The organism is Streptomyces sp. cmx-18-6, from assembly GCF_046548915.1.
Classification (GTDB): domain Bacteria; phylum Actinomycetota; class Actinomycetes; order Streptomycetales; family Streptomycetaceae; genus Streptomyces.
In genome coordinates, this window is sequence record NZ_JAEBEP010000004.1 from 1 (window position 1) to 57,671 (window position 57,671).

Below are 57,671 nucleotides of genomic sequence, written 5' to 3' on the forward strand. Positions count from 1 at the left end.
GTTCTTCGCTTTCGCGTTTTCCCTTTCCGGCGGTTCCGACTTTACCAGACTCTTTTTCGTTCCGTTTCCGGTCCGAATTCGATTTCCGGTGGCCTGTGGAGTGGCCTTGCCTTTCGGCGGATCCGACTTTATCAGAGATTCTGAGTCGGAATTCCCGCTCTGTACGGGGTGTCCCGGCGCACGAGTGCGCGCGGTGCTTCCCGGTCGAGCGGAGACGTAAACGTACTGGAGCGGGGCTCCCCGATGCAAATCGAGGGGCCCCGCTCCGGTACGGGCTGGTCAGGAGGGTCAGACCTCGACGACGACCGGGAGGATCATCGGGCGCCGGCGGTAGGTGTCGGAGACCCACTTGCCGACGACCCGGCGGACCATCTGCTGGAGCTGGTGGGGCTCCATCACGCCGTCCTGGGCCGACTTGTCCAGGGCTTCCTGGATCTTCGGGGTGACGCCGACGAAGGCGTTGTCGTCGATGCCGGAGCCCCGGGCCTGGATGTGGGGGCCGCCCACGATCTTGCCGGAGGAGCTGTCGACCACGATGAAGACCGAGATGATGCCCTCGTCGCCGAGAATGCGGCGGTCCTTGAGGGAGGTCTCGGTGACATCGCCTACGGAGAGGCCGTCGACGTACACGTAACCGGCCTGGACCTTGCCGACGATCTTGGCCTTGCCGTCGATCAGGTCGACGACCACGCCGTCCTCGGCGATGACGATGTGGTCCTTGGGCACGCCCGTGAGCGCTCCCAGTTCGGCGTTGGCCCGCAGGTGGCGCCATTCGCCGTGGACCGGCATCAGGTTCTTCGGCTTGCAGATGTTGTAGAAGTACAGCAGCTCGCCGGCCGAGGCGTGGCCCGAGACGTGGACCTTGGCGTTGCCCTTGTGGACGACGTTGGCGCCCCAGCGGGTCAGGCCATTGATCACGCGGTAGACCGCGTTCTCGTTGCCCGGGATCAGGGACGACGCGAGGATCACCGTGTCGCCCGGGACGATCCGGATCTGGTGGTCGCGGTTGGCCATCCGTGACAGGGCCGCCATCGGCTCGCCCTGCGAACCCGTGCAGACGAGCACGACCTCGTCGTCCGGGAGGTCGTCGAGAGTCTTGACGTCGACGACCAGGCCCGCGGGGACCTTGAGGTAGCCGAGGTCACGGGCGATGCCCATGTTGCGGACCATCGAGCGGCCGACGAAGGCGACCCGGCGGCCGTACTCGTGGGCCGCGTCCAGGATCTGCTGGATGCGGTGCACATGGCTCGCGAAGCTCGCCACGATGATGCGCTTCTGCGCGTTGGCGAAGACCGTGCGCAGGACGTTGGAGATGTCCCGCTCGGGCGGTACGAAGCCCGGGACCTCGGCGTTCGTGGAGTCCGACAGGAGGAGGTCGATGCCCTCCTCGCTGAGGCGCGCGAACGCGTGCAGGTCGGTGAGGCGGCCGTCCAGCGGGAGCTGGTCCATCTTGAAGTCGCCGGTGGCCACGGCCATGCCCGCGGGGGTGCGGATGGCGACCGCGAGGGCGTCCGGGATGGAGTGGTTGACCGCGATGAACTCGCAGTCGAAGACGCCGATGCGCTCGCGCTGCCCCTCGGTGACTTCGAGGGTGTACGGGCGGATGCGGTGCTCCTGGAGCTTCGCCTCGATGAGCGCGAGGGTCAGCTTGGAACCGATGAGGGGGATGTCCGGCTTCAGGCGCAGCAGGTAGGGGACGCCGCCGATGTGGTCCTCGTGGCCGTGCGTGAGGACGATGCCCTCGATGTCGTCCAGGCGGTCCCGGATCGTGGTGAAGTCCGGCAGGATCAGGTCGATGCCCGGCTGCTCCTCCTCGGGGAAGAGGACGCCGCAGTCGACGATGAGCAGGCGGCCGCCGTACTCGAAGACCGTCATGTTGCGGCCGATCTCGCCCAGGCCGCCGAGCGGAGTGACCCGCAGGGCGCCCTTCGGGAGCTTCGGCGGGGTACCGAGTTCAGGGTGCGGATGGCTCAAAAGACTCTCCTTAACCACACGCGCCACGTACCGCTGAGGCACGTGGCGCGCATGTCATTCGTGCACTTGCTGTTGTCTTGGGGTCGTGCTCTCGCGAGGTGCCTCGCTCGTTCGGATATTCAGTTGTGAAGTCTGTGGTTACAGCTGTACCCCGCCGGCGGCCAGGTCGATCTTGAGCTGGGCCGTCTCCTGTGCGGTGAGTTCCACCAGGGGCAGCCGCAGCGGGCCCGCCGGGAGGCCCTGGAGCGTCAGCGCCGCCTTGGTGGTGATCACGCCCTGGGTGCGGAACATGCCGGTGAAGACCGGGAGCAGCTTCTGGTGGATCTCGGTGGCCTTCTGGACGTCGCCGCTGAGGTGGGCCTCGATCAGCGCCCGCAGGTCCGGGGTGACCACGTGGCCGACGACGGAGACGAAGCCGACCGCGCCGACCGAGAGGAGCGGGAGGTTGAGCATGTCGTCCCCGGAGTACCAGGCGAGGCCCGACTGGGCGATGGCCCAGCTGGAGCGGCCCAGGTCCCCCTTGGCGTCCTTGTTGGCGACGATCCTCGGGTGCTCGGCCAGCCGTACGAGGGTCTCCGTGTCGATCGGGACCCCGCTGCGGCCGGGGATGTCGTACAGCATCACGGGCAGGCCGGTGGAGTCGGCGATGGCCGTGAAGTGCCGCAGGAGCCCTTCCTGCGGCGGCTTGTTGTAGTACGGCGTGACGGCGAGGAGGCCGTGGGCGCCGGTGCGCTCGGCGGTGCGGGCGAGTTCGACGCTGTGCCGGGTGTCGTTGGTGCCGACGCCGGCGACGACGTGCGCCCGGTCTCCTACCGCTTCGAGCACCGCCCGTACGAGCTGGTCCTTCTCCGCGTCACTGGTGGTCGGGGACTCACCGGTGGTGCCGTTGACGATCAGTCCGTCGTTGCCTGCGTCCACCAGATGGGAGGCGAGCCGCTGGGCGCCGTCGAGGTCGAGAGCGCCGTCCGCCGTGAAGGGCGTGACCATAGCGGTGAGGACCCGCCCGAAGGGGGTCTGCGGAGTGGAGATCGGAGCCATGGGTAACACGCTACTCGCTGCTCAGCGCGTGGTCCCCCCTCGGGGGGACGGGGAAGAGGAGCCCGGCACTGCCTGCTCGGGGGTTCAAGCAGTGCCGGGTCCGTTTGATCAGCCTAGATGAACTTCTCGAAACGCCGCAATACGGACACCGCCTACGGGGCTACCCGTCCATTTTTGTTGAAGGCCGCATGAGTGAGCGGCATGAGCCGCGCCCAGTGGGCTTCCATCTGCTCGCCGACCATCTCGATCTCGCGCTGCGGGAAGGACGGGACCTTCGCCAGCTCGTGCTGGGTGCGCAGGCCGAGGAAGTGCATCAGGGAGCGTGCGTTGCACGTGGCGTACATCGAGGAGAACAGGCCGACCGGGAGGACCGCGCGGGCGACCTCGCGGGCCACGCCGGCCGCCAGCATGTCCTGGTACGCCTCGTAGGAGGCCCGGTAGGACTCCTCCATGGCGCGGGTCGTGAGGTCGTACTGCTCCTCGGTGCCCTCGACGAAGACGTACTTGCCGGGGCGGCCCTGCTGGACGAGCTTGCGGGAGGTTCCCGGGACGTAGAAGACCGGCTCCAGCTCCCGGTAGCGGCCCGATTCCTCGTTGTACGACCAGCCCACGCGGTGCCGCATGAACTCGCGGAACACGAAGATCGGGGCGCTGATGAAGAAGGTCATCGAGTTGTGCTCGAACGGGCTGCCGTGCCGGTCCCGCATGAGGTAGTTGATCAGCCCCTTGGACCGCTCCGGGTCCTTGGTGACCTCTTCCAGCGACTGTTCGCCGGCCGTGGACACCCGGGCGGCGAAGAGGACGTCCGCGTCGCCCGCGTCGCTTTTCACCAGGTCGACGGTGACATCACTGCGGAAGTGGGGCTTTGCGGGTTCGGGGGTGTCGGTCACCGACAGGGTCCTTCCAGGGGCGGTGCTGGGCGGCGACCACTTTACGGGCCGGGTGGGCGACGCATGCACGAGGCGGTGTCGGGCAGCCGTTCGTGGAGTCCTTGAAACGCGACGGCGATTCGTGGCACCGATCCGGCCCTTCGTACGTCTGACTCATTAGCAGCACCCGTCACTGAGATCAAGGAGAGTTTCCTCATGTTCCGCCGGCGTGAATCCGTCCCGTTCTCGTTCGTCGCCGAGGCCGACCGATTCCGCAGTAACGTCACTCCCCCTCCCGCCTACCGCGCCAGCGTTCCCGAGCTGCTGGGGCGCTCCCTCGTCGGGCTGACCGTGGTCGCCGGACTCGTGGGCTCGCTGCTCCTGGGCCTCCCGGCGCTCGACTCCGGGCAGTCCGCCTCGCAGGGCAAGCAGTCCGAGGCGTCCCAGGGGCGCTGACCGGTCCCGGGGGCCGCCGACTACTCGTACGGACCCCCTGGGGTGGTCGGGTGGGGGGCACCCTCGGTAGCCTCACCGGGCACAGCAATCGAGCGTGCTTGTGAGTGAGGATGAGTCGTGCCCCTGCCCTTTCTGACGGCCGACCGCGCATTCGATGCGAGCGCGGAGGACGTCGCGCTGCCGTTCGACGACCACGACAGCTGGCGGCGGCCCTACCGCCCCGGCCCGTGGCGGGTCGCGGCGGCGGCCGGCCTGTTGTTGCTGGCCTCGTTCGTTCTGCTCGCGGCCATGATCATCGGCGTGACCGGGGCGCCTTCGGGCGCCACCGTCTGCCTGCTGGTGGCCGGCACGCTGATCGTCGGCGCGCTGCGGCTGCTGCGGGTCGGTGCGTGGGTCAGCCGGCACGGTGTGCGGCGCGTGGGGTTCTTCTGGACCACCACGGTGCCGTGGAGCGCCACCGCCTCGGTCCGGACGGTCCAGCAGCCCGTGAAGTGGCTCGGGCTGCCGCGTACCGTCCAGGGGCAGGCGCTCGTCGTGGCCCGGCAGAGCGGTGAGACGCTGCCTCCGCTGGTCTCCGACCACAACGCGGACTTCCTCGGGCGCGAAGAGGCGTTCGAGCGGGCCACGGATGCGGTGGAGGCTTGGGCGGACGAGTATCGGCACGGGTGAGCCGTCGCCTGTCGGCTGTACGTGAGTGAGCCCGGGACCCTATGGGGTCCCGGGCTCATCTGCGTACAGCGTGAAAGGTGTCCTCAAGCGCCGGACGGGCTGGAGGGTGCGGCCGGGCTTGATGGTGCGGGCTCGCTGCTTGATGGTGCGGGCTCGCTGGGCGGAGCCGGGGGTGCGGACGAGCCGGACCGGTGCAGCGCGATCGCCCTCTGCATCGCCTTGCGGGCCCTCGGGGTGTCCCTCGCGTCCTGGTAGGCGACCGCCAGCCGGAACCAGGCGCGCCAGTCGTCCGGGGCGTCCTCCGTCTCCTGGCGGCGCTGGGTGAAGACCGCGTCGGCGGCGTCCCGGTCGATGCGGCCGGAGGGAGTGCGGGCCAGGTCGTCGACCGGCAGCCCGCCCTCCGCGTCCAGCTCGGCGGCGAGCGCGTTGGCGCGGCGGACGAACTGGGTGTTCTTCCAGAGGAACCAGACGCCGATCACCGGCAGGATCAGCACGGCCACGCCGAACGTGACCGTGAGCAGCGTGCCGTGCCGGATGAGCATCAGACCGCGGCTGCCGACCAGGACGAAGTAGAAGACCAGGACGGCGGCCGTGACGATGTAGGTGATCTTTGCGCGCATGGGGGGCCAGTCAGTTCAGGTCGAGGAAGTGTTCCAGGCCGAAGGTGAGGCCGGGAGTGGTCACCACGCGGCGGGCGCCGAGCAGGATGCCCGGCATGAAGCTGCTGTGGTGGAGGGAGTCGTGGCGGATGGTGAGGGTCTCGCCCTCGCCGCCGAGCAGCACTTCCTGGTGGGCCAGCAGTCCGCGCAGGCGGATCGCGTGGACCGGGACGCCGTCGACGTCCGCGCCGCGCGCGCCGTCCAGGGCGGTGGCGGTGGCGTCCGGCTGGGGGGCGCTGCCCGCCTTCGCGCGGGCCACCGCGATGAGCTGGGCGGTGCGGGTGGCGGTGCCGGAGGGGGCGTCGACCTTGTTGGGGTGGTGGAGCTCGACGACCTCGACGGACTCGAAGTAGCGGGCGGCCTGCTCCGCGAACTTCATGGTGAGGACCGCGCCGATGGAGAAGTTCGGGGCGATCAGGACGCCGGTCTCCGGGGAGTCGTCCAGCCAGGTGTTCAGCTGCGCGAGCCGTTCGTCGGTCCAGCCCGTGGTGCCGACGACGGCGTGGATGCCGTGCCGGACGCAGAAGTCGAGGTTGCCCATCACCGACGCGGGGGTGGTGAGCTCCACGACGACCTGGGCGCCGTTGTCCGCGAGGGCCTCCAGCTTGTCGCCCCGGCCCAGGGCCGCCACCAGCTCCAGGTCGTCGGCGGCCTCGACAGCCCGTACGGCCTCGGAGCCGATCCGGCCCTGAGCACCGAGAACGGCTACGCGCAGCTTGCTCATCTTCATTCCTTAGGGGATTAGGAGACCGCTTCGTGGAGGCGGTCCGCCTGCTTGTCCTTGAGCGGGCCGATGACCGAGAGCGAGGGACGGTGGCTGAGGAGTTCGCCCGCCACCTCCCGTACGTCGTCGGGGGTGACCTCCGCGATGCGGGCGAGCATGTCGTCGACCGACATCTGCTCGCCCCAGCACAGCTCGCTCTTGCCGATACGGTTCATCAGCGCGCCGGTGTCCTCCAGGCCGAGGACGGTGGAGCCGGAGAGCTGGCCGATGGCGCGGGTGATCTCGTCGTCGTCCAGTCCGTGGGCGGCGACCCGGTCCAGCTCGTCGCGGCAGAGCTTCAGCACGTCGTGGACCTGGTTGGGGCGGCAGCCCGCGTAGACGCCGAAGAGGCCGCAGTCGGCGAAGCCCGAGGTGTACGAGTACACGCTGTAGGCCAGGCCGCGCTTCTCCCGTACCTCCTGGAAGAGGCGCGAGCTCATGCCGCCGCCGAGGGCGGTGTTGAGGACGCCGAGGGCCCACCGGCGCTCGTCGGTGCGGGCGAGGCCGGGCATGCCGAGGACCACGTGGGCCTGCTCGGTCTTGCGGTTCAGCAGCTCCACCTTGCCCGCGGTGCGCAGGGTGCGGGAGCCCTCTCGGGGCGCCATGGGGACGGCGTCCGTACGAGAGAGGGCCCCGGCGCGTTCGAAGGCGCGGCGGACCTGGCGTACGACCGTGGCGTGGTCGACGTTGCCGGCGGCGGCGACGACCAGGTGGGTGGGGTCGTAGTGCTTCTTGTAGAAGCGGGCGATCTGACCCCGGTTCAGCGCGTTGATCGTGTCGACGGTACCGAGGACGGGGCGGCCGAGGGGGGTGTCGCCGAGCATGGTGTGCGCGAAGAGGTCGTGCACGCAGTCGCCCGGGTCGTCCTCCGTCATCGCGATCTCTTCGAGGATGACGCCGCGCTCGGCGTCGACGTCCTCGGCGGCGATCAGCGAGCCGGTCAGCATGTCGCAGACCACGTCGATGGCCAGCGGCAGGTCGGTGTCCAGGACCCGCGCGTAGTAGCAGGTGTACTCCTTCGCCGTGAAGGCGTTCATCTCGCCGCCGACCGCGTCGATCGCGGAGGAGATGTCGAGGGCGGTGCGCTGGGCGGTGCCCTTGAAGAGGAGGTGTTCGAGGTAGTGGGTCGCGCCGTTCAGGGTGGGCGTCTCGTCGCGGGAACCGACGTTGGCCCAGATGCCGAAGGTGGCGGACCGGACGGAGGGCAGGGTCTCGGTGACGATCCGCAGACCGCCGGGGAGGACGGTGCGGCGGACCGTGCCGATGCCGTTGCTGCCCTTGAGAAGCGTTTGGGTACGGGCGACGGCCCGCGCCTCCGAAGAGGTGCGGGCCGTCGTCGCGGAACTACGGGACGTCACTTGTCGGTGTCGTCCTTCTTCTCGTCCTCGTCTTCACCCTCGACGACCGGGATCAGCGAGAGCTTGCCGCGGGAGTCGATCTCGGCGATCTCGACCTGGACCTTGGCGCCGACGCCGAGCACGTCCTCGACGTTCTCCACGCGCTTGCCGCCGGCGAGCTTGCGGATCTGCGAGATGTGCAGCAGGCCGTCCTTGCCTGGCATGAGCGAGACGAACGCGCCGAAGGTGGTCGTCTTGACGACCGTACCCAGGTAGCGCTCGCCGACCTCCGGCATGGTCGGGTTGGCGATCGCGTTGATCGTGGCGCGGGCGGCCTCGGCCTGCGAACCCTGCTGGGCGCCGATGTAGATCGTGCCGTCGTCCTCGATCGTGATGTCGGCGCCGGTGTCCTCCTGGATCTGGTTGATCATCTTGCCCTTGGGGCCGATGACCTCGCCGATCTTGTCCACGGGGATCTTGACGGTGATGATCCGCGGGGCGTTCGGGGACATCTCGTCCGGGACGTCGATGGCCTCGTTCATGACGTCCAGGATGTGCAGACGCGCGTCACGGGCCTGCTTCAGCGCGGCGGCCAGGACCGAGGCGGGGATGCCGTCGAGCTTGGTGTCGAGCTGGAGCGCGGTCACGAACTGCTTCGTACCGGCGACCTTGAAGTCCATGTCGCCGAAGGCGTCCTCCGCACCGAGGATGTCGGTGAGGGCGACGTAGTGGGTCTTGCCGTCGATCTCCTGCGAGATCAGGCCCATGGCGATACCGGCGACGGCGGCCTTGAGGGGCACACCGGCGTTCAGCAGCGACATGGTGGAGGCGCAGACCGAGCCCATGGACGTCGAGCCGTTGGAGCCCAGCGCCTCGGAGACCTGGCGGATCGCGTAGGGGAACTCCTCGCGCGAGGGGAGCACCGGCACGATGGCGCGCTCGGCGAGCGCTCCGTGGCCGATCTCGCGGCGCTTGGGCGAGCCCACGCGGCCGGTCTCGCCGACCGAGTACGGCGGGAAGTTGTAGTTGTGCATGTAGCGCTTGCGGGTCACCGGGGAGAGGGTGTCCAGCTGCTGCTCCATACGGAGCATGTTGAGGGTGGTGACGCCCAGGATCTGGGTCTCGCCACGCTCGAACAGCGCCGAGCCGTGCACGCGCGGGATGGCCTCGACCTCGGCGGCGAGCGTACGGATGTCCGTGACGCCGCGGCCGTCGATGCGGACCTTGTCCTTGATGACGCGCTCGCGGACCAGCTTCTTCGTCAGCGCGCGGTACGCGGCGGAGATCTCCTTCTCGCGGCCCTCGAAGGCCGGGAGGAGCTTCTCGGCGGCGATCTCCTTGACGCGGTCCAGCTCGGCCTCGCGGTCCTGCTTGCCGGCGATGGTGAGCGCCTGCGTCAGCTCCGAGGTGACGGCCTTGGTGAGCGCCTCGAAGACGTCGTCCTGGTAGTCCAGGAAGACCGGGAACTCGCCGACCGGCTTCGCGGCCTTGGAGGCCAGGTCGGACTGGGCCTTGCAGAGCGCCTTGATGAAGGGCTTCGCGGCGTCCAGACCGGCGGCGACGATCTCCTCGGTGGGAGCCTCGGCGCCGTCCTTGACGAGCTGGATGGTCTTCTCGGTGGCCTCGGCCTCGACCATCATGATCGCGACGTCGCCGTCCTCCAGGACGCGACCGGCGACGACCATGTCGAAGACGGCGTCCTCGAGCTCGGTGTGCGTCGGGAACGCGACCCACTGGCCCTTGATCAGGGCGACGCGGGTGGCGCCGATCGGGCCGGAGAAGGGCAGGCCCGCCAGGATGGTGGAGCAGGAGGCGGCGTTGATCGCGACCACGTCGTACAGGTGGTCGGGGTTGAGCGCCATGATCGTCTCGACGATCTGGATCTCGTTGCGCAGGCCCTTCTTGAAGGAGGGGCGCAGCGGGCGGTCGATCAGGCGGCAGGTGAGGATCGCGTCCTCGGAGGGCCGGCCCTCGCGGCGGAAGAAGGAGCCGGGGATCTTGCCGGCCGCGTACTGCCGCTCCTCGACGTCCACCGTGAGAGGGAAGAAGTCGAGGTTCTCCTTGGGCCGCTTGGAAGCGGTGGTGGCCGACAGCACCATGGTGTCGTCGTCCAGGTACGCGACGGCGGAGCCGGCGGCCTGCTTGGCCAGGCGGCCCGTCTCGAAGCGGATGGTGCGGGTGCCGAAGGTTCCGTTGTCGATAACGGCCTCGGCGTAGTGGGTCTCGTTCTCCACTAGTGATTTCTCCATACTCGTCGTCTTTCGTCCTGCCGCCCGTGTGGCGGAGGACGGTGCGGGAGAGGCGCACCGTGTGTGCGGGCCGGTCTTCGATCGAAGCTCCCGGGCGTTTTCCCGGGGGCCACTACCGAGGACCGGCGGCGGCGTCGCTGCGCCTCTCCCTCGTGTGGTGCGGTGTGACAGGTGGTGCGGTGGTGCGGGTGTTCCGGTGTCCAGGTTACTGAGCTTGGCACCGGTCGCGCACGTACGGCAAAGGGAGCGGTCCCCTCAGACGCGGGAACCGCTCCCTCTCCACGGCGTGCTTACTTGGCGCCGCCGGCCGCACCGCGGCGGATGCCGAGGCGGTCGACCAGCGCACGGAAGCGCTGGATGTCCTTCTTGGCCAGGTACTGCAGGAGGCGGCGACGCTGGCCGACCAGGATCAGCAGACCACGACGGGAGTGGTGGTCGTGCTTGTGCGTCTTGAGGTGCTCCGTCAGGTCCGAGATCCGGCGGGAGAGCATGGCGACCTGGACCTCGGGGGATCCGGTGTCACCCTCCTTCTGGGCGAACTCGGACATGATCTGCTTCTTCGTAGCGGCGTCGAGCGGCACGCGTACTCCTCTTGATGTTCGAAGCGCCCACGAGTGCCCCTGGTCTTGATCTCAGGGGAGCTTCCGTGACTCGGAGGCGAAGGTCCGATGAGCGCAGTCCCCAGAACGTTCCGGAGAGGCGTACACAAACGGCCACTGGTCAGAGTACCAGCCATTCGGGTCACGCCTGGACGGGTCTCGTCGCCGGGGGCGGCTGGCCCTGGACGGGCCTCGTCGGGGGTCGGCCGGCGAGCATGTGGACCGGGCAGGGGACGTGCGTTAGCTGGTGGGGCGCGGAGTCAGCTGGTCAGCGCCCGGATCGAGCGGTAGACGTCGAAGACCGCGAGGCAGAGCGGCAGCAGGGTGAGCAGGACGAACGTCTCGGCGATCTCCAGGAAGCGGCCCCAGAACGGGGTGACCCCCTTGCGCGGCACGATCAGGCCGATGGCGGTGATCAGGGCGGCGACGCCCGCGACGGCGGCGGCGAGCCACACCGTACGGATGTCCAGCGCGGCGCTGTCCCCCTTCAGGGCGTCGCCCATCAGGGCGGGCGGCGTGTTGAGGGAGAGGCCGAGGCCCAGGAGTACGAGGGAGCCGAGGCCCGCCGCGAGGGTGCAGCCGACCTGTGCGGTGTAGCGGAACAGGTGGGCGCGCATCAGCATGGCGGCCCCGGTGGCCAGGGCGAGCAGCCGGCCCCAGAGGTCGTCCGAGAAGCCCAGTACCCCGGCGGCGGCCAGGGTCACCAGCGCGCAGCCGCCGACCAGGCCGAGGAGCAGTTCGTGGCCGCGGCGCGCCTGGGCGGCGATCCGTACGGCGTCGACCGGCCCCTGAGGGGATCGTTCGGGCGTGCCGTGGTCGCCGGCCGTGGAGCGGGGCGGTTCGAAGCCGATGGGGAGGCGGGCGAAGCGGGTGGAGAGGCCGGGCAGGAAGGCCAGGGCCCCCACGGCGAAGGGCGCGCAGACGGCGGCGGCCTCGGTGGGCCTCAGGCCGGCCGTGATCGCGACGAAGGTGACCACGAGGCCGGTGGCGCTCGCGAAGACGGACGCGACGAACGGGGCGTCGCCGCCGGGGGCCGTGATCGTGAGGATGACCGACACCACCAGCACGGCCGCGCAGGCGAGCAGGAACTGGAGCCGCCCCACACCCTGGCCCGCGCTGAGCGACACCAGTCCGGATCCGGCCACCGCGGCGTTCACCAGCGCTCCGGCGCCCAGGGCGATCGACGAGCCCCGGTCGTCGTAGACCCGGGCGCGTACGCAGGCGACGGCGAGCAGGAGTACGGCGGTGACCGCGGCCAGGACGCCCGGCAGTCCGTGCATGTCGTGGCGGGGGTCGGCGGTCCACAGGACGAGGCCGAGCAGGATCAGCAGGACGGAGCCGCCGAGGAGACCGGCCCCGCGCATGAACGCGTCGTCCCAGAGCGTGCGGTCCTTGGCCACGGCGGTGGCGACGGCGTCGGAGACGTCGTCGAAGACGGCGGGAGGCAGCGACTCGGAGAAGGGGCGCAGGGAGAGCAGTTCGCCGTCGAGGATGCGGTGGCCGGCCGGCGTACGGGAGCTGTCCAGGACGGTGCCGTCGCGGCGTACGAGGTGGTAGCCGACCGGGGCCCCGGGAACCGGGCGCTGTCCGGACAGCCGGAGGATCTCGGGGTAGAGATCGGCGAGGGGAACGTCCTCGGGCAGCGCGACGTCGACCCGGCTGTCGGGCGCGACGACGGTGATCCGGCAGAAGCCCGTCGCGTGGCCGGACGGCGCGACGCCGCGGCTCGGCCCGCCGGTTGGGACGGTCGGTGCCGTTCGGGGCGTGGTGGTCACTGCGTCTCCCCCTGTCGTCCTGGCTTCTGCGGCGTACCCAAGGGCTTCGACTGCTCCGCGACGCCTGTGCGGCCGTGCGGCCGTGCGGCCGTGCGCCCGTGTGGCCATGCGCCCGTGCGGCCGGAAGACGCCGGTGCCGTTGGAGAGCGTCTGCCGCGGTGGCGGGACGTCCGCCGAAAGCGCTCCGCCGGACCGCGGTGCTCGCCGCCCACCCCGAAAGGCTGACTTCTCACGGTAGTCAGCGGATGCGTATGCGCATCGCGACACACTACCGCCCTGTGACCCCCGTTTCGCCCGAAAAGCCCTCTCTGCGGAGGGAGCCGGTCGCCACGGGGACGTCGCTGGGAACACTTGGGAACACTTCCGTCCGGCAAGGGAATCGGTGAGCCGTGAGCCAGATCGTCGTCAAGCGCCCACCGCGCGCCCCGTCCTCCGAAGTGCCGTTCGAGCAGGTGCAGTTGCGACCTCCGCCGGAGCTGCCCCGCGGTCAGCAGGAGGGTGCGCTGATGCAGCTCCTGCCGATGCTGGGCATGGGCGGTTCCGTCGTCTTCTTCTTCATGACGTCGAACCCGATCATGCGGATCATGGGCGTGATCATGATCGCCTCTACGCTCGCCATGGCCGTCGCGATGCTCGTACGTCACCGGCGGGGCACGCAGGGCCTGCTGGCGGACCTGCGGCGGGACTATCTGAGGTACCTGGCGCAGACCCGGCGCACGGTGGTGAGGACGGCCCGCAAGCAGCGTGACGCGCAGTTCTATCTGCACCCTTCGCCCGAGCAGTTGTGGGCGCTGGTCGCCGAGGGCAGCCGGGTGTGGGAGCGGCGGGCCGGTGACGCGGACTTCGCTCAGGTGCGCATCGGTCTGGGCGACCAGGAGCTCGCCACCCCTCTCGTCGCGCCCGAGACGGCGCCGGTGGACGAGCTGGAGCCGCTGACCGCCGGGGCGATGCAGCAGTTTCTGACGACGCACTCCACGGTGGAGGGCCTGCCCATGGCCGTGTCGCTGCGGGCCTTCTACCACCTGACGATCAGCGGCCACGCGGATTCCGCACGCTCCACGGCGCGGGCGATGGTCGGCGCCCTGGCCTCGGTGCACTCCCCCGAGGACCTGGTGATCGGGGTGGCGACGGGGCCCGAGGAGGCCGCGCGGTGGGAGTGGGCGAAGTGGCTCCCCCACGTACAGGACGCGGATTCGGCTGACGGCGCGGGCAGCCGCCGCCTGATCACCACCAGCTCCCTGGCGCTCGAACAGCAGCTCGCGGCCCGGCTCGACGGCCGGCCCCGCTTCCAGCCCGGCGGCCGGCCCCTGCTGGACCAGCCGCACGTCGTCATCGTCCTGGACGGCGCGTCGGTGCCCCCGACGTCGGTGCTCGCGGCGGCCGAGGGCCTGCACGGCGTGACGGTCGTCGAGGTGGTGCCGGGCGAGGTCACCGGCGCGCGCGGCGGCCTCTCCGTCGTGGTGCGCCCCCCATCGCTCCGGCTGGAGTCGGGGCAGGGGCTCGTCTACGACGGGGTTCCCGACCTGCTGAGTTACGAGGCGGCCGAGGCGCTCGCCCGGCAACTGGCCCCCCTGCGCGTGGCCACGGGCGGGGACGACGACGAACCGCTCCTCGCGAACCTGGAGTTCACCGATCTGCTGAACCTGGGGGACGCCGCCTCCATCGAGGTCGGCCGGACCTGGCGGCCCCGCTCCCGGGCCGAGCGGCTGCGCGTACGGATCGGTGTCGGCGAGGACGGCACGCCCGTGATGCTGGACCTCAAGGAGGCGGCGCAGGAGGGGATGGGCCCGCACGGGTTGTGCGTGGGCGCGACCGGTTCCGGCAAGTCGGAGCTGCTGCGCACGCTGGTGCTCGGCCTGGCCGTCACCCACACCTCGGAGACGCTGAACTTCGTCCTGGCCGACTTCAAGGGCGGTGCGACCTTCGCCGGAATGGCGCAGATGCCGCACGTCGCCGCGGTGATCACCAACCTCGCGGACGACCTGACGCTGGTCGACCGCATGGGCGACTCCATCCGCGGTGAGCTCAACCGCCGCCAGGAGATGCTGCGCGACGCGGGCAACTACGCCAACATCCACGACTACGAGAAGGCGCGTGCGGCGGGTGCGCCGTTGCAGCCCCTTCCTTCACTCGTTCTGGTCATCGACGAGTTCAGCGAACTGTTGACGGCCAAGCCGGACTTCATCGATATGTTCGTGCAGATCGGGCGCATCGGCCGTTCGCTGGGCGTGCATCTGCTGCTGGCGTCGCAGCGGCTGGAGGAGGGGCGGCTGCGCGGCCTGGAGACGTACCTCTCGTACCGCATCGGTCTGCGGACGTTCTCGGCGGCCGAGTCCCGTGCGGCGCTGGGCGTGCCCGACGCGTACCACCTGCCCAACGTGCCCGGTTCCGGGCTGCTGAAGTTCGGTACGGAGGAGATGGTGCGGTTCAAGGCCGCTTACGTCTCCGGGGTGTACCGCGCCGGGGGCCGGCAGGCGGCCCGGGCCGGGGGCTCGCTGTTGGTGGACCGGCGGCCGGTCGCGTTCACGGCCGCGCCGGTGCCGGTGCGGTATGTGCGGCCGGGTCCGCAGCCCGCCGCCGGGGGGCCGGGTGTGCCGGATTTGCTGGGTGCGTCGGGTGCGTCGGGGGCACCTGGCGTACTGGATATGCCGGATGTATCTGGTGCGTCTGGCGTGTCGGGTGCGCCGGGCGTACTGAATGTGCCGGATCAGCGCACGGCGGAGGACGACGCCCTGGCGGACACGGTGCTGGATGTGATCGTGCGCCGACTGGAGGGGCGCGGCGTCTCCGCGCATCAGGTGTGGCTGCCGCCGCTGGACGATCCGCCGCCGCTGGACGCGTTGCTGCCGGGGCTGTCGCCCGTGCCGGGCCGGGGGCTGAGCCAGCCCGGGTTCGAGGGCGCGGGACGTCTCGTCGTCCCCCTGGGCCTGGTCGACAAGCCGTTCGAGCAGCGGCGCGACACCCTCTACCGGGACTTCTCCGGCGCGGCCGGGCACATGCAGATCACGGGCGGTCCGCAGTCGGGCAAGTCGACCCTGCTGCGTACGGTCGTCGCGGGCTTCGCCCTGACGCACACCCCCTGGGAAGTGCAGTTCTACGGGCTCGACTTCGGTGGCGGCGGCCTGGCGTCGATCGCCGGCCTGCCGCACGTCGGCGGGGTCGCTTCACGGCTCGACCCGGAGAAGGTGCGCCGTACGGTCGCCGAGGTGCACGGCATCATGGCGCGGCGCGAGGAGTACTTCCGCAGCGCCGGCATCGACTCGATCGCCACCTACCGCAGGATGCGGGCACGCGGCGAGATCTCGGTGGCGGACCAGCCGTGGGGCGACGTCTTCCTGGTCATCGACGGCTGGGGCAACTTCCGGGCTGACTACGAGGGGCTGGAGAACGCCGCCCTGGACATCGCGGCACGCGGCCTCGGTTACGGCATCCATCTGATCATCACCGTGTCACGGTCGATGGAGGTCAGGGCCGCCCTGAAGGATCAGCTGATGAACCGTCTGGAACTGCGGCTCGGCGACGTCATGGACTCCGAACTGGACCGCAAGGTCGCGGTCAACGTGCCCGCCGGCGTGCCCGGTCGGGGTATGACGCCGGAGAAGCTGCACTTCATGGCGGCGGTGCCGCGGATCGACGGCGTCAACTCCGACAGCGACCTGTCCGAGGCGACGACCGCCATGAACCAGGAGGTCGCCCGGCACTGGACGGCTGCCCCCGCCCCCGCCGTACGCCTGCTGCCGCGTTCCCTGCCGGCGAGCGAACTCCCGCCGGGCCACGCCGCTCCGGAGCGGGGTGTCGCTTTCGCCATCGACGAAAACGACCTCGCGCCGGTCTTCGTCGACTTCGAGCACGACCCGTTCTTCCTGGTGTTCGGGGAGAGCGAGTCCGGCAAGTCCAACCTGCTGCGGCTGCTCATCAAGCAGCTCACCGAGCGGTACGACGGTGACGCCTGCAAGCTCTTCGTCGTCGACAACCGGCGCTCGCTGCTGGACGTGACCCCGCCGACGCACCTGGCGGAGTACATCCCCCTGTCCAACGACATGGAGCACCACATGGTCGCGCTGCGGGACCTCATGAAGCGGCGGACCCCGTCCGTCGACGTCACGGCCCAGGAGCTGCGGAACCGCAGTTGGTGGAGCGGCCCGACCGTCTATGTGGTCATCGACGACTTCGACCTGGTCTCCACGTCGAGTGGCAACCCGCTCTCCCCGCTCACCGAACTGCTGCCGTTCGCACGGGACGTGGGCATCCGCTTCATCATCGCCCGCAGTACGGCGGGGGCGGGCCGTGCCCTGTACGAGTCGTTCCTCCAGCGCATGACGGAGCTGGGCGCGCAGGGCGTGCTGCTGTCGGGCGACCCGATGGAGGGCGACGTCCTCGGCGGCGTACGACCGCGTCCGATGCCTCCGGGCCGGGGCATCTTCGTGACCCGCCGTCGCGGGAACCCGCTGGTGCAGACGGGGCTGGTGGGCGAGGGGAGGTAGGGGGCGCGGTGAGGGCGGGAGGGGAAGCGGGAAGCGAAGAAGGGGTGCGGGACAAGGCGCGTGTCTCGATGCTGAGCGCTGAGCGGCGACAAGCCTCGTAAACGGGTGATGTCCGGGGTCCCCGGCAAGGTGATGCTGAGATTCCGCAGGTCGGTACGCTTCGGGCCATGAGTGACCGACTGGGCTCCGCCGAAGACGACAGCGGCAGGGTCAGGGGAACCGCTGGGTACGCGCGGGCGGCGGACGTGCTGGCGGTCCAGTACGAGGACATCACCTTCGCCGAAGTCCACCGTGACGTGTTGAGCCTGGTACCCGCCGAGCCTGCCCGGATCCTCGACATCGGCGCAGGCACGGGCCGCGATGCTGCCGCGTTGGCGGCCCTGGGGCACAGCGTCGTGGCTGTCGAGCCGACTGCGGAGCTGCGGGGACATGGACAGCGCATCCATGCGGGCAGCGCAATCGAGTGGGTTGACGACGCTCTCCCCACCCTGGCGCTTCACCAGTGTCCAGGCCGGTTCGATGCGGTCTTCGCCACTGCGATGTGGATGCACCTGGACGTCGAGGAACGCGCACTGGCGATGGCCAGGGTCGCCGCCTTGCTGATGCCTGACGGCCGGTTCTTCGTCAACCTCCGTCACGGACCTGTGCCGGATGGCCGTCGCATGTTCGACGTGTCCGCTGCTGAGACAGTCGAGCTGGGGGCGGCCAACGGCCTACAGACGCTCCTGAGCAGCGAGCATTCCGATCTCCACGGGCGCGAGGGTGTCCGGTGGAGCTCTCTCGTGCTCCAGGCGAAGGACTCCCGCAACGCACTCGACTGAGCGCGAACGACGGACGAGGGTCCTTCATCCGTCAATAGCCGCATGAACACCCCTGGCGGGTGCATATGTCTGGCACGACTCATTCATGCGCCTTCGATGTCCAGCCGCTCCGCGGACCTGAGCAGGTACTCGGGCAGTTTTGAACTGGCCGCCAACACCTCGATGCCGATGAGGCGGCCATGCTCGTCGAAATCGAGATTGATCGTGGCGTCGGCATCCTCTGGATCGCAGGAATACATGCGCGCGGACTTCACGCGGCTCTGCGGTTCGGTGAAGTGCACGTACGCAGCGTCCACGGTCTTGTCGTAGGTGACTCTGACGTCTGCCACGGTGAGCAGGCTCCTTTGCTTTTGCTGATGGCGGTGCTGTCCCTTTTCATGCCTCTTTCATGCCTCAGGCCGCACCGATCTCCTTAGAGGTCCTAACAGAATGAACATGGGGATCTCATCGTTCAGGTCGCAGCAGACCTGTCGGCTCGACGACGGCGCTGGTAGTACGCGATGGTCAGTACGCCCAGGAGCGGGCCCCAAAGGATCAGTGGTGTGTAGCAGATGTAGAACCAGACGGCTTCCCAGCCGCCGGCCTTGCCGGGGAAGTTGTCCGGCAGGTCGTCGCCGCGGATCGTGGTTCCCTGGATCTCGTTGGCGATGGCCAGGATGGTGAACGTGAGCGTGAGGATTGTGGCCCCGAGGGTGGCTGGGAGGAGCGCGGCCTTGATGGGGACGCGGCGGCCGCGCAGGCGGGGGATCCAGTGGGGGAACACCTCGCCCCAGCGAGCAATGAGCCCGATCGCGGTGAAGGCGAGCAGTTCGGAGACGATGGATAGGGAGGGGATGTACATGCGCTCGCCGAAGCTGATCCCCTCGTCGAATGCCGCCGGGAGCCGCCACAGGCTCGAGGGCAGGACGACGAACGGTACGGCGTAGGCGGCGAGTCGCAGCCGCCGTGATACTCCGGTGACAGGCTGGTGGGCGGCTTGCCATGCCGAACGCAGCTGACGGGGCCGGGCGACAGCGGGGGTGTCGACGTGCGAGAAAGGCGGCATGCGAATCCTCATCTTCGGCAGGCTGGCGATCAGTCATCGGGAATGACGATTCCAACCACGGGCCCGCGAAGAGTCACTCGGCGGGTTGAACTCAGCTCCGCCGCCCGGTTGATAGCGGATGCGACGCGGGTATGACAGCGAGCACATCGACGCTGATGGCCGTTCCTCAGCGCCGATGTTGAGCGTTCGCCTGGTATGGGAGCCTCGCCGTGGATCGTGTCGGACGAGCTGTGGGAGCGCATCGAGCCGCTGCTGCCGCGCAGGGAACGCCGTTTCCGGCATCCGGGCCGCAGACCGCTGCCGGACCGGCAGGTGCTATGCGCCGGCCTCGCCTTTCGCCGACCGCGGCTACGGCATCTACCGCCCCGCCGACCGTGGACGAACGGTCGGCCACCCAGGCGCGGCCCGGAGTTCCCCTTCACCAAGTCGGAGACCTGGCCCGAGCCCGCGACACCGGCACTGGCACCGGCACCACCAACTGCGGCAAAGCCGAAACGCAGGCATGGGGCCGGGTCCTTCCCCGGCTCAGCCACCGCTCCTCCTGGCTCGACCACGACGGCGAACTGCCTGTGATTGGAGGCACGTTGATCCGGTTGGAGGTCGAGCATCTGTCAAAATACCGGGACGCTCCGCCGGTGTGGCTGTGGCCCTCGAAATCCAGTGCTATCCCGGACAAGGTGGAGCGTTTCCAGCAGGCGTCTCTCTGCCGTTTCGATGGGGAACACACCTTCCGCTTCTCGCAGCGAAACCGGCCGCGTGCCGACTGGCCCCGCTGTTCGGGGGCCCCGAGCCGGCCGCAGAGCGCATCAGGGTGGGCGCCTCCCGAGCGTGCCCACCCTGACGTGTTGGTCCTCCAGCCATTTCCGCTAAAGGAAGTTGGCCGCAGCCCGCTTGTCGCCGCTGCGGTAGGCGGGAGCGGCGTCGCGCACAGCGCGCGAGATTTCGGCGAGGTTGTTCTGAATGCTCGCGGCTTCCACATCCCATCTCGCCTGTGCGGCCTGGTAGGCCGTCTTGGCCTCGCCTTCCCACAGTTCCGAGACCGAGGCGATCATGGTCTTGATCGCGTTGAGATCCCGGCCGAGCTGCTTGGCCTGCCGCTGAATATCGGCAGCCGCAAGATCGAGACTGGCGTAATTGACAACCGTCGTACCGTCGTTGGCGGTCATGCGGTCCTCCCGTGGTCGACTTGAGAATTTCGGTCAGAAACCGTACAAGCTTGATGACTTGGCGGTGGCTCCGCTGCCGCCTGTATAGCCCTCGACGACATCCACACCCATGAGGGCGGCGCGGACCTCATCCTCGGTGTTGCCGGAAATGGTGCGAGCTGCCTTGATGGCTTCCTGGAAGCGGGCCAGCTCCTTGGCGATCCTGCCCATGGCCTTGTTGATCTGATCCTGCTTCTTGTTGTACTCGCCGGCCCCGATGCCTTTCCAGGCGCCTTCGAGACTGTCGATGGTCATATGCAGTTGAGTGATCTGGTCCTTCACCGATTCGAACCTTTCGGTGAGGCCGTTCTCCACCCTCAGCAGAACCGCGTCTGAGACTTTCTGGTCCGGATTCATGACCGTCCCTTCCTTCTTTCAGTTGATTCCCGCGCAGCCGATGCGGCCGGCCGACTCGTGCCTGTGAGAGCCTGCGGTCAGGGCGCGCCGCGTCTACGGAATACGGCGAAGGCCACTCCCCCTGGAACCGTCACGACTGCGACGACGAGGGGTCCGCGTTGGCGCCTGAGTCGATGACGGCGATTTCGATGCCTTCGCCCGTCGTGAAGCCGTCACAGCCAGTGCGCTGAGCGCACGCCGGCGCACACACTTCCGAGGGCGACCCATTCCCGCCGTCATCCTGACTGCCGAACCTTCCATGGATCCTGCTCATCGATCACTGGCGGCACGGCCCCGCGGCGGCGGGCCGCCCCTGTCTCTTCGTCTTCCGTCAGGTGGTCCGGACGAGTCGACCGGGGATTCTCCTCGTCCTCCCGGTCGGACGTCCGTCGACCGGCAGACCTGCGGACGAGGCCCGCACCGCCGCTGGTGAAACCCTTCGAACCGGATTCCGACGTGCTACGGGGAGCGCCGACCACTCCGTTGGCACCCGATGCAGGAGCGCCGGGCCGGTCGGGGCGAGGCGTGCCGCCACTGCTTCCCGTGCCGCCGATCACGGTCCCTGGCGAGGTTCCGTGGCGTGACTGAATCCCGGACGAAGTCCCGTAAGCAGTCCGCTGCGGAGTCCCCCCTACGATGCCGTTGCCTTGTCCCGTACGAAGGTTGCTCGGTGCTGACGTACCAGCGTGAGCCGCCATGGGACGACCGCCCATCACGCCGGATTGACCGGCCGCAGGTGCGCGCACATCAGCATCGGAACGCCCGGTTGCTGATGGCGCACCGCCCATCGAGCCCGGCCGGCCAACGCGAGTACCCGAATGGCCGCCTGCGACAGGGCCACCGCCTGCCGGCGAAGCCTTGCCTGGTTCCCCACCGAACCGACTGACGGTGCGGGGCATCCCCAACGACCTCGCGGGCCACGACGAGCTTGCCGACACCGGCGGGACGAACCCCGTCACTATGGGCGGTGCGGTGCCGCCCGCCGGCCCCGTCCCAGTCGGCATCGACGGGGCAGGGGCCATGCCGCTGGCTGTCGTGGGGGCGGGCGCAGAGGCGATGCCGCTGATCTCTGTTGGTGTGCTCTTGTCCGGCGCGGATGCGGAGGCCCACACTTCGTATGAAGATCGGCCGTTGGTCGCCGTCACGGACCCGGATTCTCCTGCGGCCGTACGCGCTGCGGAGCCTGGTCCGACGCTGCTGACCGAAACCCCATCAGCGCCCTTCGACAAGATTCCTGCCGGCGGGGACTGCCTCTTCCCGCCCGCCGGCCGGGGCACGTCGACACCGAGCCTCTTGTCGAACCGCGGCGGTTCCTGCTCCGCCAGCGCCTGCCCCGAGATCGCGTAGTACGACGCCAGCCGGTTGATCTGGTTGATGGCCTCCTGGCGGTTGTGCTCCGCCTTGACCGCGGCCTCGTACTCCGGGTTGCCCATCACCTGGTCCGGCACCTGGATGTCCTCCGGGCTCCTCCGCGACAGTCGGCTGTCGCGCGGTGGCATGGCGCTGCGTACGGACGCCAAGCCGGTGCCAGCCACGGTGATCTGTGTGCCGGCCGTGCCCGCGAAGTCGCCGAGCCTCCTGGCGTGGGCCACCAGACCCCGGCCCCACTTACGGAAGGCGTCGCCGGACTCGCCCCGCCAGTCGACCCCGTCGAGGTGGTCGCCCAGCTCCTCCGCCGCGCTCCAGATGGCGTCCCTGGCCTTCCAGAGCGCCTCGCCCGCGCTTTCCAGGTGCTCGGGGTCGGAGTTCTCGACCAGGTCAATGATGGCGTTGAGGTCGTATCCCTCGAACGAGGTACGGCCACCAGGACTGGAGTCCCCGAAGCCGAACATATCCAGGGTCTTTCTGGCCGTCTCGGTCATATCCATGGCGACCAGTTGGCTGTTGACGCGTTTCTCGTCCTGAGTGTGCTGTTCGGCGGGGATCGGTTCCTGCCGCCTCTTGTCGCTCATCCCGCTGTCCATCCGGAATCGGACCGATCGTTGTCACGTTGCTGCTCAAGCCAGGCGGCCCGCTCACGGTCCCGGTCCATACGCCCCTGGATCGCGTGGAAGCGTCGCCTGGTGTCGTCGTCGACGTTGTCGAAGCCGACCGCCGCCGCGTGCACGCCCAGGCTCAGGTACTCGATCTGTTCGCCCAGCGACCTGGAGAGCGAGACCAACGACCCGTGCACGCGGCTGTATTGGCTGTACAGGCCGTCCGCCTCGGCGAAGCACGCGTTCGAGCCGCTCAGAGAGGCGCGTGAAACCGTCTGGGACGCCACCTTCGACCCACCGGCCGCCGAGCCCTCGAAGACCGCGAGCAGAGCGTCCACGCGCTTCTTGAACTTCTCCAGCGCGCCTACGCCGCGTCTGAGGTCAGCCGCCCCGTCACCTGGATCGGCCACCATGCCGTCCTCCCCGTTCCTCGTCCCCGTTTGCCCGGATCATTCCGCATTGCTGTCGCATTGATCCGGTCCGATCACATCTCATCAGGCGACTCTAGTTATGTACGGGTAATGGGCGAATTCACTTGCAGGCCAGGTGGCTTGTTCTGATGGTTACCGGCCGTCCGTAAGCCGCCTCGTGCGACGCCTCATATCCCTTACGGCCACTGCCGCACCGGTCATCGCGGCCACCAGGACCGTGCCGCCCACGACTACGTACGTCGCCAGGCGGGCGTTGCGTTCGTCGGCTGTTTCGCCGAGGTGGAATTCGGCCGTGGTCGGGGCTTCGCCTCTACTCATGCCCTCGCTCGCCACCGGGCGGCTGATGGCCCTGTCGTCCTCGGTCAGGGCGCGTACCGGATCGACGACCCCCCAGCCGACCATGCGGTCGTGACCCGCCACCGAGCGCTCCGCCGTCTGCTGGATCTGGGCGACGATCTGATGCCGCGTCCAGCGGGGGTGCTTGGCCTTGATCAGTGCCGCGACTCCCGCGACGTACGGGGCGGAGAAGCTGGTGCCGCTGTCGGCGCAGTGTCCGCCGCCGGGCACCGTGGAGATCATGTCCACCCCGGGGGCGGCGATCCCCACGAAGTCGCCCTGCTGGGAGAAGGGGGCCCGTTCGTTGTTGCGGTCCGAGGCGGCGACGGCGAGGACGCCCTCGTACGAGGCGGGGTAGGTCGGCTTCACGTTCCCCGCCGCGCCGTCGTTGCCCGCCGAGGCGACGATCACGACGTCCTGGGAGAGAGCGTGGTCCACGGCCTGCTTCAGGATCGGCGCCGGTCTGACGGCGTCGGCGGTGTCCTGGGAGATGTTGATGATGTGGGCGTCCGCCTCGGTGACGGCGTAGAGGATCGCCTCGGCCAGGGTCTTCGCCGTTCCGTTGCCCCCGGCGTCGTTCTGCTGGATCGGGATGATCGTCGCGTCCGGGGCGAGGCCGGTGAAGCCCGTGCCCTCCGCCTCGCGCGCCGCGATGATGCCGGCGACCTTGGTGCCGTGGCCGACCGTGTCCGAGGTGCCGTTCTCCCTGCCGCGTGCGAGCTTCCTGCCGTCCTCGGTCTTCGTCGCCCCCTCCGGCAGCACGTTCCGGCCCGCTTCGACATCCACGGCGGCGGTGAGCTGCGGGTTCTTCACGTCGACCCCGGTGTCGATGACCGCTACCCGGACCCCCTTCCCGGTGGACTGCTTCCACAGCTCGTCCATCAGGACGCGCTGAAGCGCCCAGGGGCGGCCCGGGTACTTCTCCGAGGAGAACGTGCACTGGGCCGCCGCGTCGTCCGCAGCCGCGGGCGCTGCCGGGAAGGCGGCGAGCAGGATTCCGGTGGCCGCCGCGGCCGTCAGGAGGCGTCGCGCCAGGGGCATCGTGGGAGGCGTCATCTCCGTACCGCTGCTCACGAGCCCTGTGGCCGGCCGGCCGCGCCGGTGGAGAGGCGGGGGCCTGTCGGCAGGAACGACGACCAGGCCGCCGGTACGGGAGTGGGGGCGATGTCCCGGTAACCGAGGTGGTTCTGGGCCTTCTGCGCCTCCAGCCGCCGCTGCTCCCTCTCCTTCCTCGGACCGGACTCGCCGATGCCGGAGTCGTCCTGCCCGCTGTCGCTGTTGGACTGCATGGCGTAGCGCAGTCCGGTGTCGGTGACCAGGAAGAGAAGGCCGACGTCGGTCCGCGAGCCCTTGAACTGCCGGAAGAACTGCCCCGATCCGGGCGTGACGTAGGCGCTGGAGGAGCCGGTGGGGAGCGTGGCCGGGAAGCTCGTGCCCACCCAGGTGGACAGGGTGGTGGCGCCGTCGTCGGCGTCAACGTCGCGCAGGACGTTGCACACCGTGTTGCGGCTTCCCTTCTTGACGCTGGGGAAGTTGACGGGCTTCGGCGCGTGAACGGGCCAGTCCCGTTCCCCGCCGAACGCCGGGCCCGGTACGAACGCGCCGGTGTTCACGGGCCGCGCCCGGCTGGCCTGGCCGAGGCGGACCAGGTCCCGGCTGCTGAGCAAGAGCTTGGCGGTGAAGTCGGATACGGGGGCGACCCGGCCGGGGAGGACGACGTACTGCTGGGTCCTGGTCCCGGCGGGGGCGGCCAGGACCATGCCGACCCTGTTCGCCCGGGCGTCCAGGACACCCGGTACGCCCGCCGGGTCGCCCGGGGTTCCGGGGAGAGCCGGGAAGTCGATCGGGTCCCCGGTGTGCAGCGTCGCCAGCCAGGGGGCGGAGACCCGTTGGGGCTCGCTGTACCGGTCGACCAGGGTGCGCAGCAGCAGTTCGTCGTCGCGGACGGGGTACGCCTTGCCCGCGGCGTCCACGAGATAGCGGGTCCCGTCCGGCCCTTCGACGTACATCATCTCGCCGCCGCGCAGCCGGTTCCTGCCGTCGGTCTTGCTCTTCTCGCGCTCGGCGAGGACGAAGGCCGCCTTCTGGATGGCCCGGCCGCCCTCGCCGGGCTGTTCGCAGACGGCCCAACGCTTGGCAGATCCGGCGTCCTTGGGGTCGGGTAACCGGTCGGGGGCGTACGGGATGCCGAGGGTCGCGCCGTGCGGGATCGTGCCGTTGTCCAGGACCGATTCGTCGACAGTGACGACCTGGCCCTCGCCCGGGGCGAGCAGGAGCCTGGCGGAGGCCATGTTCAGGACGGGGTGCAGCTGCTTCGTGCCGTTGGTTTTCAACACCACATACCGGGTGGTGGACTTGCCGGCGATGATGACGTGCCTATGGGGCTCGTCCCACTTCTGGGGGGCCACCGGCCTGAACATGCCCCAGGCGCCGAAGACGGCGAGGACGACGACCGCGGTGATCGCGCCCGGCAGTACCGCGCGCAGCGGACGCGGTGCGCCTTCCTCCGAGCCGCTCGCGTGGGGATGCAGAAACTGTGCGATCAGCCTTCGCTTCGCGAAGGTATAGGCGTTGAGCTCATCCCGCCGTGATGCCATGTGTCCGCTGCCCCTTCTCCCCAGTGGTCGATGCGGTCGATCGGGGCGTATGCGGTCGATTGTGGTCGATGCGGTTGATCAGGTTGCCACACGCACCCGCCTGCCCCTGGTCCCTCACCGGAGCCCAGCCATCCCTCCGGGGGTCCGGCTGTCACTCTTCCGGGGGCCCTGCCGTCATGGCCTGGAGGCTCCCGGCCGCCACGTCTCCAGGGGTTCAGCGGCCACGCCTCCGGGGGTCCGGCCGCCACGTTTCCGGAGGTTCCGCGCCCCGCCGCTCCGGTAGGGTGCCCCCCGGTCGACAACCGTGTGAAAACGGCGCATACGGACACGAGGGGGCGACGCGGCCATGGATGCAGCCACACGTGCGCCCTCCTCATCGGCGGCCCCCGCGACTTCCACGTCGCGCGCCACGACGCCGCGCGCCATCGCGCGAGCCGGCCCGGTACGGCCCCTGCTGCGGCAGCTCGTGATCATCGAGGTCGCTCTGGCGGTGGCCGTGGCGGGTGCGGCGCTCGGCGGTGCGTGGCCGGCGCCCGCCGCCGTGCTCGTCGTCCTGCTGGTGCTGCTCGCGGTGGTACGCCGCCGGGGCCGCGCGCTCCACGACTGGCTGTCGACCGTGCTCGGGCTCAGGGCCCGCCGGCGGACCGCCGGCGCTCCGGCAGCCAACGGTGAGCCCACGCTCGCCCCGGTCGCGGAGAACGTCCCCGGATTCGGCCCGTACGTCTATGTGGACCGGGACCACCGCGCGGTGGGCATGCTCGGGGACGGGACGTCTCTGACCGCCGTGGTGCGGGTGGAGGCGGGCGGTGAGGCGCTGCGACCCGCGTTCGGCGCGCGCTCGCTGCCCCTGTCGCTCCTGGGCGACGCCCTGCGGGTGGACGACATCGTGCTGGAGTCCGCGCAGTTGGTGCAGCAGGTGCGCCCCGCTCCCGCCCCGCATCTGCCGCGGCAGTCGGTCGCCCGCCTCTCGTACGGGCCGCTCCAGGACAGGACCGGGGCCCCCGCGCTGCGGATGACGTGGGTGGCGGTGAAGCTGGATCCGGAGCTGTGCCGCGAGGCCGTCGAGGCGCGCGGCGGCGGGATCGAGGGGGCCCAGCGCGCCCTGGTGCGGGTCGCGGACCATGTGGCGAGCCGGATCACGGGCGCCGGGTTCCGGGCCGTGGTGCTGGACCAGGACGAGCTGAACTCGGCCGTCGCCACATCCGTATGCGCCAACCCCATCCTGTCGGGCCGCGCCGGACGCCCGGACGCCGCGCCGCAGCGCCGCACAAGGGAGACGTCGCGGGTCTGGCGGTGCGACGACCGGTGGCACACCACGTACGCGGTGGACCGCTGGCCGGAGTTGGGCCGGGGGGCGACGCCGCTGCCTCAGCTGGTCGCGCTGCTGACGTCGGTCCCGGCGTACGCGACGACGTTCAGCCTGACCGTGCGGCGCGGCTCCCGGCAGAGGTCGACGAGCGTGAGCGGCCATGTCCGGGTGACCGGCGGATCCGACACCGAACTGGTCGGCGTACGAAGGGTGTTGGAGCAGGCGGCCCGGCACGCGAAGGTGGGTCTGGTGCGGTTGGACCGTGAGCAGCTGCCGGGCGTGCTGGCGACGCTCCCGCTCGGAGGGGCCCGGTGAGGACCCGTGCGATGAGGTTCGGATCGGTCGGGCGCGGACTGCCCGGCCCCCGCCACGCGGGCCACACCGTGCCCACCGACCACCTGGACGCCCTGTCGCTCCCGGTCGGCGACGACGGCGTGATCATCGGCGACGACGCGGAGGGACGCCCGCAGTTGATCGGGTTCCACCGGCCCGTCCCGTACGACGTCACGCTGATCGGCGGCCTGTGGACGGCGCAGGTGCTGGCGCTGCGCGCCGCGGGCACCGGTGCGCGGGTCGCGGTCGAGACCGGGCGCGTCCATGCCTGGACGACGCTGGCGCGGGCGGCGGGCGCGGGAGTGGAGTGCGTCTCCCTGTACGACGTGGGGCGGGTTCCGCCGACCGGCGCGACGGTCGGGAGCCCCGTGGTGGTCGTGCGGGACTGCGGGACGCGGCCGCCCCGCGGCCGGGTGGTCTCCTCGCCCTGGCAGTCCGTGCTGACGCTGCTCCCCTATCTGAGCCCGGTGGCACCGAGGTTGCTGCGCGCTTCGGCGCTGGTGGGCGTCCAGCGGGTCTCGCCCGACGAGGCGGAGCGGATCGGCCGCGTCCTGGGGCTCGCACGGGCCGAGGCCCAGGCGCTGCCCACTCTGGCGGACGGCGTGACGCTCTGGGTGGCGGGCCGCGAACGCCACTGGGCGATGATGAGCGCCACGGACGCGGAGACCGGCCTGTTGGGCACAGCTCGCCGGATGGACTGATTCCTCTCCCGTTCGTACGACACAGGCCCCCGTCACCGGGGACGATGGACCAAGCAACGACACCGTTCGATCGAAGGGACGCCGGCATGGGCACCCAGCAGGAAAAGGACGAGCTCTACGCTCTCGACATCTCGGGTGTGGAGTGGCTGAGCGCACCCGGCACCGAGGAGGTGGAGGAGCGGGTCGAGATCGCCCATCTGCCCGGTGGCGCGGTCGCCATGCGTTCCTCCCTGGACCCGGACACCGTCCTTCGGTACACGGAGGCGGAGTGGCGGGCGTTCGTCCTGGGCGCTCGCGACGGTGAGTTCGACCTCAAGTAGGCGCTGTACGAAGCAGACGCCGCACACGGTACGAGGGTGGCGGCCCGGCCGGGCCGCCACCCTTCGTCGTGTCCGCGCGGAGGCGAAGCACGGCCCGAACCGACCGCATCGGGCCTCCGCCGACGCCGCGCGTGGTTCACCGGAGAACGGGACGTCGCCCAGGGGGCGTTCTCCGGCGTGCGATACGGCCTGCCTGAGTTCACTCGATGGCGATTAGGGTGGGTGGGGCGCGGCACAAGAACCTGCGGGCAGGTTGTACGCGTCGCAGGGGGAAGAGCCGGGCGGACCGGGCAACGGGAACGGCCGCCCCCACCCACCACGGCACAAGGGTGCTCGACCACACCAGGAGGCAACGTGAACAGCGATCGGGACGAGATCCGCGACGGATGGAACACACCCGTCGACGAGTCGTCCGACGCGGATCCCGCCGAGATGACGGGTGAGTTCACCATCGACTACACCCCTCCCGCCTGGTACACGCAGAGCGCGGCGGGGGACTCGTCGGGGGGAGAGGGCTCACACCTGACACCGCCTCCGCCTCCGTACGGCAGCCCGGTGTCCGTGCCGGAGCAGCCGTCCTCGGGCGGCTTCGACCCCGACTGGGCGTCGACCCCGGCCGCGCCTGCGGTGCCGACGGCCCCGGAGGCTCCCGAGGCGCCGGTCGGCCCTGTCGTTCCTGGCGCCCCGAGCACGACCCAGGCTCCTCCGGCCTCTCCTGCTCCTCCGGCCGCCGCTGCCGAGGAGACGGGTGACGCCGGCCCGTTCGGGGGCGGCGACGTGGAGAGCGGTGCCACGATGCGGTTCTCCCCGGCCGCCCTGAAGCGGGAGATCGCCGAACGCGACGCCGCAGCTTCCGGTGCGACCCCGGGACCCGCCGCGTCCGGTACGACTCCGGGTTCGGCCTTGTCCGGTACGGAGACGGGGTCTGCCGCCTCCGACAGCGCAGTCGGCTCAGGGGCCGAGGCTGACGCCTCAGCCGACTCCCATAAGGGCGACGGCAGTACGGACGCCGACACCGACGCACGGGCCACTACGGACTCCCCGAACCTCGCGGACTCCGCCGAGGCCCCGAAGGCAGCCGACGCCGAGAATGCGGCCGACGCGAACGGCAAGGCGGACGGCGACCCCGACTCCCCCACCGCAGCCGACACCCGGACCGACGCCGTCACACAGGACTCAGGCCCGCAGGACGCCGCTCCCCAGGACTCCGTCCCTCAAGACGCCGTTCCCCAGGACTCAGCCCCTCAGAACGCCGCTCCCCAGGGCTTCGTCCCGCAGGACTCCGTTCCGCAGAGCTTCGCTCCCCAGGACGCCCCGCCCGCCGCGCCGGAACCGCCGGCCGCCGCCGCCCCGCAGGTGCCCTGGTCCCCGCCCGCCGAAGGCGGAGCCCTGCCTCCGCTGCCGCCCGCCTTCCAGCCGGCCGCGCCGCAGCCCACCGCACCCCAGCCCGCAGCTCAGTGGCCCGCCCCCGTGCCGCCGCACCAGACGCCCTCCGGCTACGGCTTCCCGCAGGCGGCCCAGGCCGCCCAGCCGCCTCACCAGCACCCCCAGGCCCCTCAGCAGCCCCAGCCCATCCCCGCTCAGCCGTTCCCCGGCCAGAGCACGCCCCTGCCGGCACAAGCCCACCCCCAGGCACCGCAGAACCCTCAAAGCCCCCAGGGCGCGGGCGGATACGGCTTCCCGCAGACCCAACCGGCTCAGGCACCTCACGCGCCCCAAGCCCCACACGCACTCCATCAGCCCGAGCAGCACGCCCCGTTCCCGGGACAGAACGCCCCGGGTGCCCCCGGCCTGCCCGCCCCTTCCTCCCCGCAGCATCCGGAGCCGTACCAACAGCAGCCGGGGCCGGAGCCGGAGCCGTACCAACAGCAGCCGTACCCCCAGCAACACCAGCAGCAACAACACCAGCAGCCCCAGCCGCCCCACATCTCCGCCCAGCAGCAGGCGCAGCCGGTACAGCAGAACCAACCGGCCCAGCAGCACGGCGCCCCGCCCCAGCCGGTCGACCCCCGTCTCGGCGGAGCCTGGCCCACCCCCGTCACGCACGACCAGCGCGAGCGTTCTGTGCCGGGCGCGCCCCTCGGGTACACGGCGGCCGTCGAGCTCTCCTCCGACCGGCTCGTGAGGGGCAAGCAGAAGGCGAAGAGCAGCCGCAATCCCTCCGCCGTCTCCCGGTTCAAGCTGGGCGGGAAGAAGGAAGAGGCCGAGCGGCTGCGCAAGCTGGAGCTGATCCGTACGCCGGTGCTCTCCTGCTACCGGATCGCCGTGATCAGCCTCAAGGGCGGGGTCGGCAAGACCACCACGACGACCGCGCTGGGCTCGACCCTGGCCACCGAGCGGCAGGACAAGATCCTCGCCATCGACGCCAACCCGGACGCGGGCACGCTCGGGCGTCGGGTGCGGCGCGAGACCGGGGCCACGATCCGCGACCTGGTCCAGGCGATCCCGTACCTCCACTCGTACATGGACATCCGGCGGTTCACCTCGCAGGCCCCCTCGGGTCTGGAGATCATCGCCAACGACGTGGACCCCGCGGTCTCCACGGCGTTCAACGACGAGGACTACCGGCGCGCGATCGACGTGCTCGGCAAGCAGTACCCGATCATCCTCACCGACTCGGGCACCGGTCTCCTCTACAGCGCCATGCGCGGCGTGCTGGACCTCGCCGACCAGCTGATCATCATCTCCACGCCCTCGGTCGACGGAGCCTCCAGCGCCTCCACCACCCTGGACTGGCTCTCGGCGCACGGGTACGCGGACCTGGTGCAGCGCTCGCTCACCGTCATCTCGGGCGTTCGCGAGACCGGCAAGATGATCAAGGTCGACGACATCGTGCAGCACTTCGAGACCCGCTGCCGGGGTGTCGTGGTCGTCCCGTTCGACGAGCACCTGGCGGCGGGCGCCGAGGTGGACCTCGACATGATGCGGCCCAAGACGCGTGAGGCGTACTTCCACCTCTCGGCCCTGGTCGCCGAGGACTTCGCGCGGGCCCAGCAGCAGCAAGGGCTCTGGACGTCGGACGGCCAGAACCCGCCCCCGCAGTACGCCCCGCCCATGCCCGGCCAGCAGGCCCAGAACTACCCGGCGCACGGACAGCCGGGGCAGGGCGGGCCGACGCCCGGTCAGCCGCCCGCGCAGAGCTACCCCGCACAGGGCCACCCGGCACAGAACTACCCGGCCCAGGGCCAGCAGCCCCACCCCCCGCAACAGCCCCAGACCCCCCAGCAGCCCCACGCCCCCCAGCAGCAGTACCCCCAACAGCCCTATGCCGGGCAGCCGCCGTACGGGGGATATCAGGCGGCCGGACAGCCGGGCGCTCCGCAGCCCCAGCAGCACCCCCACCCCGCGCAGCCGGGGCCGGGCGGACAGCAGAACGGGTGGCAGCAGGCGTCGCCCCCGCAGGACCAGTCGGGTGGGCCCGCGCCGGCCGCGCTGCCGCAGGGTCAGCACGGCGAGCAGGACAACCCGGCAGGCCAGCTCGATCTCCAGGGTCCGGTGCCTCCGGCGGGATGGCAGCAGACGCCTCCGCAGCCGCCGCCGGCTCCTCACCAGTGAGGCGTTAGAGGTAGAGACCAATGAGGGCCCGTACCGCGTGAGCGGTACGGGCCCTCTTGGGTGTTTCCGCAGCCCAGACGCGGTTTGACGGACCGTTGACGAGGCTGACCGGCGCTGGTAGACCTTCGCCTCACCAACCGGCGAACCAGAGTTCTGCCCGCCTTCTGAAGCGAGTGATGACGCGAGGTCCCCGTCCATGGTCCCAAGACTCTCCCCCCGCACCTCCTGGCCCAGCAGGTCCCGCTCCCTCCGGCCCCGTACACGCCCCCGCGGCCCCCACCCCCGCAGTCGCCTGCGCACCCTGCTCGCCGCCGGCGCGGCCGCCCTGGCGCTCGCCGCCGGGTCCGTCGTCCCGGGGAACCCGCTCGCCCCCGCGCCCTCCGAGGCCCGCGCCGACGACGGGCAGAAGAGGCTCACGGTCGCCGTCGCGCAGAGCGTCGACTCGCTGAGCCCGTTCCTGGCCCAGCGGCTGGTCAGCACGAGCATCCACCGGCTCATGTACGACTACCTGAACAACTACGACCCCAAGGACAACAAGGCGATCCCGGGCCTCGCCACCTCATGGGAGCCGTCCGCGGACAAGCTGACCTGGACGTTCACCATCCGGCCGGACTCGAAGTGGTCGGACGGGCGGCAGGCCACCGCCGAGGACGCGGCCTGGACGTTCAACAAGATGATGACCGACGAGGGGGCCGCGACCTCCAACGGCAGCTTCGTCGGCAACTTCGAGAAGGTGACCGCGACCGGCAAGGACAAACTGGTCGTCAAGCTCAAGGAGCCGCAGGCCACGATGGCCGCGCTGGACGTGCCGATCGTGCCCAAGCACGTCTGGGAGAAGGTCGGCGACTTCTCGAAGTTCAACAACGACCAGGACTTCCCGGTCGTCGGGAACGGTCCGTTCATCCTGACGGACTACAAGGTCGACAGCTATGTGAAGCTCAAGGCCAACAAGGACTTCTGGCGCGGGGCCCCCAAGTTCGACGAGCTGGTCTTCCGCTACTACAAGGACCAGGACGCCGCCGTCGCCGCCCTGCGCAAGGGCGAGGTGTCCTTCGTCGCGGGCAGCCCGAGCCTGACCCCCGCCCAGTCCGCGTCCCTCCAGAACGCCCGGGACATCAAGGTGAACGACGCCCCGGGCCGCCGCTTCTTCGCGCTCGCCGTCAACCCCGGGGCCCGTACCAAGGACGGGACGAAGTTCGGCGACGGCCATCCGGCGCTGCTGGACCAGAAGGTCCGGCACGCGTTGTTCATGGCGGTCGACCGCAAGGCCATCATCGACAAGGTCTTCCAGGGGCACGCCGTCGAGGGCGAGGGTTACATCCCGCCGCGCTTCTCCGACTACTTCTGGAAGCCCGCCGCCGGCCAGAAGCTCGCCCACGACCCGGCGAAGGCCGCCGCCCTGCTGGACGGCGCGGGGTACAGGAAGAACGGTGCGGGCAAGCGCGTCGGCGAGGACGGCAGGCCGCTCGACTTCCGTATCCTCTGCCACGCCACCGACCCCAACGACAAGGCGATCGGCAAGTACCTCCAGGAGTGGTGGGGCGATCTGGGCATCGGGCTGAAGGTCGACTGCCTCGACAACGTCTCCGACCCCTGGTACGCCGGTGAGTACGACCTCGCCTTCGACGGCTGGTCCGTCAACCCGGACCCCGACTTCGTCCTGTCGATCCACACCTGTGCCGCGCTGCCGTCCAAGGCGAAGGAGTCGGCCGCGACGGACAACTTCATCTGCGACCGGCGGTACGACGAGCTCTACAAGAAGCAATTGGCCGAGTACGACCCCGCCAAGCGGGCGGATCTCGTACGGCGACTGGAGTCGCGGCTGTACGACACCGGGTACATGAACGTCATGGCGTACCCCAATGCCGTCGAGGCATACCGCACCGACCACATCGCCTCCATCACCACCATGCCGTCCGCCGCGGGCAACATCTACGGCCAGGACGGCTACTGGAGCTGGTGGTCGGCAGTCCCGGCCGCCGGGGCCCCGTCTGCCGGTTCCGCCGACTCCTCCGGCAGCTCCACCGGGGTGCTCGTCGGGGTCGGGATCGCCGTCGTCGTCCTCGCCGGTGGCGGACTGCTGTTCGCCATGCGTCGCCGCTCCACCGCGGAAGACCGTGAATAGTCCATGAGCACAGAAGGCACTCCCGCGCTGCTGAAGGGCGCGGCGGGCATGGAGAGTGCGGAATCCGGCGGTCCGGCTCCGGCCGGGCCGCCGGGCCGCTCCCCGCGCTCCCGCTCCGCGGCCGCCTACCTCCGCTATGCGGCGGGCAAGCTGGCCGGGGCGGCCGTCTCCCTCTTCGCCGTCCTCGTCACCAGCTTCTTCCTCTTCCGGCTGATCCCCGGCGACCCGGTCAAGCAGATGACCGGCGGCCGCCAGGTGTCGAACGAACAGATCGCCGCGATGCGCCGCGAGTTCGGGCTCGACCTGCCGCTGTGGCAGCAGTTCACCCAGTACTGCGGCAAGGCACTGACCGGCGACTTCGGTACGTCGTACCAGTTCCGGGCCCCCGTCATCGACAAGATCGGCGAGGCGCTGCCCGCGACGCTGCTGCTCACCGGCACCGCGTTCGTCATCTACACCCTGCTCGGCATCTGGCTGGGGGCCCGCTCCGCCTGGCGCAACGGCAGCGCCGGGGACCGGGCCAACACGGCGTTCGCGCTGACGCTGTACTCGGTGCCGTCCTTCTGGCTCGGCCTGCTCCTCATCATCACCCTGTCGGTGGGCGTGGGCCCGATCCCGGGTCTCTTCCCGACCGGCGGCATGGAGTCCGGCTCGACCACCGGCTTCGACCGCGTCCTCGACATCGCGCACCACATGGTGCTGCCCGTCATCACGCTCGTGGCGGTGGAGTACGCGCGCACCCTGCTGGTGATGCGCTCCTCGCTCCTCGACGAGATGGGCAGCGACTACTTGACGACGGCGCGCGCCAAGGGGCTGCGCGACGACCTCGTACGCCGGAAGCACGCCGTGCCGAACGCGATGCTGCCGACCGTGACGCTGCTCTTCGTGAACCTCGGCACGACGGTGGCCGGGGCGATCCTGGTGGAGACGGTGTTCTCCTGGCCGGGGCTCGGCGGCCTCTTCTACCAGGCGCTGAGCGTGCCCGACCTGCCGTTGGTGCAGGCGCTGTTCTTCGTGTTCGCCTCCGCGGTGATCCTGATGAACACGCTCGCCGATGTGATCTATCCGCTGCTCGATCCCCGGGTGGGCCGATGACGACGTCGCTCGATGAATCCGACCCGCAGAAACCCGATCCCCGGAATCCCGACCGGCGGGAACCCGACCCGCAGCAGCCGGACGCCCCCGGGCAGCCGTCCGAGCAGCCGGACGCCCCCGGGCAGCCGTCCGAGCGGCCGGACGCCGCCGGGCAGCCGGAGGATCCCGTACGGGTGGCAGGCCCCCGCGCCCTCGCCCGGGCCCGCCGGCGGCAGGCGGCCCTCCGCTTCTGGCGGCAGTACCGCACGCACCGGGCCGGACTCGTGGGCCTCGCCGTGCTGGCCGTGATCGCCCTGCTCGCGCTGACCGCGCCGCTGCTGGTGGGCGCGGACTCGCGGAGCGTGACCGACGCGCCGGGCGGCGCGATGGAGGCCCCGAGCGGCGAGTTCCCGCTCGGGACCGACCAGTTCGGGCGCAGTCTGCTCGCCCTGATGCTCTGGGGGACCCAGGTGTCGCTGACGGTCGGGCTGCTCGCCGCCTTCCTGTCGGTGGCGATCGGGACCCTCATCGGGATCACCGCGGGCCACTTCAAGGGCTGGTACGCGACCGTCGTCATGCGGGTCACCGACTGGTTCCTGGTGATGCCGACCCTGGTGCTGGCCATCGCCCTGGCCACCGTCCTGTCCCGGTCGATCTGGACGACGATCCTGGCGATCGGCGTGACGACCTGGCCGACCACCGCCCGCCTGGTCCGGGCGCAGACGCTGTCCGTCGAGTCCCGCCCGTACATCGAACGCTCGCGGGCGCTGGGCGGCGGCCACCGGCACGTCATGTCCCGCCACGTCCTGCCCAATGTGATGCCGCTGGTCCTCGCCCAGACCACGCTGGTGATCTCCACCGCCATCCTCACCGAAGCCACCCTCGCCTTCCTCGGGCTCGGGGATCCGACCGTCGTCTCCTGGGGCGGGCTGCTCCAGGACGCCCGTGAGGCGGGAGCGGTCAGCTCAGGGAACTGGTGGTACCTCGCCCCGCCCGGACTCGCCATCGCCGTGGTCGCCCTCGCCTTCACCCTCTGCGGCCGCACCGTCGAGTCCGTGCTCAACCCCAAGCTGGGGGTGTCCCGTTGACCGCCACGACCACCACGACGGACCCGGAACCGTCCGCCTCGCGCAGCCCGGCGAAGCCCACCGGCGATCCCCCGCTCCTGGAGGTGCGGAACCTGTCCGTCACGTACGGCGACGGGGGCGACGCCGTCCCCGCCGTACGGGGGGTCGATCTACGGGTCGAGGCCGGGCAGAAGCTCGGCATCGCCGGGGAGTCCGGCTGCGGGAAGTCGACCCTGGCCCTCGCGCTGCTGCGCCTGCTGCCCGCGTCGGCACAGCTGTCGGGCGAGATCCTGCTCGACGGGGAGGACGTCCTGACCATGAAGTGGGGCCGGCTGCGGGCGGTCCGCTGGGCGGGCGCGTCGATCGTCTTCCAGGGTGCGATGCACTCGCTCAACGCGGTGCACCGGGTCGGGGACCAGATCGCCGAACCGATCCTCCTGCACGGCGGGTCCACCCCGGCCGCCGCCCGCAGGCGCGCGGGCGAGCTGCTGGAACAGGTCGGACTGCCCGCCGCCCGGGCCCGCGCCTACCCGCACGAGCTGTCCGGCGGCCAGCGGCAGCGCGTGATGATCGCCATGGCTCTGGCCTGCGATCCGCGTCTGATCGTCGCGGACGAGCCGACGACCGCGCTGGATGTGATGATCCAGGCCCAGATCCTGCGGCTGATCGAAGCGCTCGTCACCGATCAGGACGTCGGCCTGATCATGATCAGCCACGACCTCGCGGTGCTCGCGGACACCTGCGACCGGCTGTCGGTGATGTACGCGGGCCGGGTCGTCGAGGAGGGCCCCGCCCGGCAGGTGTACGCGGACGCCCGCCACCCGTACGGCCGGGCCCTCTCCGCCGCCTTCCCGAGGATCGGGGACCCCGCATCCCGCCGCGCCCCGCGCGGACTGCCGGGCGACCCGCCGGACCCGGGGTCGCTGCCGGGCGGCTGTACGTTCCACCCGCGCTGCCCGGTGGCGCCGGCCTCCTGCGCCACGGAGGACCAGGAGCTGCGGGAGGCCGGGGGCGAGCGGCGGGCGGCCTGCGTGCTGGTCGGGACCGGCGAGACCCCGGACACTCCGCCCGGGAGAGCCTCAGCGCCCTCCGCATCCCCAGCGACCCCCGGAGCCGACGACACCAGGAGCGCCCCATGAGCACCGCCCCCCTCGTCAGCACCACGCCCCTCCTCAGCGCCGAAGCCCTGGAGGTCGCCTTCCCCGGCCGGCGCGGGGCCGCCACCGCCCGCGCCGTCGACGGCGTCGACCTCGACATCGGGCCCGGCGAGATCGTGGCCCTGGTCGGGGAGTCGGGGTGCGGCAAGACGACGCTGGCCCGTTCGCTGCTCGGCCTGGTCCCGCCCACGGCCGGGCGGGTCACCTTCGGCGGAGCCCCGCTGGACTACGCGGGCCGCGCGCTCAAGGCGTACCGGAAGCGCGTGCAGCTGGTGCTCCAGGACCCCAGCGGCTCGCTCAACCCCCGGCACACGGTGTACGACGCGGTGGCGGAGGGGCTGCGCATCCACGGGTACGCCGGGGACGAGCGGGCGGCCGTCTCCGGGGCGCTGTCCCGGGCCGGGCTGCGGCCGCCGGAGCGGTTCTTCCTGCGCTACCCGCACGAGCTGTCGGGCGGCCAGCGCCAGCGCGTCGTGATCGCCGGGGCGCTGGTGCTGGAGCCGGAGCTGATCGTGGCCGACGAGCCGGTGGCCTCGCTGGACGCGTCGGTACGGGGCGAGATCCTGGCCCTCCTGCTGCGGCTGCGCGACGAACTGGGGCTCTCGGCGCTGGTCGTCACCCATGACCTCGGGCTCGCCTGGAACATCGCGGACCGGGTGGCGGTCATGTACCTCGGCCGGATCGTCGAGACGGGCCCGGTCGAGCGGTTGCTCACGGCTCCTCAGCACCCGTACACGCAGGCCCTGTTGTCCGTCCTCCCGGAGGCCGAGGGCGAACCGGTCGTGCTGACGGGCGAGCCGCCGGACCCCTCGAAGGTGCCGGCCGGCTGCCGCTTCCACGTCCGCTGCCAGGTCCTCGCCTCGGGCGCGGCGGAACGGGCCGGGGTGGCGGAGGCGTGCCGCACGGTGGACCTGCCGGTGCTGCACGGCGGCGCGGACACCCAGGTGGCGTGCCACTGGGCGGCGGCGTGCGGCGCGGGGGCGTAAAACCGAGTAAATCCATGCAAGCTCTACCGTCTTGAACCGCAAAGAGTTCTTCGCGAAGAGTTCTTCGCAAACAACCCTTTGCGAAGAACTCTTTGCGGTCTACGGTGTGCCGTATGACAGATACACCGGGGCGGCCGGACGGCCCGCTCGTGGAAGAGGACGCGGTCGTTCTGGATGCCAAGGGGCTGCGTGCCCTGGCGCATCCGGTGCGCGTACAGCTGGTCGGGCTGCTGCGGAAGCACGGCCCGTCGACGGCCACCCGCCTCGCGGAGCGGCTGGGCGTGAACTCCGGTTCGGCCAGCTATCACCTGCGTCAGCTGGGCGCGGCCGGGTTCGTCGAGGAGGACACCGGACGCGGCAACGCGCGGGAGCGGTGGTGGCGTTCGGTGCACCGGACGATCTGGTTCAACGATCCGGAGCTGACCGAGCGGGAGCCCGAGGCGGCCCTCGCCTACCAGCAGTCCGTCGCCGCCATCTACACCCTGCGCACCCAGCAGACGCTGAACGAGCTGCAGACGATGCCCCGCGTCTGGCGGAACGCTTTCGACCTGAGCGACTGGGCCCTGCGGCTGACGCCCGAGGAAACCGCGTCCCTGTACCGGGAGGTGGCCGAGGTGGTGGCGCGCTACCGGCGGGACACCCCCGAGGCGGCGGCGAGCGCCCCCGAGGGCGCCGAGCGGGTCGGGATCATCACCCACATCCTGCCCGAGCCGGCCGCCCCCGCGGCCGAGGCGGAAACACCGTGACGGCCGATGCCCCGGGCGTCGACGGGACACCCGGCGGGCGGATACCCAGCGGGCGGTCCTTACGGCCGCTGAGCGGGGTGCTGGCGGCCATGGCGGTGTCGCTGACCGGCACGCGGATCTCCGTCGTGGCTCTGCCCTGGTTCGTCCTCGTCACGACCGGCAGCGCCGCCCAGACCGGGCTGGTCGCCTTCTGCCAGATGACGCCGTACGTGGTGGTCAAGGCGTTCACCGGACCGCTGGTGGACCGGACCGGCCCGAGGACGGTCTCCTGGACCACCGATCTGGCCAGCGCGACCGCCGCCGCCTCGATTCCCCTGCTGCACGCCCTGGACCTGCTCTCCTTTCCCCTTCTGCTGGTCCTGGTCGCGCTGATCGGGGCGGCCCGGGGCCCCGGCGACCTGGCGAAGGAGGTGATGGTTCCGGAGGCGGCCGAACGGGGCCGGGTGCCGCTGGAGCGGGCCACCGGTCTCTCCGGCGCGATCGAACGGCTCGCCTCCACCGTCGGGCTGGCGGTCGGCGGGTCCCTGGTGGCGCTGCTCGGCCCCCTGACCGCGCTCGCCGTCAACGCGGGGTGCTTCGCCCTCGGTTCGGTGATCATCGGACTCGCGCTGCCTCGTGGAACGGGTCACCCGGCCGGGGAAGCGCCTCCACGGGACGCGGCCCCCGACGGGACGCCGGAACCGGGCTACTGGCAGCGGTTCGGCGAGGGTTTCGCCTTCCTGCGCCGCGATCCGCTGCTGCTCACCGTCATCGTCATGATCGGCATCACCAACCTGCTGGACGCGGCGTTCACGTCGGTGCTCGTGCCCGTCTGGGCCAACGAGACCGGCAGCGGACCGGCCGCGATCGGCCTGATGGGCAGCGTGATGGGGGCGGCGGCGGTCGGCGGGAGCCTGATCGCCGCCGCGGTCGCCCACCGGCTGCGGCGGCGGACGGTGGTCTTCGCCGGGTTCCTGCTGGCCGGAGCCCCCAGGTTCCTGATCCTCTTCCTCGACGCCCCGCTCGGGGCGGTGGTGGCCGTCTTCGCGGTCAGCGGGTTCGGGGCCGGTTTCGTCAACCCCGTGCTGGGGGCCGTCCTCGTCGAGCGGGTGCCGCGCCGGATGCTGGGCCGGGTCAGCGCGCTCGGTGACGCGTTGTCCTGGTCCGGTATCCCGCTCGGCGGGCTGATCGCCGGGGCTGCGGTGACCGCTCTCGGCCTCGGGCCCGTCCTGCTCGTCTGCGGCGGCGCGTACTTCCTCACGACGAATCTGGCCGGTCTGCGGTCGGAGTGGCGGGAGATGGACCGCCCGGGGCCGTCGCGCGGTGGTGGATCGCCCCCGTCAGCTCGCCCAGCGGCCGCCCCGTCCCGCCCCAGCGGTGCTGGATGATCTCGGCGGCGATGGAGACCGCCGTCTCCTCCGGCGTACGGGCTCCGAGGTCGAGGCCCACGGGCGAGGCGAGGCGGGCGAGGTGCGCCGCGTCCACTCCGGCCGTACGGAGCCGGGAGAGGCGGTCGTGGTGGGTGCGGCGGCTGCCCATGACCCCGATGTACGCGGCCGGGGTGCGCAACGCGGCGGCGAGCAGCGGCACATCGAACTTGGGGTCGTGGGTGAGGACGCAGACGACCGTCCGCGCGTCGACCTCCGTCGCCTCCAGGTAGTCGTGCGGCCAGGCGCACACCACCTCGTCGGCGGTGGGGAACCGTTCCCGGGTGGCGAAGGCGGGGCGGGCGTCGCAGACGGTGACCCGGTAGCCGAGGAAGGAGCCGATGCGGGCCGTGGCCGCCGCGTGGTCGATGGCCCCGAAGACCAGCATGCGGGGCGGCGGGGCGTACGTCCGGACGAAGACGGACACCTCCTGCATGCGGCGCTGCCCGTGCGCCCCGTACCACTGGATGCCGGTGAGGCCCTGCTCCAGCAGCCCGCGGGCGTCGTCCGTGACGGCGGCGTCCAGCCCTTCGTCGCCCAGGGTTCCGGCGGCGGGCCCGGCGTCGGAGGGGCGGACGACCAGGCGGGCCCCCGCCTGTGCCTCACCGGACAGGACGGTGGCCTCCGCGACCGGCAGGTCGGCCGCGATCAGGTCCAGCAGAACGCCGAGATCCGCCAGCTCGCCGTCCGACGCGTAGGCGCGCACCAGCACCTCGATCGTCCCGCCGCACGTCAGCCCGACGCCGAACGCCTCGTCGTCGCTGATCCCGTACGACACCACGCGCGGCCCCGCTCCGGCGAGCACCTCGCGGGCGACCTCGTGCACATCGCTCTCGACGCATCCCCCGGAGACGCTGCCGAGCACGGCGCCCGCCTCGTCGACGGCCATCACCGCCCCCGGGTCGCGGGGCGCGCTGCCGTGCACGGCGACGACGGTCGCCAGGGCGAGGGGCGTACCGGCGGCGCAGCGGGCCTGGAGGTCGGGCAGGATGTCGCGCACCCTGCCAGCATCCGCCGTCGCCGGACGGGGCGCACGGTCAGGCGGTACGTCGGTGGGCGCGGGCGTCACAGAGCGGTGAGGGCGTCCGGTGTGCGGCGGGGTCGAGGGCGAGCGGGGAGGAGCCGGCGATGAACGACGGAACCGGGAGCGGCCGAACGGGGGGGGTGGCGCGGTGCGTCAGCGCGTACGGTCGTACGCGGCGATCAGCTCGCTGCACCGCTTCACGTCGCCGGCCATCGCCACCAGGAGGTCGTCGATCGTGTCGAACTTCAGCATGCCGCGTACGTACGCGAGGAACTCGACGGCCACGTGCAGCCCGTACAGGTCCAGGCCGACACGGTCGATCGCGTACGCCTCCACCGTCCGCTCGGTGCCGTCGAACTGGGGGTTCGTGCCGACCGAGATCGCGGCGGGCATCGACTCGCCCGCCACCTCCAGCCAGCCCGCGTACACGCCGTCCGCGGGGATCGCGGTGTGCGGGAGGGTCTCCACGTTGGCCGTGGGGAAGCCCAGCTCGCGGCCGCGCTGTGCGCCGCGCACCACGATGCCCTCGACACGGTGCGGGCGGCCGAGGATCTCGGCGGCTCCGGCGACGTCGCCCTCGGAGACCAGGCGGCGGGTGAGGGTGGAGGAGAACGGCTGACCGTCGCCCGCCGCACCGGTCACGACCAGGTCGATGACCTCGACGGTGTAGTCGTAGGTCGCGCCCAGCTCGGTCAGCAGGGCGACGTTCCCCGCGGCCTTGTGGCCGAAACGGAAGTTGGGGCCCTCGATGACGGCCTTGGCGTGCAGCTTGTCGACGAGGACCTTCACGATGAAGTCGGCGGGCGACAGCTTCGAGAACTCCGCGGTGAACGGCAGGATCAGCACCGCGTCCACGCCCAGCTCCGCCATGAGTTCGGCGCGGCGGTGGTGCGGGGCGAGCAGCGGCGGGTGGCTGCCGGGGCGGACGACCTCGCTGGGGTGCGGGTCGAAGGTCACGACGACGGACGGGACGCCCAGTTCACGGGCGCGTTCGACGGCACGGCCGATGATCAGCTGGTGTCCGCGGTGCACGCCGTCGTAGGAGCCGATGGTGACGACGCTGCGTCCCCAGTCCTGGGGGATGTCCTCCAAGCCACGCCAGCGCTGCACTGTGACCGCTCCTCGCCCGAACCTGTGTACGTGTGTATGTCGATTACGCAGGTCTAAGACTGCCATGCTCACGCCCCGCCGCCTGCATCGGCATCGGCATCGCGGGGCGTGACGTGCCCAACGCCTCCACGGTGCGCCGGGCGCTGGGGCCCACCACCGCCGCCCACTCCTGCGGGGCGTCCGCGAGCCAGCGGATCACGAGGGCGGCGAATCCGGGGACGTCCCGGGCGAGTTCGACGAGGCGTCGGTCGAAGCGGGCGGCGCCCTCCGGGGTGCGGACGAGGAGCATGCCGGTGCGGTGGACGAGCGCGCGCGTACGGACCTCGGGGCGGCTCCCGGCACCGCCCGCCGCGGCCTGGAGGAGGGCGTCCAGCACGTCCGGGTCGCGGCCGGTGAGCTGCTCGAACTCCAGCAGGACCTCCAGCAGCTCGGCCCGCAGCGGCCGGGACGCGGTGCTGCCGGGCCCGGCGAGCACCCGGGCCAGCGCGGCGCGGACCGGCGGCGGGGCGGGGCGATCCCTCAGCAGCCCGGTGACCAGGGGAAGGAGCAGGGCGCGGGCGGCGGGGCCGTGTTCGAGGCGGAGGTCCACGTACTCGGCGGCGTGCGTGCCGTCCTCGGGGTGGGCGTCGATGTACTCCCGTACGAGCCCGGCGACGTGCAGCGCGAGCGCGGGCGTGTCGAGCCCGGCCAGGGCCCGCAGCACCGCTCCCCCGCCGTCGCCGGGGTGGGCCAGGCGGGCGCGGAGGGCGGCGAGGACCGGCTCGGGGTGGGCCGGGAAGACCTCGGCGAGCAGTTCCACGGGAAGCCGGGGGTCGCCGTGGGCGAAGAGGCGCAGGGCCTGCGGGAGGTGGCGGCCCCGGGACTTCGGGTCCCGGACGAGGAGGGTGAGGGCGGCGGCGTGCAGGTCGGCGTCCTCGGGGCGGGCCAGCAGTTCCCGCGCGGCGGACCTGAGCAGGGCCCGGTCGCCCTCGGCGGCGACGCGCTGCTGGAGGAGTCCGCCGTACCGGGCGGCGGCCGCGCGGCGGGCCGGACGGTCCTCGTCGCGGGCCCAGCGCTCGACGGCCCGGCAGAGCGCGGTGGGCTCGTCCTCGGCGAGGGCGGCGAGCAGCTCACCGGCCCGCTGGTGCGGGGTGGCGATCAGCGCGTCGGTCAGGTCGTCGAGGGCGAGGTCCCGGCGGGCGTAGAGGAGGGCCTGCGCGGCGGCGGCGACGGTGGGGCGCAGCGGTACGTCCGGCGCGTCGGGGCCGACCAGCAGCGGGCGTTCGTCGGTGAACCAGCGGCAGAGCAGCGGCTGTACGGCGGGGGCGTCGAGGGCCAGGCGGCGGGCCACGGCGTCGAGGTACCGCTCGTCGCCGTCCGTACGGGGCACCCCGTCCGCCGGCACGAGACGGCGCAGCAGGTCGATCCGGTCCTCCTCGAGCAGCCGCAGCCGCCGCCAGAACCAGGGCCCGAACTCCCCGTACGCCCCCGGGCCCGCCGGTCCCCCGGCGGCGGCCGAGCGTCGGGTGATGCGCCCGGCGAGGACCCGCAGGACGCCCAGATACGGGCGGGCGTCGGGCACCCGGAGCAGGCTGCCGCCGAGGAGGTGGGCCGCCCACCAGGCGGCGTCCTCGTCCCGGGGCCCGTCATCGGGCCACAGCCGGTCCAGGGCCTCGATCAGGTCGGCCATCCGGTGCGCGAGCGCGGAGGTCCCCTGGCGGCGGCCGAGGAGCACCATCGCCTGGATCACCGGCCCGATCCGGTGCCGGGGCACGGGCAGGGGGCGGAGCTCGTCGCTGCGCGGCTCACCGGCGGTGCGCGGCTCATCGAGGGCACGGGGGTGCGGCATGCGCCCGCCCTCGCCGCTCACCCCGCCCGGTGCGCCCCCGGCCCCGCCGCTCACCCCGCCGGGCGCCCGCCCCCGCCCTCCGCTCCCCCGGTGCCAGCGGTGCACCAGGGAGCGCAGCGCCGCGTCCAGGTCCAGGTGCGCGCCCTGCACCCAGTCGCCCAGCTCCTCGTGGGCGAAGCGGTAGCCGGCCCCGGCGGGCACGAGCAGCCCTTCGGTCAGCACGGCCGAGGCCCACCCCGTCCGCCACGGGAAGACCTCCTCGAACGCCTCCCGGTCCAGCTCCCCCTGCCCCGGCCCCAGACAGCGCCGGGCCGCCTCGTGGACCTGGCCCGCCACCCGGGCGGCCAGCCGGCGTACGGCGGTGCCTCGGGGCTGTTCGTCGGCGGCGGCCGCGATCCGCACCGCGACGCGCACGCACATGAGGTCCAGGTGTGCGCCGAAGACGTCCTCGGTGTCGGGGCGGCCCGGCACGTTCGGCGGCAGGGCCTCGCGGACCTCGGCCAGCAGCCGCAGGGTCAGCGGGTGCCGGTCGTGGCCGGCGGCGAGGGCGTGCGGTGGGATGCCGAGACGTTCCTTGGCCTGTTCGGCCTGGTCGGGGGTGAGGCCGGTCAGGCGCAGGGACGGCGGCAGTCCGCGGGCGGGACGGTGGGGGCGGTGCAGGGCGCCCGGCGGGTAGAGGGCGCCGGCGGTCTCCCAGTGCTCGGGGCGGCAGGCCACGACGAGCCGTGCGTCGTGCTCCCGCAGCCAGGTGGCGGTGCCCGCCGTCCACTCCGCGAGCCGGTGGGCCGACAGCGGCGGCATCTCCTCGGGGCCGTCCAGGACGACGAGCAGCGGGCGTCCGGCGTCGGCGGCGAGGCGGGCGATCCGCCGCGCCGTGGCCGTCGCCATGTCGCCGAGCGCCCCGGCCGCGGCGACGATGCGGGCCGAGCGGGTCAGCGTACGGTCGGCGGCCTCCGCGATCGAGGTGTCGTCGGCGAGCAGGTCCGCGCCGCGCAGCCAGAGCGTGGGGGCGGGGGCCTCGCCCTCGGCCCGGCGGGCGGCGAGGGCGGCGAGCTCGGTGGTGCGGCCGGTGCCGGGCGCGCCGACGAGGCCCAGGACCGTGCCCGTACCGGCTTCGAAGGCGGCGAACTCCGCGCTCACGTCGTCGCGCTCGACCGGTGCGGTGCGGGCCCTGGGGCCGTCCGCCGAGCCGACCGAGGTGGCGGTGAGCTGGAGGGCCCCGCCGAGGTTGAGGTCGGGGCCGTAGCCGGGGGCGGCGACGGCGTTGCGCCGGAGCAGGGCGTCGAGGGCGGCGTCGGCTCCGTACGGGATCGGCAGGGCGAGCCCGGCCGCCTCGTACGGGGCGGTGAGGGCGGTGCACAGGAGGCCGAGGACCGCGCCCGTGGCCGGGTCGCTCACCGGTCCCCCGACCGCCGCGCCGCCGGAGCGCAGGGCGTCGCGCCCATCGGTGCCCAGAGCCAGCTCCAGGGCCGCCGGGACGGGGTGGCCGCCGCCCGGGGCGGTGTACGTGGCGGGGGCGGTGCCGAGGACCCGGGCCTCGCGGCGGCCGTGGGCGGCGATCTCCACGTAGCGTCCGGGCTCGATCCGGTCCCGTACGGCGATGGGGAGCGGCTCCACGTCCAGCGCCTCGGGGCCGCCGGTGCGCAGGAGGGCCAGGCCGAGGGCGGGCAGCGCGGTGACGTCGTCGGGGCCGAGGCGGCGGGTGCGGCCGCCGGTCCCGCGAAGCACGAGAGGAGCCGGGGAGGCGACGGCCTGGTGCGCGGTCACGACCGTCCCGCGGTCATCCGCGACGAACCCCGTCCCCCGCGGCCGGCCGGCCTGATCGCAGATCGACACCAGCTTCGACCGGTCCCCACTACCCATGGTCAGACGTTAGGCCGCCGGTGATCTCCGGGAGTAACGCGGACGGCGAAAGCGCCCCCCGCGCCCCCGTTGTTCACTCCGAGCGCCCGTCCGATGGGGTGAATAAGCGTGTCCCAGCGGAGCAGAGATGGTCCCGGGGCGGGGAACGTGGAGCGGGCGCCGGGGGGTGGGCGCCCGCTCCACACACGACGTACGGGAGCGGGGTCAGGCGAAGACGGCGAGGCTCTTGGCCTTGCCCTTCTCCTCTTCCACGAGCACGAGGAACGCCCCGTCCGGCCCGAAGACCGCGACCGGCCCCGGCGGGTGGGCGGGCATGTCCAGCCGCACGCCGTTCAGGAGCAGCTTGGCGCGCCGCTCGTCGACGTCCCAGCGGGGGAAGGCGGAGGCGGCCGCGTCGGCGACCGGCATCACCGTCAGCTCCTCCTGGTGCTGGTCGAGGGTGCGGGCGGCGTCCAGTCCGTACGGGCCGACGCGGGTGCGGCGCAGCGCGGTCAGGTGGCCGCCGACGCCGAGCCCCGCGCCGAGGTCGCGGGCGAGGGCGCGGATGTACGTCCCCGAGGAGCAGACGACGGAGACGACCAGGTCCACGACGGGGGTGCCGTCATCGGCGACGGCCGAGCGGACGTCGTAGACGCGGAAGGAGGAGACGGTCACCGGGCGGGCCGGGATCTCGAACTCCTCGCCGCCGCGCACCCGTGCGTAGGACCGCTTGCCGTCGATCTTGATGGCGCTGACCTTGGACGGCACCTGCATGATCGGGCCGGTCAGGGCGGCCACCCCGGCGTCGATGCCCTCACGGGTCACGCCGGACGCGTCGGTGGACGAGGTGATCTCGCCCTCGGCGTCGTCGGTGACGGTGTCCTGGCCGAGCCGGATCGTGCCCAGGTACTCCTTCTCGGTCAGCGCGAGGTGGCCCAGCAGCTTGGTGGCCCGCTGGACGCCGAGGACGAGGACTCCGGTCGCCATCGGGTCGAGGGTTCCGGCGTGGCCGACGCGGCGGGTGCGGGCGATGCCCCGCATCTTGGCCACGACGTCGTGCGAAGTGAAGCCGGACGGCTTGTCGACGATGACAAGGCCGTCCGGCGTGGTGGTCTGCTCGGTCATGCGGAGGCCGGGCCCTCGTTCTTCTCGGAGGGGGCGTCGCTCTCGTCGTCCTCGTCCTCGGGCTTGCGGTACGGGTCGGCGTCGCCGGCGTACTTCGCGCCCGTGGAGACCTCGCGCACCTCGGCGTCCTTGGCACGCGCCTTGTCGAGGAGGTCCTCGATGGTGCGGGCGTTGTCCGGGAGGGCGTCCGGGACGAACGCGAGGCTCGGCGTGAACCGGACCCCGGTCTGCCGGCCGACCTCGGTGCGGAGGACGCCCTTGGCGCTCTCCAGCGCCGCGGCGGAGGCCGCGCGCTCCTCGTCGTCGCCGTAGACCGTGTAGAAGACCGTGGCCTCCCGCAGGTCGCCGGTGACCCGGGCGTCCGTGATCGTCACGAATCCCAGCCGCGGATCCTTGATTCGCCGGTCCAGGGTCTCCGCGACCACGACCTGGATCCGATCGGCCAGCTTGCGGGCCCGCGCGTTGTCGGTCACCGGTCCGTCACTCTTCCTTCTGGTTTCGCTCGACTGTCAGTCTTCGTCACTGTGCAGCCGCCGTCTCACCGACAGCAGCTCCACCTCGGGGCGGGCGGCGACCAGCCGCTCGCACCGGTCCAGCACGTCCGTCAGATGTCCGGTGTCACCGGATACCACGGCGAGGCCGATCTCGGCCCTGCGGTGGAGATCCTGCCCGCCCGTCTCCGCCGCACTCACCGCGTACTTGCGCTGGAGTTCGGCGACGATCGGACGGACGACGGAGCGTTTCTCCTTCAACGACCGTACGTCGCCGAGGAGCAGATCGAAGGACAGGGTCCCCACATACATGTGTGTCCGGATGTCCCGCCGGTTCGGGTTCGTGCCCCGCCAGAACTTGGCGGGGACATCAGAACCGTACCGGAACGGCCGGGGCCGATCGACGGAAATACGACCCGTCGACCGGCCCCGACCGTGGTGGAAGAGGCCCGGGGGCGAACCCCCGGAACCCTTTCCGCAATCTTCCGGATCCTCGCGGATCCGTGCGGATCAGCCTCGCGGCTTCTCGCGCATCTCGTACGTCGCGATGACGTCGTCGATCTTGATGTCGTTGAAGTTTCCGAGGTTGATACCGCCCTCGAAGCCTTCGCGGATCTCGGTGACGTCGTCCTTGAAGCGGCGCAGACCGGAGATGTTGAGGTTCTCCGCGATGACCTTGCCATCGCGCAGCAGGCGCGCCTTGGTGTTGCGCTTGACCTCGCCGGAGCGGACCAGCACACCGGCGATGTTGCCCAGCTTGGACGAGCGGAAGATCTCGCGGATCTCCGCCGTGCCGAGCTCGACCTCTTCGTACTCCGGCTTGAGCATGCCCTTGAGGGCCGCTTCGATCTCTTCGATCGCCTGGTAGATGACCGAGTAGTACCGGACGTCCACACCCTCGCGCTCGGCCATCTGCTCGGCGCGCCCCGCGGCGCGCACGTTGAAGCCGATCACGATGGCGTCGGAGCCGGTCGCCAGGTTGATGTCCGACTCGGTGACCGCACCCACACCGCGGTGCAGGACCCGGATGTCGACCTCTTCACCGACGTCGAGCTGGAGCAGCGAGGACTCGAGAGCCTCCACCGAACCGGACGCGTCGCCCTTGATGATGAGGTTGAGCTCCTGGACCAGACCGGCCTTGAGCGCCTCGTCCAGGTTCTCCAGGGAGAACCGGACGCCCTTGCGGGCGAAGTTGGCGTTGCGCTCACGGGCGGCGCGCTTCTCGGCGATCTGACGGGCCGTACGGTCCTCGTCGACGACCAGGAAGTTGTCGCCCGCGCCCGGGACGTTGGTGAGACCGAGCACCAGGACGGGGGTCGAGGGACCCGCTTCCTGGACGTTCTGACCGTTGTCGTCGAGCATGGCGCGCACGCGGCCGTAGGCGTCGCCCACGACCATCGTGTCGCCGATGCGCAGCGTTCCGCGCTGGACCAGGACGGTCGAGACGGCACCGCGACCGCGGTCGAGGTGGGACTCGATCGCAATACCCTGCGCGTCCTGCTCCGGGTTGGCCCGCAGGTCCAGCGAGGCGTCGGCGGTGAGGACGACGGCCTCGAGGAGCGCCTCGATGTTGAGGCCCTGCTTGGCGGAGATGTCGACGAACATGGTGTCGCCGCCGTACTCCTCGGCCACCAGACCGAATTCGGTGAGCTGACCGCGCACCTTGGTCGGGTCGGCGCCCTCGACGTCGATCTTGTTGACCGCGACCACGATCGGCACCTCGGCCGCCTTGGCGTGGTTCAACGCCTCGATGGTCTGGGGCATCACACCGTCGTTGGCCGCCACCACGAGGATCGCGATGTCGGTCGACTTCGCACCACGTGCACGCATGGCGGTGAACGCCTCGTGACCCGGGGTGTCGATGAAGGTGATCTTGCGGTCCTCGCCGTTGACCTCGGAGGAGACCTGGTAGGCGCCGATGTGCTGCGTGATGCCGCCGGCCTCGCCCGCGATGACGTTCGTCTTGCGGATCGCGTCCAGCAGTCGGGTCTTACCGTGGTCGACGTGACCCATGACGGTCACGACCGGCGGACGGGAGACCAGGGCCTCTTCGCCGCCCTCGTCCTCGCCGAACTCGATGTCGAAGGACTCGAGCAGCTCGCGGTCCTCCTCCTCGGGGCTGACGATCTCCAGGACGTAGTTCATCTCGTCCGCGAGAAGCCGCAGCGTCTCGTCGGAGACGGACTGCGTCGCCGTGACCATCTCGCCGAGGTTCATCATCACGGCGACGAGCGACGCCGGGTTGGCGTTGATCTTCTCCGCGAAGTCGGTGAGGGAGGCACCGCGCGACAGCCGGACGGCCTGTCCGTTGCCGCGAGGCAGCATGACGCCGCCGACGGACGGGGCCTGCATGGCCTCGTACTCCTGGCGCCTCTGCCGCTTCGACTTGCGACCACGACGCGCCGGACCGCCGGGACGGCCGAACGCACCCTGTGTGCCACCGCGGCCACCGGGACCACCCGGACGACCGCCGAAGCCGGGACGACCGCCGAAGCCGCCGCCGCCACCGGGACGACCCGCACCGCCGCCGCCACCGCCGGGACCGGCAGGACGGCCTGCGAAGCCGCCGCCACCGCCACCGGGACGACCGGCGAAGCCGCCGCCGCCACCGGGACGACCCGCACCGCCGCCGCCACCGGGGCGACCGCCGCCGGCGCCGGGACCACGGCCACCGCCGGGGCCACCGCCGGGACGCGGGCCGGCAGCGGGACGCTGCGGCATCATGCCCGGGTTGGGACGGTTACCGGCGGGACCGCCGCCGGGACGCGGGGACTGCGGGCGGGGCATGCCGCCCGGAGTGGGACGGGCGCCGCCCTGAGCCTGACCACCCTGGGGGCGCGGGGCGCCGCCGGGGCCGCCCTGGGGACGCGGGGCGCCGGGGCGCTCCGAGCCGCCACCGGGGCGCGGGGCACCGCCGGGACGGGGCGCCGAGGGGCGCGCCATGCCGGTGGAACCGCCGGAGGTGAAGGGGTTGTTGCCCGGACGGGGACCGGCCGGACGGGCGCCGCCGGGGCGCGGTGCGCCCTGGCCCGCGGGACGTGCGGGGCGGTCGCCGCCGCGCTCGCCGCCACGGCCGCCGTCACGCTGACCACCGTCACGGGCGCCACCGTCGCGCTGACCGCCGGCCGGAGCCGGACGGGCAGGACGCGGTCCCGGGGCGGCGGCCGCGGGACGCGGGGCCTGGGGCTGCTGGGGGGCGGCCGGCTGGGCCGGAGCCGGAGCCGAGAACTCGGCGGCCGGGACCGGGGTCACCGGGGCCGCCTTCGGCGCGGGCTTCGGGCCCGGACGGGGGCCCGCCGACGGCGCGGAGGGCGCCGCGGGGGTGCTGGTCTCCGGGGCCTCGGCAGCGGCCGGCTTGGCAGCCGGTACGCCGGGCTTCGGGGCAGCGGGACGTGCCGCAGCGGCCGGGGAGGGCGCTGCGGGCTTTGCGGGCGTCGCCTTGCGGGGCGCGCCAGGCTTGGCAGCGGACTTGCCGGCGTTGCCGCCGGGCCCCTGCAGTGCGTCGGTCAACTTGCGTACAACCGGCGCCTCGATCGTCGAGGACGCCGAACGGACGAATTCACCGAGTTCTTGGAGCTTGGCCATGACGACCTTGCTCTCGACGCCGAACTCCTTGGCGAGTTCGTATACCCGGACCTTAGCCACTTCGCTCCTTTTAGGTCCGGGTTACCGCCGGACCGTCGCTACTTCATGGGCGTACTCATCGCGTACTCATCGAGTGCTCATCGCAATCTCGACCTACTTCCAACTCGCGAGGTACCTGACCGCACGGGGTCCCGTGCCGTTCACTTTCTTACGGTGTCGCCCGCTCGACGAACCGCGTGAGTGCCGCGGTGTCGAACGGCCCCTCGGCCTTGAAGGCCCGGGGGAACGCCCGGCGGCGAACCGCCAGGTCGAGACAGACAGAGGTGGGGTGCACATAAGCACCCCGGCCGGGCAGCGTACCGCGTGGATCAGGGGCGCACGCGCCCTCGTCCACCACGATGCGCAGCAGCTCGCTCTTGGCCGCTCGCTCCCGGCATCCCACACAGGTTCGCTCGGGGCAAGCGCGGGCTTGCGTCCGGCCAGACACGTTTAAGTCTACCTCCCCGTACCGACCTCACCCCTTTGGGGCAAAAATCGAACGGATGTTGTCGTGATCTCAGCGGCGTACGGCCCAGATCTATTCCCTGGAACCGCTCCGGGTCAACGCCTTTCCGAGCGCTCCCGGGCCCGCTCGGCCCGCTCGCGGTCGGCGTTCTCGCGCTCCTCGTCCGTCTCGGTGTCGGGCCGGATGTCGATGCGCCAGCCGGTGAGGCGGGCGGCGAGGCGGGCGTTCTGGCCCTCCTTGCCGATGGCCAGCGACAGTTGGTAGTCCGGCACCGTGACGCGGGCGGAGCGGGCGGCGAGGTCCACGACCTCGACCTTGCTCACCCGGGCGGGCGAGAGGGCGTTGGCGACCATCTCGGCCGGGTCGTCCGACCAGTCCACGATGTCGATCTTCTCGCCGTGCAGCTCGGCCATGACATTGCGCACACGGCTGCCCATCGGGCCGATGCAGGCGCCCTTGGGGTTGAGGCCCGAGCGGGTGGAGCGGACCGCGATCTTGGTGCGGTGGCCGGCCTCGCGGGCGATCGCCGAGATCTCGACGGAACCGTCCGCGATCTCCGGGACCTCCAGCGCGAAGAGCTTCTTCACCAGGTTGGGGTGGGTGCGCGAGAGCGTCACGGAGGGACCGCGCACGCCCTTGGCGACCCGTACGACGTACGTGCGAAGGCGCAGGCCGTGGGTGTACTCCTCGCCCGGCACCTGCTCCTGCACCGGGAGGATGGCCTCCAGCTTGCCGATGTCGACCAGGACGTTCTTCGGGTCCTTGCCCTGCTGGACCACGCCGGTGACGACGTCGCCCTCGTGGCCCGCGTACTCCCCGAAGGTCCGGTCGTCCTCGGCGTCGCGCAGCCGCTGCAGGATGACCTGCTTGGCGGTGGTCGCGGCGATCCGGCCGAACCCGGAGGGGGTGTCGTCGAACTCCTTGGGCTCCTGGCCCTCTTCGAGGTCGGCGGGGTCCTCCTTGGCCCACACGGTGACGTGGCCGTTCTCGTCGAGCTTCACGCGCGCCCGGCGGTGGCTGCCGTCGGTGCGGTGGTACGCGATGAGGAGGGCCGACTCGATCGCCCCGACGAGCACGTCGAAGGGGATCTCCTTGTCCTGCGCCAAGCCCTTCAGAAGCTTCACATCGATGTCCACGGCTACGCCTCCTCTTCCTTCTTGTCCTTGCGGTTGAATTCGATCTCCACGCGCGCCTTGGCGATCTCGTCGAAGGCGAGGCGGCGGGACGTGGGCTTGCGGCCCTTGACGCCGGGCACTTCGAGGTCGAGCCCGTCCTCGTCGACGGCGAGGATGCGGGCGACCAGCTCGCCGGAGTCGTCGCCGGCGAGGTGGAAGCGGGCGAGGCGGCCGGTGGCGCGCACGTAGTGGCGGTGCTCGGTCAGGGGGCGGTCCGCGCCGGGCGAGCTGACTTCGAGGACGTACTCGTCGTCGCCCATCGCGTCGGTCTCGTCCAGCTTCTCGGAGATCGCGCGGCTCAGCTCCGCGCAGGTGTCCAGCTCCACGCCCTCGTCCGAGTCCACGATGATCCGCAGCACTCTGCGGCGGCCTGCCCGGGACACCTCGATCTCCTCGAGGTCCAGCTGCTGGGCGCTGACGAGCGGTTCCAGCAGCCCGCGCAGCCTCTCGCTCTGGGTGGTGCTCATCCGGGTGACTCCTCGGCCGCGTGTGCTGTTGTGGGGGATCGTCGTGCGTCAGGACAAAGGGTATCCGGTCCCCAGGGGTGTTGCCGTCCGCCTGCCCTGTCACCGCGGGTACGCTCGCCTGCGGTGATCACTTCAGGACAGATCCTGTCAGGATCGGTCCCGGCCCGAAGGAGAAACGTGCGGCGCACGGGGACGACCCGCAGGGGGGCGCTCACCGCTACGGGGGCTCTCGCACTGGGTGCGGTGCTGACCGGCTGCGGGGACGACGACAAGGGCACGGGCCGGACCGGGTCCGCACCCGCCGGGGCCGAAGCGGTCCGGGCCGAGAGAGCGCTGCGTACGACGGCGGCGCGCACCGCCGCCCTGACGCTCGCCCACTACGACCTGGCCGCCGAGACCCACCCGGCCCTCGCCACGGGCCTGGCTCCCCTGCGGGCGGCCGTACGGGAGCACACCAGGGCGCTGTCGCCGGGCGGCGCGAAGGCGGCGGCCCCGCCCGCCCCCGGTCCCGTGCCGGTCGACGCGAAGGCCGCGGTGAAGGAGCTGGCCGCCGCCGAACGTCGCAGGGCCGACGCCCACGCCGACGCCCTGCTGACCGCTGAACCGGAGCTCGCCCGGCTGCTGGCGTCGGTGGCGGCGGCCGCGGCGGCGCACGCGTACCTGCTGACCGAACTGGCCAAGGAGACCTCGTCATGACCGCCGGGAGAACCCCCACCGAGGACGAGGCCCCCTCCCCCGTCCTCACCGCCGCGCAGTCCGCCCTGGCCGCCGAACACGCGGCGGTCTACGGCTACGGAGTGCTTGGTGGCCGGGTCGGGGCGAAGCGGCGCACCGAGGCGAGCGCGGCGTACGACGCCCATCGCGCCCGCCGGGACGCCCTGGCGCGCACCGTGCGCGACCTGGGCGGTGCGCCGGTCGCCGCGGACGCCGCGTACGCTCTGCCGTTCGCGGTCGGCGACGCCGCGGCGGCCGTCCGGCTCGCCGCCGTCCTGGAGGACCGGGTGGCGGGCGTCTACTCCGATCTCGTACGGGCTGCCGAAGGCCCCGCGCGCGCAGACGCCGCGGGCGCGCTGCGGGAGGCCGCCGTGCGGGCGGCCCGCTGGCGGGGCGGCAACGTAGCCTTTCCCGGGCTCGCCGAGCGGGCCGGGGCCGCCGATCCGGCCGCGACGAGCCCGGTGGAGGCCGTGGGCGCCGACGGCGCTCCCTGAGGAGGGAGCGGCGACGGCACGGCTCCACCGGGGGGGGGACGGCGACGGCACGCTCCGGCGAGGGAACGGGAAGGGAAGAAAAAGACGTATGGGTTTCGAACCGCCGCAGCGCCTGGTGCGCGCGCTCGGTGAGATGTACGGGGACGCCGAGGCCGCCGACTGGCTCGGCCGGCTCCCCGCACTGACCGAACGGGCGATCAGCGCCGCAGGGCCGGACCTCGCCGTGGAGCGGGTGGCCGCCCCCGGCGGGCGCAGCGCCCTGGTGCTGCTGGTGCGGCGGGACGACGGGACCCCGGCCGCGCTGAAGCTGGCCCCGCCGCACGCCGAGCCGGAGCGGGAGCGGGCGGCGCTGGCGCACTGGAACGGCTGGGGCGCGGTGAAGCTGCTGGAGACCCCGGAGTCGCGGGGCCCCGAGCTCGACGCGGCCGGGGGGATGCTGCTGGAACGGCTGCACCATGAGGTGTCGCTGCGGTCGCTGCCGGAGGCCAAGGCCCTGCTGGAGGCGGCGGGCACGGTCCGGCGGCTGTGGGTGGAGCCGCCGGTCGGCCACCCCTTCGAGAGCGTGGCCGAGCGGACCGGGCGGCAGAGCGGGGGGATGCGGGCGGCGGCAAAGGCCGATCCGACGCTGGCCCCGCTGGTGGACGCGGCCCTCGCGGCCCGCGCGGAGCTGCTGGAGGGCTCCCCCGAACTCCTGCTCCTGCACGGCAACTTCCGCCAGAGCAAGGTGCTCTCCGGGGAGCGCGCCCCGTGGCTGACGGTGGGGCCGGAGCCGCTGGTGGGCGAGCGCGCCTACGACCTGGCGCGGCTGGTGCGGGACCGGGCGGAGGATCTGATCGCCTCGCCGGGCGGCCCGGTGACGGCGCGGCGGCGGGTGAAGAAGCTGGCGGAGTCGCTGGAGGTGGAGCAGGCCCGGCTGCACGGCTGGACGCTGTTCCGGGCGGTCGAGTCGGGGACCCGTGCGCTGGCCGAGGGGCGGCGGCAGATGGGCGAGGTCAACCTGGAGTTCGCGGGCTGGCTGTAGGTCCGCGCGTACGTACGAGGAGGGCCCCGCGCACCGGGCGGTGTGCGGGGCCCTCCTCGTACGCGATGACGCGATCAGGCCAGGTCGGCCGTGAGGCGGGCGATCGCCTCGTCCACGGTGAGCTCCTCGCGCTCGCCGGTGCGGCGGTCCTTCAGCTCCAGGACGCCGTCCGCGGAGCGGCGGCCCGCGACGAGGATCTTCGGCACGCCGATGAGCTCGGAGTCGGTGAACTTCACGCCGGGCGAGACGCCGGGGCGGTCGTCGACCAGGACCCGCAGGCCGGCCGCGTTGAGCTTCTCCGAGACGTCGAGGGCCAGCTCCGTCTGGAGGGCCTTGCCGGCGGCGACGATGTGGACGTCGGCCGGGGCGATCTCGCGGGGCCAGCACAGGCCCTTGTCGTCGGCGGTCTGCTCGGTGAGGGCGGCGACGGCGCGGGAGACGCCGATGCCGTACGAGCCCATCGTGACGCGGACGGGCTTGCCCTGCTGGCCCAGCACGTCGAGCTGGAAGGTGTCGGCGTACTTGCGGCCGAGCTGGAAGATGTGGCCGATCTCGATGGCGCGGTCCAGGGTGAGGCCGGTGCCGCAGTTGGGGCAGGGGTCGCCCTCCTGGACCACGACGACGTCGAGGTACTGGTCGACCTCGAAGTCGCGGCCCGCGACGACGTTCTTCGCGTGCTTGCCGTCCTGGTTGGCGCCGGTGATCCAGGCGGTGCCGGGGGCGACGCGGGGGTCGGCCAGGTAGCGGACCTTCTCCAGGCCCTGGGGGCCGACGTAGCCGCGTACGAGGTCGTCGCGGCCGACGAAGTCCTCGGCGGTGACCAGCTCGACGACGGCGGGCGCCAGGTGCTCGCCGAGCTTGCCGAGGTCGACCTCGCGGTGGCCGGGGACGCCGACCGCCACGATCTCGCCGTCCACCTTGACCAGCAGGTTCTTCAGGGTGGCGGAGGCGGGGACGCCCAGGTGCGCGGCGAGGGTCTCGATGGTCGGGGTGTCGGGGGTGTCCAGCTCCTCGACCGCGCCGTGCGCCGAGCCGTCGACCGGGGCGAGCGCGAAGGTCACGGCCTCGGTGTTGGCGGCGTAGTCGCAGTTGGGGCAGTCCGCGAAGGTGTCCTCGCCGGCGGCGGCGGGCGCGAGGAACTCCTCGGACGCCGAGCCGCCCATCGCGCCGGAGACGGCGGAGACGATGCGGTGGTCCAGGCCCAGGCGCTCGAAGATCTTGATGTACGCGGCGCGGTGCAGCGCGTAGGAGTGGGCGAGGCCCTCGTCGGTGGTGTCGAAGCTGTACGAGTCCTTCATCTGGAACTCGCGGCCGCGCAGCACGCCGGAGCGGGGGCGGGCCTCGTCGCGGTACTTCGTCTGGATCTGGTACAGCATCACCGGCAGGTCCTTGTAGGACGTGCACTGGTCCTTGACGGTCTGGGTGAAGATCTCCTCGTGGGTCGGGCCGAGGAGGTAGTCGCCGCCCTTGCGGTCCTGGAGGCGGAAGAGGAGGTCGCCGTACTCCTCCCAGCGGCCGGACGCCTCGTAGGGCTCCTTGGGCAGCAGGGCGGGCAGCAGGACCTCCTGGGCCCCGATGGCGTCCATCTCCTCGCGGACCACGCCTGAGATGTTGTCCAGGACCTTCTTGCCGAGCGGCAGCCAGGACCAGATGCCGGCCGCGTTGCGGCGCACGTACCCGGCGCGGACCAGCAGCTTGTGGCTGAGCGTCTCGGCGTCCGCCGGGTCGTCGCGCAGTGTCTTGATCATCAATCGGGACATGCGCTGGACCTGGGCCATGATGAACTCCTGCTCGCAAGGGTGGTGAGCCCGAGGTTAGCCGGGGGGTGCGGG

The 57,671-nt window shown here is 71.6% G+C and carries 45 protein-coding genes and 2 pseudogenes; 19 read left to right on the top strand and 28 right to left on the bottom strand.

The features are described from left to right. Window positions 1-288: 288 nt before the first annotated feature. The 3 genes from ACLJPL_RS10730 to thyX all read right to left on the bottom strand — a co-directional run bounded on the left by ACLJPL_RS10730 (window position 289) and on the right by thyX (window position 3,902). Entirely contained in the window at window positions 289-1,974 is a 1,686-nt protein-coding gene (locus ACLJPL_RS10730; RefSeq protein WP_030569288.1) for a ribonuclease J, read from the bottom strand. A gap of 138 nt (window positions 1,975-2,112) precedes the next feature. Further along, window positions 2,113-3,012 carry a 4-hydroxy-tetrahydrodipicolinate synthase gene (dapA, locus tag ACLJPL_RS10735; protein ID WP_411080547.1) on the bottom strand — a complete coding sequence of 300 codons (900 nt, stop codon included), beginning with the start codon at window positions 3,010-3,012 and terminating at the stop codon, window positions 2,113-2,115. A gap of 152 nt (window positions 3,013-3,164) precedes the next feature. Next, complete coding sequence (gene thyX / locus ACLJPL_RS10740; protein ID WP_411080548.1) at window positions 3,165-3,902, bottom strand: FAD-dependent thymidylate synthase; 738 nt, start codon at window positions 3,900-3,902, stop codon at window positions 3,165-3,167. A gap of 195 nt (window positions 3,903-4,097) precedes the next feature. Here thyX and ACLJPL_RS10745 point away from each other — a divergent pair, with 195 nt between their 5' ends. Further along, complete coding sequence (locus tag ACLJPL_RS10745) at window positions 4,098-4,337, top strand: hypothetical protein (RefSeq protein ID WP_411080549.1); 240 nt, start codon at window positions 4,098-4,100, stop codon at window positions 4,335-4,337. A gap of 117 nt (window positions 4,338-4,454) precedes the next feature. Further along, the gene (locus ACLJPL_RS10750; protein ID WP_411080550.1) at window positions 4,455-5,006 is read left to right on the top strand and encodes a hypothetical protein; all 552 of its coding nucleotides are present in this window, start codon (window positions 4,455-4,457) and stop codon (window positions 5,004-5,006) included. Window positions 5,007-5,089: 83 nt separating this feature from the next. Here ACLJPL_RS10750 and ACLJPL_RS10755 read toward each other — a convergent pair whose 3' ends face one another. From ACLJPL_RS10755 to eccD, 6 genes are all read right to left on the bottom strand, one after another. After that, on the bottom strand, window positions 5,090-5,626 hold the full coding sequence (locus ACLJPL_RS10755; protein WP_411080551.1) for a hypothetical protein: 537 nt from the start codon (window positions 5,624-5,626) through the stop codon (window positions 5,090-5,092). Window positions 5,627-5,636: 10 nt separating this feature from the next. Then, window positions 5,637-6,389 (bottom strand): 4-hydroxy-tetrahydrodipicolinate reductase, encoded by a 753-nt coding sequence (dapB, locus tag ACLJPL_RS10760; RefSeq protein ID WP_411080552.1) that lies wholly within the window; start codon window positions 6,387-6,389, stop codon window positions 5,637-5,639. A 17-nt stretch (window positions 6,390-6,406) separates the two neighbouring features. Further along, window positions 6,407-7,786 carry a M16 family metallopeptidase gene (locus ACLJPL_RS10765; protein ID WP_411080553.1) on the bottom strand — a complete coding sequence of 460 codons (1,380 nt, stop codon included), beginning with the start codon at window positions 7,784-7,786 and terminating at the stop codon, window positions 6,407-6,409. Continuing rightward, a complete protein-coding gene (locus ACLJPL_RS10770) occupies window positions 7,783-9,999 on the bottom strand; it encodes a polyribonucleotide nucleotidyltransferase (protein ID WP_411080968.1) in 2,217 nt (738 codons plus the stop codon). The genes ACLJPL_RS10765 and ACLJPL_RS10770 overlap by 4 nt, the downstream gene beginning before the upstream one ends. A 305-nt stretch (window positions 10,000-10,304) precedes the next feature. After that, entirely contained in the window at window positions 10,305-10,595 is a 291-nt protein-coding gene (rpsO, locus tag ACLJPL_RS10775; RefSeq protein ID WP_003965855.1) for a 30S ribosomal protein S15, read from the bottom strand. A gap of 278 nt (window positions 10,596-10,873) precedes the next feature. Beyond that, window positions 10,874-12,496 (bottom strand): type VII secretion integral membrane protein EccD, encoded by a 1,623-nt coding sequence (gene eccD / locus ACLJPL_RS10780; protein WP_411080554.1) that lies wholly within the window; start codon window positions 12,494-12,496, stop codon window positions 10,874-10,876. 281 nt (window positions 12,497-12,777) lie between these two features. Here eccD and eccCa point away from each other — a divergent pair, with 281 nt between their 5' ends. Continuing rightward, the gene (eccCa, locus tag ACLJPL_RS10785) at window positions 12,778-16,872 is read left to right on the top strand and encodes a type VII secretion protein EccCa (RefSeq protein WP_411080555.1); all 4,095 of its coding nucleotides are present in this window, start codon (window positions 12,778-12,780) and stop codon (window positions 16,870-16,872) included. Window positions 16,873-17,039: 167 nt separating this feature from the next. Beyond that, window positions 17,040-17,693, top strand: a complete 654-nt coding sequence (locus ACLJPL_RS10790) for a class I SAM-dependent methyltransferase (RefSeq protein WP_411080556.1) — start codon at window positions 17,040-17,042, stop codon at window positions 17,691-17,693. 83 nt (window positions 17,694-17,776) lie between these two features. Here ACLJPL_RS10790 and ACLJPL_RS10795 read toward each other — a convergent pair whose 3' ends face one another. After that, window positions 17,777-18,022, bottom strand: coding sequence for a DUF2283 domain-containing protein (locus ACLJPL_RS10795; protein WP_411080557.1), 246 nt, complete (start codon window positions 18,020-18,022; stop codon window positions 17,777-17,779). Between the two features lie 122 nt (window positions 18,023-18,144). Next, window positions 18,145-18,738, bottom strand: coding sequence for a hypothetical protein (locus ACLJPL_RS10800; RefSeq protein ID WP_411080558.1), 594 nt, complete (start codon window positions 18,736-18,738; stop codon window positions 18,145-18,147). Window positions 18,739-18,933: 195 nt separating this feature from the next. On the opposite strand from ACLJPL_RS10800, the pseudogene ACLJPL_RS10805 reads away from it, so the two are divergent. Next, window positions 18,934-19,056, top strand: a pseudogene (locus tag ACLJPL_RS10805) (IS5/IS1182 family transposase); the annotation flags it as partial. A 548-nt stretch (window positions 19,057-19,604) separates the two neighbouring features. Here the strand turns inward: ACLJPL_RS10805 and ACLJPL_RS10810 are convergent. From ACLJPL_RS10810 to eccB, 6 genes are all read right to left on the bottom strand, one after another. Further along, on the bottom strand, window positions 19,605-19,904 hold the full coding sequence (locus ACLJPL_RS10810; protein ID WP_411080559.1) for a WXG100 family type VII secretion target: 300 nt from the start codon (window positions 19,902-19,904) through the stop codon (window positions 19,605-19,607). Between the two features lie 33 nt (window positions 19,905-19,937). Further along, the gene (locus ACLJPL_RS10815) at window positions 19,938-20,300 is read right to left on the bottom strand and encodes a WXG100 family type VII secretion target (RefSeq protein WP_411080560.1); all 363 of its coding nucleotides are present in this window, start codon (window positions 20,298-20,300) and stop codon (window positions 19,938-19,940) included. Between the two features lie 275 nt (window positions 20,301-20,575). Then, window positions 20,576-22,291, bottom strand: a complete 1,716-nt coding sequence (locus tag ACLJPL_RS10820; RefSeq protein ID WP_411080561.1) for a hypothetical protein — start codon at window positions 22,289-22,291, stop codon at window positions 20,576-20,578. Further along, window positions 22,288-22,728 (bottom strand): hypothetical protein, encoded by a 441-nt coding sequence (locus tag ACLJPL_RS10825; protein WP_411080562.1) that lies wholly within the window; start codon window positions 22,726-22,728, stop codon window positions 22,288-22,290. Before ACLJPL_RS10825 ends, ACLJPL_RS10820 begins: the two co-directional genes overlap by 4 nt. A gap of 150 nt (window positions 22,729-22,878) precedes the next feature. Beyond that, the gene (gene mycP / locus ACLJPL_RS10830) at window positions 22,879-24,138 is read right to left on the bottom strand and encodes a type VII secretion-associated serine protease mycosin (protein ID WP_411080969.1); all 1,260 of its coding nucleotides are present in this window, start codon (window positions 24,136-24,138) and stop codon (window positions 22,879-22,881) included. Between the two features lie 14 nt (window positions 24,139-24,152). Next, window positions 24,153-25,679, bottom strand: coding sequence for a type VII secretion protein EccB (eccB, locus tag ACLJPL_RS10835; protein WP_411080563.1), 1,527 nt, complete (start codon window positions 25,677-25,679; stop codon window positions 24,153-24,155). A gap of 346 nt (window positions 25,680-26,025) precedes the next feature. On the opposite strand from eccB, the gene eccE reads away from it, so the two are divergent. From eccE to ACLJPL_RS10890, 11 genes and pseudogenes are all read left to right on the top strand, one after another. Further along, complete coding sequence (eccE, locus tag ACLJPL_RS10840; protein WP_411080564.1) at window positions 26,026-27,303, top strand: type VII secretion protein EccE; 1,278 nt, start codon at window positions 26,026-26,028, stop codon at window positions 27,301-27,303. An 11-nt stretch (window positions 27,304-27,314) separates the two neighbouring features. Further along, entirely contained in the window at window positions 27,315-28,022 is a 708-nt protein-coding gene (locus ACLJPL_RS10845) for a hypothetical protein (protein ID WP_411080565.1), read from the top strand. 86 nt (window positions 28,023-28,108) lie between these two features. Further along, a complete protein-coding gene (locus tag ACLJPL_RS10850; RefSeq protein WP_093692929.1) occupies window positions 28,109-28,342 on the top strand; it encodes a DUF397 domain-containing protein in 234 nt (77 codons plus the stop codon). A 354-nt stretch (window positions 28,343-28,696) separates the two neighbouring features. Next, window positions 28,697-31,897 carry an SCO5717 family growth-regulating ATPase gene (locus ACLJPL_RS10855; protein ID WP_411080566.1) on the top strand — a complete coding sequence of 1,067 codons (3,201 nt, stop codon included), beginning with the start codon at window positions 28,697-28,699 and terminating at the stop codon, window positions 31,895-31,897. A 196-nt stretch (window positions 31,898-32,093) separates the two neighbouring features. Continuing rightward, a complete protein-coding gene (locus ACLJPL_RS10860; protein WP_411080567.1) occupies window positions 32,094-34,022 on the top strand; it encodes an ABC transporter substrate-binding protein in 1,929 nt (642 codons plus the stop codon). Window positions 34,023-34,025: 3 nt separating this feature from the next. Further along, entirely contained in the window at window positions 34,026-35,117 is a 1,092-nt protein-coding gene (locus ACLJPL_RS10865) for an ABC transporter permease (protein WP_411080568.1), read from the top strand. After that, entirely contained in the window at window positions 35,114-36,184 is a 1,071-nt protein-coding gene (locus tag ACLJPL_RS10870) for an ABC transporter permease subunit (protein ID WP_411080569.1), read from the top strand. Before ACLJPL_RS10865 ends, ACLJPL_RS10870 begins: the two co-directional genes overlap by 4 nt. After that, a complete protein-coding gene (locus ACLJPL_RS10875; protein WP_411080970.1) occupies window positions 36,130-37,302 on the top strand; it encodes an ABC transporter ATP-binding protein in 1,173 nt (390 codons plus the stop codon). The genes ACLJPL_RS10870 and ACLJPL_RS10875 overlap by 55 nt, the downstream gene beginning before the upstream one ends. Beyond that, the gene (locus ACLJPL_RS10880) at window positions 37,299-38,306 is read left to right on the top strand and encodes an oligopeptide/dipeptide ABC transporter ATP-binding protein (RefSeq protein ID WP_411080570.1); all 1,008 of its coding nucleotides are present in this window, start codon (window positions 37,299-37,301) and stop codon (window positions 38,304-38,306) included. Before ACLJPL_RS10875 ends, ACLJPL_RS10880 begins: the two co-directional genes overlap by 4 nt. A gap of 113 nt (window positions 38,307-38,419) precedes the next feature. Further along, window positions 38,420-39,052 (top strand): ArsR/SmtB family transcription factor, encoded by a 633-nt coding sequence (locus ACLJPL_RS10885; protein WP_411080571.1) that lies wholly within the window; start codon window positions 38,420-38,422, stop codon window positions 39,050-39,052. After that, window positions 39,049-40,386, top strand: a pseudogene (locus ACLJPL_RS10890) (MFS transporter); the annotation flags it as partial. The gene ACLJPL_RS10885 and the pseudogene ACLJPL_RS10890, both read left to right, overlap by 4 nt. Here the strand turns inward: ACLJPL_RS10890 and ACLJPL_RS10895 are convergent. The 10 genes from ACLJPL_RS10895 to rimP all read right to left on the bottom strand — a co-directional run bounded on the left by ACLJPL_RS10895 (window position 40,289) and on the right by rimP (window position 53,610). Further along, entirely contained in the window at window positions 40,289-41,458 is a 1,170-nt protein-coding gene (locus ACLJPL_RS10895) for an XdhC family protein (RefSeq protein WP_411080572.1), read from the bottom strand. The pseudogene ACLJPL_RS10890 and the gene ACLJPL_RS10895 sit on opposite strands and share 98 nt — an antisense overlap. Window positions 41,459-41,635: 177 nt before the next feature. After that, window positions 41,636-42,592: a bifunctional riboflavin kinase/FAD synthetase gene (locus tag ACLJPL_RS10900; protein ID WP_411080573.1), complete on the bottom strand. Its 957-nt coding sequence runs from the start codon at window positions 42,590-42,592 to the stop codon at window positions 41,636-41,638. Window positions 42,593-42,635: 43 nt separating this feature from the next. Continuing rightward, window positions 42,636-46,283, bottom strand: a complete 3,648-nt coding sequence (locus ACLJPL_RS10905; RefSeq protein ID WP_411080574.1) for a trypsin-like peptidase domain-containing protein — start codon at window positions 46,281-46,283, stop codon at window positions 42,636-42,638. A gap of 204 nt (window positions 46,284-46,487) precedes the next feature. Continuing rightward, on the bottom strand, window positions 46,488-47,387 hold the full coding sequence (truB, locus tag ACLJPL_RS10910; protein ID WP_411080575.1) for a tRNA pseudouridine(55) synthase TruB: 900 nt from the start codon (window positions 47,385-47,387) through the stop codon (window positions 46,488-46,490). Then, a complete protein-coding gene (gene rbfA / locus ACLJPL_RS10915; RefSeq protein ID WP_411080576.1) occupies window positions 47,384-47,860 on the bottom strand; it encodes a 30S ribosome-binding factor RbfA in 477 nt (158 codons plus the stop codon). The genes truB and rbfA overlap by 4 nt, the downstream gene beginning before the upstream one ends. A 36-nt stretch (window positions 47,861-47,896) precedes the next feature. Further along, a complete protein-coding gene (locus ACLJPL_RS10920; RefSeq protein ID WP_015611818.1) occupies window positions 47,897-48,190 on the bottom strand; it encodes a DUF503 domain-containing protein in 294 nt (97 codons plus the stop codon). 198 nt (window positions 48,191-48,388) lie between these two features. Next, on the bottom strand, window positions 48,389-51,523 hold the full coding sequence (gene infB / locus ACLJPL_RS10925; protein WP_411080577.1) for a translation initiation factor IF-2: 3,135 nt from the start codon (window positions 51,521-51,523) through the stop codon (window positions 48,389-48,391). Between the two features lie 148 nt (window positions 51,524-51,671). Beyond that, entirely contained in the window at window positions 51,672-51,950 is a 279-nt protein-coding gene (locus tag ACLJPL_RS10930) for a YlxR family protein (RefSeq protein WP_411080578.1), read from the bottom strand. A gap of 113 nt (window positions 51,951-52,063) precedes the next feature. Further along, the gene (nusA, locus tag ACLJPL_RS10935) at window positions 52,064-53,104 is read right to left on the bottom strand and encodes a transcription termination factor NusA (RefSeq protein WP_411080579.1); all 1,041 of its coding nucleotides are present in this window, start codon (window positions 53,102-53,104) and stop codon (window positions 52,064-52,066) included. Window positions 53,105-53,106: 2 nt separating this feature from the next. Beyond that, window positions 53,107-53,610 (bottom strand): ribosome maturation factor RimP, encoded by a 504-nt coding sequence (gene rimP / locus ACLJPL_RS10940; RefSeq protein WP_411080580.1) that lies wholly within the window; start codon window positions 53,608-53,610, stop codon window positions 53,107-53,109. A 177-nt stretch (window positions 53,611-53,787) separates the two neighbouring features. Here rimP and ACLJPL_RS10945 point away from each other — a divergent pair, with 177 nt between their 5' ends. The 3 genes from ACLJPL_RS10945 to ACLJPL_RS10955 all read left to right on the top strand — a co-directional run bounded on the left by ACLJPL_RS10945 (window position 53,788) and on the right by ACLJPL_RS10955 (window position 55,839). Then, window positions 53,788-54,306: a hypothetical protein gene (locus ACLJPL_RS10945; protein WP_411080581.1), complete on the top strand. Its 519-nt coding sequence runs from the start codon at window positions 53,788-53,790 to the stop codon at window positions 54,304-54,306. Next, window positions 54,303-54,818 carry a ferritin-like domain-containing protein gene (locus ACLJPL_RS10950; protein WP_411080582.1) on the top strand — a complete coding sequence of 172 codons (516 nt, stop codon included), beginning with the start codon at window positions 54,303-54,305 and terminating at the stop codon, window positions 54,816-54,818. Before ACLJPL_RS10945 ends, ACLJPL_RS10950 begins: the two co-directional genes overlap by 4 nt. 88 nt (window positions 54,819-54,906) lie before the next feature. Further along, a complete protein-coding gene (locus ACLJPL_RS10955) occupies window positions 54,907-55,839 on the top strand; it encodes an aminoglycoside phosphotransferase family protein (RefSeq protein ID WP_411080583.1) in 933 nt (310 codons plus the stop codon). 74 nt (window positions 55,840-55,913) lie between these two features. Here ACLJPL_RS10955 and ACLJPL_RS10960 read toward each other — a convergent pair whose 3' ends face one another. After that, window positions 55,914-57,617 carry a proline--tRNA ligase gene (locus ACLJPL_RS10960; RefSeq protein WP_411080584.1) on the bottom strand — a complete coding sequence of 568 codons (1,704 nt, stop codon included), beginning with the start codon at window positions 57,615-57,617 and terminating at the stop codon, window positions 55,914-55,916. Window positions 57,618-57,671 lie beyond the last annotated feature (54 nt).

Excerpts from the sequence above, each read along its gene's own strand:
- ACLJPL_RS10820 (WP_411080561.1), bottom strand. The coding sequence starts at position 22,291 with ATGAGCGACAAGAGGCGGCAGGAACCGATCCCCGCCGAACAGCACACT.
- ACLJPL_RS10905 (WP_411080574.1), bottom strand. The coding sequence starts at position 46,283 with ATGGGTAGTGGGGACCGGTCGAAGCTGGTGTCGATCTGCGATCAGGCC.
- ACLJPL_RS10825 (WP_411080562.1), bottom strand. The coding sequence starts at position 22,728 with ATGGTGGCCGATCCAGGTGACGGGGCGGCTGACCTCAGACGCGGCGTA.
- truB (WP_411080575.1), bottom strand. The coding sequence starts at position 47,387 with ATGACCGAGCAGACCACCACGCCGGACGGCCTTGTCATCGTCGACAAG.
- eccB (WP_411080563.1), bottom strand. The coding sequence starts at position 25,679 with ATGGCATCACGGCGGGATGAGCTCAACGCCTATACCTTCGCGAAGCGA.
- ACLJPL_RS10920 (WP_015611818.1), bottom strand. The coding sequence starts at position 48,190 with ATGTATGTGGGGACCCTGTCCTTCGATCTGCTCCTCGGCGACGTACGG.
- dapB (WP_411080552.1), bottom strand. The coding sequence starts at position 6,389 with ATGAGCAAGCTGCGCGTAGCCGTTCTCGGTGCTCAGGGCCGGATCGGC.
- ACLJPL_RS10745 (WP_411080549.1), top strand. The coding sequence starts at position 4,098 with ATGTTCCGCCGGCGTGAATCCGTCCCGTTCTCGTTCGTCGCCGAGGCC.
- ACLJPL_RS10885 (WP_411080571.1), top strand. The coding sequence starts at position 38,420 with ATGACAGATACACCGGGGCGGCCGGACGGCCCGCTCGTGGAAGAGGAC.
- ACLJPL_RS10880 (WP_411080570.1), top strand. The coding sequence starts at position 37,299 with ATGAGCACCGCCCCCCTCGTCAGCACCACGCCCCTCCTCAGCGCCGAA.
- ACLJPL_RS10870 (WP_411080569.1), top strand. The coding sequence starts at position 35,114 with ATGACGACGTCGCTCGATGAATCCGACCCGCAGAAACCCGATCCCCGG.
- dapA (WP_411080547.1), bottom strand. The coding sequence starts at position 3,012 with ATGGCTCCGATCTCCACTCCGCAGACCCCCTTCGGGCGGGTCCTCACC.
- ACLJPL_RS10810 (WP_411080559.1), bottom strand. The coding sequence starts at position 19,904 with ATGACCGCCAACGACGGTACGACGGTTGTCAATTACGCCAGTCTCGAT.
- ACLJPL_RS10950 (WP_411080582.1), top strand. The coding sequence starts at position 54,303 with ATGACCGCCGGGAGAACCCCCACCGAGGACGAGGCCCCCTCCCCCGTC.
- ACLJPL_RS10800 (WP_411080558.1), bottom strand. The coding sequence starts at position 18,738 with ATGCCGCCTTTCTCGCACGTCGACACCCCCGCTGTCGCCCGGCCCCGT.
- ACLJPL_RS10860 (WP_411080567.1), top strand. The coding sequence starts at position 32,094 with ATGGTCCCAAGACTCTCCCCCCGCACCTCCTGGCCCAGCAGGTCCCGC.
- mycP (WP_411080969.1), bottom strand. The coding sequence starts at position 24,138 with ATGACGCCTCCCACGATGCCCCTGGCGCGACGCCTCCTGACGGCCGCG.
- ACLJPL_RS10815 (WP_411080560.1), bottom strand. The coding sequence starts at position 20,300 with ATGAATCCGGACCAGAAAGTCTCAGACGCGGTTCTGCTGAGGGTGGAG.
- eccD (WP_411080554.1), bottom strand. The coding sequence starts at position 12,496 with ATGGCCACACGGGCGCACGGCCGCACGGCCGCACGGCCGCACAGGCGT.
- ACLJPL_RS10865 (WP_411080568.1), top strand. The coding sequence starts at position 34,026 with ATGAGCACAGAAGGCACTCCCGCGCTGCTGAAGGGCGCGGCGGGCATG.
- ACLJPL_RS10845 (WP_411080565.1), top strand. The coding sequence starts at position 27,315 with ATGAGGTTCGGATCGGTCGGGCGCGGACTGCCCGGCCCCCGCCACGCG.
- ACLJPL_RS10790 (WP_411080556.1), top strand. The coding sequence starts at position 17,040 with ATGAGTGACCGACTGGGCTCCGCCGAAGACGACAGCGGCAGGGTCAGG.
- ACLJPL_RS10755 (WP_411080551.1), bottom strand. The coding sequence starts at position 5,626 with ATGCGCGCAAAGATCACCTACATCGTCACGGCCGCCGTCCTGGTCTTC.
- ACLJPL_RS10955 (WP_411080583.1), top strand. The coding sequence starts at position 54,907 with ATGGGTTTCGAACCGCCGCAGCGCCTGGTGCGCGCGCTCGGTGAGATG.
- ACLJPL_RS10960 (WP_411080584.1), bottom strand. The coding sequence starts at position 57,617 with ATGGCCCAGGTCCAGCGCATGTCCCGATTGATGATCAAGACACTGCGC.
- rimP (WP_411080580.1), bottom strand. The coding sequence starts at position 53,610 with ATGAGCACCACCCAGAGCGAGAGGCTGCGCGGGCTGCTGGAACCGCTC.
- ACLJPL_RS10850 (WP_093692929.1), top strand. The coding sequence starts at position 28,109 with ATGGGCACCCAGCAGGAAAAGGACGAGCTCTACGCTCTCGACATCTCG.
- eccE (WP_411080564.1), top strand. The coding sequence starts at position 26,026 with ATGGATGCAGCCACACGTGCGCCCTCCTCATCGGCGGCCCCCGCGACT.